The organism is Erwinia sp. GW821-FHT03D09, assembly GCF_059420805.1.
Genome location: NZ_JBWKUK010000012.1, coordinates 121,701 through 164,318 on the forward strand (window position 1 = coordinate 121,701; position 42,618 = coordinate 164,318).

The 42,618-nt window shown below is 45.7% G+C and carries 39 protein-coding genes, 1 tRNA gene and 1 pseudogene; 23 read left to right on the plus strand and 18 right to left on the minus strand.

The features are described 5' to 3' along the window. Positions 1-252: 252 nt before the first annotated feature. Positions 253-762, minus strand: a complete 510-nt coding sequence (locus AC07U6_RS13985) for a GNAT family N-acetyltransferase (protein ID WP_494761412.1) — start codon at positions 760-762, stop codon at positions 253-255. Positions 763-982: 220 nt separating this feature from the next. Here AC07U6_RS13985 and AC07U6_RS13990 point away from each other — a divergent pair, with 220 nt between their 5' ends. Then, positions 983-2,170, plus strand: coding sequence for a YjgN family protein (locus tag AC07U6_RS13990; RefSeq protein ID WP_494761413.1), 1,188 nt, complete (start codon positions 983-985; stop codon positions 2,168-2,170). A gap of 2 nt (positions 2,171-2,172) precedes the next feature. Continuing rightward, the gene (locus AC07U6_RS13995) at positions 2,173-3,198 is read left to right on the plus strand and encodes a M48 family metallopeptidase (RefSeq protein ID WP_494761414.1); all 1,026 of its coding nucleotides are present in this window, start codon (positions 2,173-2,175) and stop codon (positions 3,196-3,198) included. Positions 3,199-4,142: 944 nt separating this feature from the next. Here the strand turns inward: AC07U6_RS13995 and AC07U6_RS14000 are convergent. From AC07U6_RS14000 to pepA, 3 genes are all read right to left on the minus strand, one after another. Further along, positions 4,143-6,998, minus strand: coding sequence for a valine--tRNA ligase (locus AC07U6_RS14000; protein ID WP_494761415.1), 2,856 nt, complete (start codon positions 6,996-6,998; stop codon positions 4,143-4,145). A 6-nt stretch (positions 6,999-7,004) separates the two neighbouring features. Next, entirely contained in the window at positions 7,005-7,463 is a 459-nt protein-coding gene (locus AC07U6_RS14005; protein ID WP_494761416.1) for a DNA polymerase III subunit chi, read from the minus strand. 133 nt (positions 7,464-7,596) lie between these two features. Then, positions 7,597-9,108, minus strand: coding sequence for a leucyl aminopeptidase (gene pepA / locus AC07U6_RS14010; RefSeq protein WP_494761417.1), 1,512 nt, complete (start codon positions 9,106-9,108; stop codon positions 7,597-7,599). Between the two features lie 267 nt (positions 9,109-9,375). On the opposite strand from pepA, the gene lptF reads away from it, so the two are divergent. Continuing rightward, positions 9,376-10,476, plus strand: a complete 1,101-nt coding sequence (lptF, locus tag AC07U6_RS14015; protein ID WP_494761418.1) for an LPS export ABC transporter permease LptF — start codon at positions 9,376-9,378, stop codon at positions 10,474-10,476. Next, on the plus strand, positions 10,476-11,552 hold the full coding sequence (gene lptG / locus AC07U6_RS14020) for an LPS export ABC transporter permease LptG (protein WP_105592982.1): 1,077 nt from the start codon (positions 10,476-10,478) through the stop codon (positions 11,550-11,552). The genes lptF and lptG overlap by 1 nt, the downstream gene beginning before the upstream one ends. A gap of 90 nt (positions 11,553-11,642) precedes the next feature. Here lptG and AC07U6_RS14025 read toward each other — a convergent pair whose 3' ends face one another. Next, the gene (locus tag AC07U6_RS14025) at positions 11,643-11,807 is read right to left on the minus strand and encodes a hypothetical protein (protein WP_494761419.1); all 165 of its coding nucleotides are present in this window, start codon (positions 11,805-11,807) and stop codon (positions 11,643-11,645) included. Positions 11,808-11,866: 59 nt separating this feature from the next. Between AC07U6_RS14025 and AC07U6_RS14030 the strand changes: the two genes are divergently transcribed. Beyond that, positions 11,867-12,280, plus strand: a complete 414-nt coding sequence (locus AC07U6_RS14030; RefSeq protein WP_494761420.1) for a TOBE domain-containing protein — start codon at positions 11,867-11,869, stop codon at positions 12,278-12,280. Positions 12,281-12,373: 93 nt separating this feature from the next. Here AC07U6_RS14030 and AC07U6_RS14035 read toward each other — a convergent pair whose 3' ends face one another. Continuing rightward, positions 12,374-13,651, minus strand: a complete 1,278-nt coding sequence (locus AC07U6_RS14035; protein WP_494761421.1) for a DUF445 domain-containing protein — start codon at positions 13,649-13,651, stop codon at positions 12,374-12,376. Positions 13,652-13,658: 7 nt separating this feature from the next. After that, entirely contained in the window at positions 13,659-15,161 is a 1,503-nt protein-coding gene (locus tag AC07U6_RS14040; protein ID WP_494761422.1) for a helicase HerA-like C-terminal domain-containing protein, read from the minus strand. 233 nt (positions 15,162-15,394) lie between these two features. Here AC07U6_RS14040 and AC07U6_RS14045 point away from each other — a divergent pair. Beyond that, positions 15,395-15,502 (plus strand): annotated as a pseudogene (locus AC07U6_RS14045) (diacetyl reductase); the annotation flags it as partial. On the opposite strand, the gene AC07U6_RS14050 reads toward AC07U6_RS14045, so the two are convergent. Both AC07U6_RS14050 and AC07U6_RS14055 read right to left on the minus strand, forming a co-directional pair. After that, a complete protein-coding gene (locus AC07U6_RS14050; protein ID WP_494764589.1) occupies positions 15,461-15,781 on the minus strand; it encodes a hypothetical protein in 321 nt (106 codons plus the stop codon). The pseudogene AC07U6_RS14045 and the gene AC07U6_RS14050 overlap by 42 nt on opposite strands. After that, positions 15,760-16,431, minus strand: coding sequence for a hypothetical protein (locus AC07U6_RS14055; protein WP_494764590.1), 672 nt, complete (start codon positions 16,429-16,431; stop codon positions 15,760-15,762). The genes AC07U6_RS14050 and AC07U6_RS14055 overlap by 22 nt, the downstream gene beginning before the upstream one ends. Between AC07U6_RS14055 and AC07U6_RS14060 the strand changes: the two genes are divergently transcribed. Continuing rightward, positions 16,346-16,882: a LysE family translocator gene (locus AC07U6_RS14060; RefSeq protein WP_494764426.1), complete on the plus strand. Its 537-nt coding sequence runs from the start codon at positions 16,346-16,348 to the stop codon at positions 16,880-16,882. The two genes, AC07U6_RS14055 and AC07U6_RS14060, sit on opposite strands and share 86 nt — an antisense overlap. Before the next feature lie 33 nt (positions 16,883-16,915). Here AC07U6_RS14060 and AC07U6_RS14065 read toward each other — a convergent pair whose 3' ends face one another. Both AC07U6_RS14065 and AC07U6_RS14070 read right to left on the minus strand, forming a co-directional pair. Beyond that, positions 16,916-17,722 carry an alpha/beta fold hydrolase gene (locus AC07U6_RS14065; protein ID WP_494761423.1) on the minus strand — a complete coding sequence of 269 codons (807 nt, stop codon included), beginning with the start codon at positions 17,720-17,722 and terminating at the stop codon, positions 16,916-16,918. A gap of 172 nt (positions 17,723-17,894) precedes the next feature. Then, positions 17,895-18,410: a YjjA family protein gene (locus AC07U6_RS14070; RefSeq protein ID WP_494761424.1), complete on the minus strand. Its 516-nt coding sequence runs from the start codon at positions 18,408-18,410 to the stop codon at positions 17,895-17,897. 330 nt (positions 18,411-18,740) lie between these two features. Between AC07U6_RS14070 and AC07U6_RS14075 the strand changes: the two genes are divergently transcribed. The 10 genes from AC07U6_RS14075 (at position 18,741) to AC07U6_RS14120 (ending at position 27,285) form a co-directional block, all read left to right on the plus strand. Then, positions 18,741-18,825 (plus strand) — tRNA-Leu (locus AC07U6_RS14075). A gap of 189 nt (positions 18,826-19,014) precedes the next feature. After that, positions 19,015-20,265: a tyrosine-type recombinase/integrase gene (locus AC07U6_RS14080; RefSeq protein WP_233479232.1), complete on the plus strand. Its 1,251-nt coding sequence runs from the start codon at positions 19,015-19,017 to the stop codon at positions 20,263-20,265. 111 nt (positions 20,266-20,376) lie between these two features. Next, positions 20,377-21,186, plus strand: coding sequence for a DUF6387 family protein (locus AC07U6_RS14085; RefSeq protein WP_233479231.1), 810 nt, complete (start codon positions 20,377-20,379; stop codon positions 21,184-21,186). A gap of 166 nt (positions 21,187-21,352) precedes the next feature. Further along, the gene (locus tag AC07U6_RS14090; protein WP_015683496.1) at positions 21,353-21,568 is read left to right on the plus strand and encodes a helix-turn-helix transcriptional regulator; all 216 of its coding nucleotides are present in this window, start codon (positions 21,353-21,355) and stop codon (positions 21,566-21,568) included. Between the two features lie 20 nt (positions 21,569-21,588). Continuing rightward, positions 21,589-21,903: a hypothetical protein gene (locus AC07U6_RS14095; RefSeq protein WP_041692667.1), complete on the plus strand. Its 315-nt coding sequence runs from the start codon at positions 21,589-21,591 to the stop codon at positions 21,901-21,903. A gap of 286 nt (positions 21,904-22,189) precedes the next feature. Continuing rightward, positions 22,190-23,458 carry a tyrosine-type recombinase/integrase gene (locus AC07U6_RS14100; RefSeq protein WP_015683495.1) on the plus strand — a complete coding sequence of 423 codons (1,269 nt, stop codon included), beginning with the start codon at positions 22,190-22,192 and terminating at the stop codon, positions 23,456-23,458. After that, positions 23,409-24,734, plus strand: coding sequence for a tyrosine-type recombinase/integrase (locus AC07U6_RS14105; protein WP_494761425.1), 1,326 nt, complete (start codon positions 23,409-23,411; stop codon positions 24,732-24,734). The genes AC07U6_RS14100 and AC07U6_RS14105 overlap by 50 nt, the downstream gene beginning before the upstream one ends. Before the next feature lie 15 nt (positions 24,735-24,749). Beyond that, on the plus strand, positions 24,750-26,354 hold the full coding sequence (locus AC07U6_RS14110) for a hypothetical protein (protein WP_233479230.1): 1,605 nt from the start codon (positions 24,750-24,752) through the stop codon (positions 26,352-26,354). A 9-nt stretch (positions 26,355-26,363) separates the two neighbouring features. After that, on the plus strand, positions 26,364-26,762 hold the full coding sequence (locus AC07U6_RS14115; protein ID WP_071819611.1) for a hypothetical protein: 399 nt from the start codon (positions 26,364-26,366) through the stop codon (positions 26,760-26,762). A gap of 97 nt (positions 26,763-26,859) precedes the next feature. Continuing rightward, positions 26,860-27,285: a membrane protein gene (locus AC07U6_RS14120; RefSeq protein WP_041692666.1), complete on the plus strand. Its 426-nt coding sequence runs from the start codon at positions 26,860-26,862 to the stop codon at positions 27,283-27,285. A 52-nt stretch (positions 27,286-27,337) separates the two neighbouring features. Here AC07U6_RS14120 and AC07U6_RS14125 read toward each other — a convergent pair whose 3' ends face one another. From AC07U6_RS14125 to AC07U6_RS14140, 4 genes are all read right to left on the minus strand, one after another. Further along, a complete protein-coding gene (locus tag AC07U6_RS14125) occupies positions 27,338-27,652 on the minus strand; it encodes a cell wall-binding protein (protein ID WP_071819610.1) in 315 nt (104 codons plus the stop codon). Positions 27,653-28,169: 517 nt separating this feature from the next. Further along, complete coding sequence (locus AC07U6_RS14130) at positions 28,170-29,351, minus strand: relaxase/mobilization nuclease domain-containing protein (RefSeq protein ID WP_494761426.1); 1,182 nt, start codon at positions 29,349-29,351, stop codon at positions 28,170-28,172. Between the two features lie 9 nt (positions 29,352-29,360). Then, complete coding sequence (locus AC07U6_RS14135) at positions 29,361-29,744, minus strand: hypothetical protein (protein WP_103778234.1); 384 nt, start codon at positions 29,742-29,744, stop codon at positions 29,361-29,363. Positions 29,745-29,947: 203 nt separating this feature from the next. Next, positions 29,948-30,529, minus strand: coding sequence for a hypothetical protein (locus AC07U6_RS14140; RefSeq protein WP_103778233.1), 582 nt, complete (start codon positions 30,527-30,529; stop codon positions 29,948-29,950). 120 nt (positions 30,530-30,649) lie between these two features. Here AC07U6_RS14140 and AC07U6_RS14145 point away from each other — a divergent pair, with 120 nt between their 5' ends. The 4 genes from AC07U6_RS14145 to AC07U6_RS14160 all read left to right on the plus strand — a co-directional run bounded on the left by AC07U6_RS14145 (position 30,650) and on the right by AC07U6_RS14160 (position 37,294). Continuing rightward, a complete protein-coding gene (locus AC07U6_RS14145) occupies positions 30,650-31,261 on the plus strand; it encodes a hypothetical protein (protein ID WP_103778232.1) in 612 nt (203 codons plus the stop codon). Between the two features lie 67 nt (positions 31,262-31,328). Further along, positions 31,329-32,582: a DNA cytosine methyltransferase gene (locus tag AC07U6_RS14150; protein ID WP_103778231.1), complete on the plus strand. Its 1,254-nt coding sequence runs from the start codon at positions 31,329-31,331 to the stop codon at positions 32,580-32,582. Next, a complete protein-coding gene (locus tag AC07U6_RS14155; RefSeq protein WP_494761427.1) occupies positions 32,563-35,547 on the plus strand; it encodes an ATP-binding protein in 2,985 nt (994 codons plus the stop codon). Before AC07U6_RS14150 ends, AC07U6_RS14155 begins: the two co-directional genes overlap by 20 nt. A 1-nt stretch (position 35,548) precedes the next feature. Then, positions 35,549-37,294: a response regulator receiver domain gene (locus AC07U6_RS14160; RefSeq protein WP_103778229.1), complete on the plus strand. Its 1,746-nt coding sequence runs from the start codon at positions 35,549-35,551 to the stop codon at positions 37,292-37,294. Positions 37,295-37,384: 90 nt separating this feature from the next. Here AC07U6_RS14160 and AC07U6_RS14165 read toward each other — a convergent pair whose 3' ends face one another. Next, complete coding sequence (locus AC07U6_RS14165; protein ID WP_024149141.1) at positions 37,385-37,801, minus strand: hypothetical protein; 417 nt, start codon at positions 37,799-37,801, stop codon at positions 37,385-37,387. 470 nt (positions 37,802-38,271) lie between these two features. Between AC07U6_RS14165 and AC07U6_RS14170 the strand changes: the two genes are divergently transcribed. Together AC07U6_RS14170 and AC07U6_RS14175 are read left to right on the plus strand one after the other, a co-directional pair. Continuing rightward, entirely contained in the window at positions 38,272-39,525 is a 1,254-nt protein-coding gene (locus tag AC07U6_RS14170; protein WP_494761428.1) for a tyrosine-type recombinase/integrase, read from the plus strand. Positions 39,526-39,706: 181 nt separating this feature from the next. Continuing rightward, on the plus strand, positions 39,707-41,308 hold the full coding sequence (locus tag AC07U6_RS14175; RefSeq protein WP_494764427.1) for a TIGR04141 family sporadically distributed protein: 1,602 nt from the start codon (positions 39,707-39,709) through the stop codon (positions 41,306-41,308). A 47-nt stretch (positions 41,309-41,355) separates the two neighbouring features. Here AC07U6_RS14175 and AC07U6_RS14180 read toward each other — a convergent pair whose 3' ends face one another. Both AC07U6_RS14180 and AC07U6_RS14185 read right to left on the minus strand, forming a co-directional pair. Next, positions 41,356-42,210: an RES domain-containing protein gene (locus tag AC07U6_RS14180; protein WP_494761429.1), complete on the minus strand. Its 855-nt coding sequence runs from the start codon at positions 42,208-42,210 to the stop codon at positions 41,356-41,358. 246 nt (positions 42,211-42,456) lie between these two features. Beyond that, the coding region (locus tag AC07U6_RS14185) for an integrase core domain-containing protein (RefSeq protein WP_494764811.1) at positions 42,457-42,618 on the minus strand (162 nt) is incomplete at its 5' end.

Consider the following 42,618-nt stretch of genomic DNA (forward strand, 5'->3'; position numbering starts at 1 on the left):
GCTGATTTGTCCGTCTTTATGTTGCCGATTGCCTGGCAGCTGCAGAGGCCGCTCTCCCTTCGTATAAGGTGCCCGCTTTTCCAGGCAACGCAGTAGTTTATCAGCGGACTGGCGGTGGCTTCGGTCGGAGCATCCGCAGCGCTGAGCGAAGAGAAGGGACCGCAGCGCGGCGCGAGGACCCGCCCGACCCGGGGCAGCGCCAGTCAGCGAGAGCACCAACTTTCAGGCAGCACCTGCAAAATGCAAAAAGCCTTATAACGCCTTCAGCATAGTGACTTCGCAATCCACATGCCCGGTATAACCCATCGGGCCATCAATATGCTGGAACCCCAGATGCTCATACAGGCGAATGGCGCGCGTCAGTGACGCGGTGGTTTCCAGATAGCAGCGCTTAAACCCGCGATCACGACCATATTCCAGCGCCTGAAGCGCCAGGTTACGCGCCACGCCAAGACCGCGCGCCTCCGCCAGGAAATACATCTTCTGCAATTCACAAACGTCCGCATCACCGCCCTGTAACGGAGCCAAACCGCCACCGCCAACGACTTTTCCTTCCACTTCTACCACCCAATAGGCGCTGTTCGTTTCGCTGTACAGCTCATACAAACGATCCAGATTCGGGTCGGATACCGTGTAGCCTTTATCCGCCGTTAAACCAAATTCAGCAGAAACCGTGCGGATCACCGCAGCAATGTGAGGATTGTCAGCAAGCGTAATCGGGCGTACTTGCACAGTCAGAGTAGATTGGATCGCGGTTGTCATAAGTCAGGCTCATAGCAGTTCGGCAGCAGGTAAGTGTAATAACATTGCTGACGCCGTGATGCAATGCGCGATGAGCGATGTCACCGCTGTGCCAGGGGTAATCTGAATGATAACTATTCCATTGTTTGACTATCAGTGCCATGCTTAAATAGCAGGCAGTTATACTGCTTTCATATTCTGAATTATTATTTAGCTCTCTTATTTTCAGGAAGAAAATCTAATGGAAAACAATACCTCGCATTCTCAGCGCCATCCGGTGCTGTTTCACGGTCGCGCTGGCGAATATTTCTCAATCTGGTTAGTCAATGCATTACTGACCATGGTGACGTTGGGGATATATTCCGCCTGGGCCACCGTGCGTCGCCGCCGCTACTTCTATGGTAATACTGAAATTGCCGGCGATCGTTTTGATTATCATGCTCGACCAATCAACCTTCTTGTTGGCCGCATTATTGTTTTTATCGGCCTGGTGCTGTTCTTTATTATCTCTTCTATTTCCCCGACCCTGACCCTGTTAGCCATGCTGGCCTTCTTTGCGCTGATACCGTGGATCGTGATCCGCAGCTGGCGCTACAACGCGCTGATGAGCAGCTTCCGCGGCGTGCGCTTTAATTATCACTGCCGCATTGGCCGCGCGTACTGGACTATGTACCTGGCGCCGGTGCTGATGATCCTGGCGCTGTTACTGGTGGTGGGCATGATTGGCGCTGCGGGTGCGACCAGTGGCAATATCAGCACCACAATGACCGTCGGTGTGGTTTGCTTCGTGCTGTATCTGGTGGGACTGGCGGCAATACAGGGGACCGTTGCTGCGCTGAATCACGATTTGTATATCAATAATATGGCGTTTGGTCAGCTGCCGTTTAAAGCCGAGCTGAGCAAAAAGACATTTATTAAAATGGTATTGATCAGCTTCCTGATTATGCTGCCGTTCCTGATTATCGGTGGCCTGCTGATTAGTTCTCTGTTTGCCTCGATAATATATGCCTCGGCTATAGGCATCAGCGATCCGGAAATGCTGGGTAATATGATGGCCGGCAACGTACTGAATATTTTCCTGACCTTCCTGGTCATTCTGTTCGGTGGCTTAGTCTCCTCCGCTTATTTAGTGGTGGCTCAACGTAATTATGTTTTCGGCCAGACCCGGCTGGGCGATAAGCTGCGCCTGAAATCAACGCTATCAACGGGCGCTTTCCTGGCTCTGACGCTGACTAATACGCTGATCGTGATCTTCACCCTCGGCCTGGGTGCTCCGATTGCCGAAATCCGCCTGGCGCGCTATCTGGCTAACAGCACCGAGCTGGAGGGCGATATCTCGCTGGATGACGTTATGGCTCACCACGACTCAGCCCGAACAGCGGTGGCGGAAGAGGTGGTTTCTGCTTTCGATCTTAATGCGGGAATCTGATTTTGCAGCTTAACGGCTATTATCAGTCCCCCGGACGGGCAGCTCGCGAGCCTGCCCGCCTCACATTACACGATCGTCATCTGGTACTGGACTGCAACGGGCAGCAGCAGATTACGTTGCTTAACGCGATAACGGTATCCGATGCGCTGGGCACCATCCCGCTGACGCTGAGCTTTGCTGACGGCGGGCGCTTTGTGCCGGATGACGATGTCGCATTCCGTCAGTGGTGGCAGCAGCGCCACCGCCCAGGCCTGGTACATCGTCTGGAGCGGCACCGCCGCGGCGTCGGACTGACCCTGTTGGCTACGCTGGCCGCTATTGCGCTCTATATTTGGGTGATCCTGCCTGCCGCCAGCACCGCGCTGGCTTCAAATATGCCGGCTTACGTTGAGCGGCAGGTGGGGCAGCAAACCCTGACGTTGTTGCAGAGCAGCGGCTTTAGCGATGGCAAGCTGACGCCGGCGCAGCAGCAGCGTATGGAACGCCTGTTTAGCGGCATTATTCCCGGTGAGATGAAGCAGGACGCGGTGCCGCTGCGGTTGAAGGTCATGCATTTCGACGGGGGCGCTAACGCCTTTATGCTGGCGGACGGCACGCTGGTGGTCAGTGACGATCTGGTGCGTATGGCGAAAAGCGACGATGCGCTGGCGGCAGTGATGCTGCATGAGATCGGGCATCACCACTACCGCCATCCGATGCGGATGCTGGTGCGTTCGTCGCTGATCTCGCTGAGCTATATGTGGCTGACCGGCGACGTCAGCGGCATTGGTGACACGCTGTTGCAGTCGGCTGCTTTCGTGCATCAGATGCAGTTTTCGCGCAGCATGGAGCGGGAAGCGGATGCGTATGCGATTGCGCAGATGAAAGCACAGGGGCGTTCGTTGTCGGCGATGGCGGAAATTTACGGTCAGCTTCAGCAGTCGGGCGAGAAGGAGAGTCGCGGGCTGAGTTTACCGGAATGGATGAGTACCCATCCGGATATGCCGGAGCGGATTAAGGCGATTCGGGCGGCGGAACAGGGCAGGTAGGCTGCCGTTTGGGATACCGGTGTCTGGCTGATAGGCTGTGCTCGCCGTCTGGGATGCCGGTGTCCGGCTGGCGGGCTGTGCTCCCGTTCGGGCCGGTCCTCGCGCCACGTTTCGCGTGGTGCCTTCACTTCGTTCGTCAGCCTGCCGGACCGCCACAGACGCGCGTCCTGCGCGGCTGTGACTTTCGCCTGCGTCCTTGCAGGCGAATCCTGGCTTCCTCTCTCCGTTCAGCGCTGCGGATTGCCCGCTCGGCAGCACAGCCCGCCCGCTTAGCCACTTCAGCGTCGCTGGTCATTTCATAAAGACAGGCAGAGAAGTCTCTTTTCAAATTCTGGGGCAATGTTCCCACTAGGGAAGTAAAAGCATAATGGGATAACTGTTTTACGACGCATAGCCGGGCATTTGCACTGAGTTGTTTGCGTACCCAACCCGCTGAGTCGTTCAGGTGTAGCATTTCCCAATGGTACTTTTCTGCATCATCCCGATTTCCGATGATTCAAATCAAACCCGTCGGTTGTCTCTCATGCCAACTGAAGTAATGCCCTTTTACCATTAAACGGTACTTTAAAAGCCAGCAGGATGGATAAAGTGGGCTCGTCCCGGCGGCTGGTGGGTAATCCGCAGCGCTGAGGTGCAGGCATCAGGGCCGGAGGCGACAGCATGGATGCGGGCGCCAGGCCAGGCGCGGGCAGGACGTCCGCTCCTGGCCGGTCCGAAAGGCCGGATGCCGTAACCGAAGGCATCGTGCGAAGCACGGCGCGAGGACCGCCCGCAGGCCGCCGGGACGGGCGCACGCTCCCCAAACTTATAGCCACTTCTTAAACTTACAGCCATTATCCATAGCTAAAGCCACCCTCAGCCCAAGAACGATCCTCTCAGCAGTAAAACGCCAAAAAAAAACCGCCATCAAAAGACGGCGGTTTCATCAGGCTTGCTGAGAAAACTTACAGCGCGGCGATCACGCCCTGCTGCTCGATCAGCTTGACCTTAGCCTGCTCGAAGTCCGCCAGACGCTCCCGCTCCCTGGCGACAACCACTTCCGGCGCACGGGCAACAAAACCTTCGTTACCCAGCTTGGCGGTAATCTTCTCCATCTCAACGTCAATCTTGCCCACTTCCTTCGCCAGACGCTCCAGCTCGGCGTTTTTATCCACCAGCTCGGCCATCGGGATCAGCAGCTCGGCACCGTCAACCAGCTTGGTCACCGACACCGGGCCTTTATCTCCGGCGGCCAGCAGCTCCAGCTTATCCAGACGAGCCAGCGTCTTCAGGAAGTTGCGGTTTTCGTTTACGCGGCGGGCCGCATCATCGCTGGCGCCGCGCAGCAGCACATCCAGCGGTTTGGACGGAGAAATGTTCATCTCGTTACGAATATTACGCACCGCGACAATCGCCTGCTTCAGCCACTCGGTATCCGCCATCGCCACCTCATCCACGCGCGCCGCGTCAAACTCCGGCATCGGCTGCAGCATAATGGTGTCGTCGCTGATGTTCTTCAGCACCTTCACGCGCTGCCAGATGGTTTCGGTGATAAACGGAATGATCGGATGCGCCAGGCGCAGCAGGGCTTCCAGCACTGTCACCAGCGTATTACGGGTGCCGCGCAGTTGAGCCTCGGTGCCGCCGTTCATTACCGGCTTGGCCAGCTCCAGGTACCAGTCACAGAACTGGTTCCAGGTGAACTCGTACAGGATCCCGGCCGCGATATCGAAGCGATAGCTGTCCAGCGCCTCGCGATAAGCCTTCACCGTCTGGTTAAACTCCGCCAGGATCCAGCGATCGGCGAGCGACAGCTCCAGCTCGCCGCCGTTAAAGCCGCAGTCATGCTCTTCGGTATTCATCAGCACGAAGCGGCTGGCGTTCCACAGCTTGTTACAGAAGTTGCGGTAGCCTTCCAGGCGCTTCATATCCCAGTTGATGTCACGGCCGGTTGAGGCCAGCGCCGCCAGGGTAAAGCGCAGGGCATCGGTGCCGTGCGGCTCAATGCCGTTCGGGAACTGCTTCTCGGTACGCTTGCGAATTTTCTCCGCCAGCTGCGGCTGCATCATGTTACCGGTGCGTTTTTCCAGCAGATCTTCCAGCGAAATACCGTCAACCATATCCAGCGGATCGATCACGTTACCCTTCGACTTGGACATCTTCTGCCCTTCGTCATCGCGGATCAGGCCGGTCATATACACGGTCTTGAACGGCACCTGCGGCTTGCCGTCTTCGTCTTTGATGAAGTGCATGGTCAACATGATCATGCGCGCAATCCAGAAGAAGATAATGTCGAAGCCGCTGACCAGCACGCTGGTCGGGTGGAAGGTGCGCAGCGCTTCGGTATTCTCCGGCCAGCCGAGGGTGGAGAAGGTCCACAGACCGGAAGAGAACCAGGTATCCAGCACGTCTTCGTCCTGGGTCAGCACCACGTCGTCGGCGATGTTGTTTTCCGCACGGACTTCCGCTTCGTTACGCGCCACGTAGACGTTGCCTTCAGCATCGTACCAGGCCGGAATGCGGTGGCCCCACCACAGCTGACGGGAGATGCACCAGTCCTGGATATCACGCATCCACGAGAAGTACATGTTTTCATACTGCTTAGGTACGAACTGGATATCACCGTTTTCTACCGCTTCTACCGCGACTTTCGCCAGCGGCGCGGTACGCACGTACCACTGGTCGGTCAGCATCGGCTCAATCACCACGCCGCCGCGATCGCCGTAAGGGACGGTCAGATCGTGCGGTTTGATTTCGTCCAGCAGGCCCAGTGCGTCAATCGCGGCCACAATGGCTTTACGCGCGGCAAAGCGCTCCAGCTTCTGGAACGCCAGCGGAATGTCGGTACCGTGGTCGTCGCACTCTTCACCGTTGGTATCAAACACCTGAGCGGATTCGCGGATATCACCGTCGAAGGTCAGAATGTTGATCATCGGTAAGCGATGGCGGCGGCCCACTTCGTAGTCGTTAAAGTCGTGCGCCGGGGTGATCTTCACGCAGCCGGTGCCTTTTTCCATATCGGCGTGTTCGTCACCAACGATCGGAATGCGGCGGTTAACCAGCGGCAACACAAGGAACTTGCCGATCAAATCTTTATAGCGCGGATCGGATGGGTTCACGGCCACGCCGGTATCACCGAGCACGGTTTCCGGGCGGGTAGTCGCGACGACCAGATAATCTTTACCGTCGGCGGTTTTCACCCCGTCAGCCAGCGGGTAGCGCAGGTGCCACATCGAACCTTTGGATTCGCGGTTCTCCACTTCCAGATCGGAGATGGCGGTGCGCAGTTTTGGGTCCCAGTTGACCAGGCGTTTGCCGCGGTAGATCAGGTTCTCTTTATGCAGGCGCACAAACACTTCTTTCACCGCGTTGGACAGGCCTTCATCCATGGTGAAGCGCTCGCGCTCCCAGTCAACCGAGTTGCCGAGGCGGCGCATCTGGCGGGTAATGGTGCCGCCGGACTCTTCTTTCCACTGCCAGATTTTTTCGATAAACGCGTCGCGGCCGTAGTCCTGACGGGTTTTGCCTTCTTCGGCAGCGATTTTGCGCTCAACCACCATCTGGGTGGCGATACCGGCATGGTCGGTCCCCGCCTGCCACAGGGTGTTTTTCCCCTGCATACGCTGGTAGCGGATCATGGTGTCCATAATGGTCTGCTGGAAGGCGTGACCCATATGCAAGCTACCGGTGACGTTCGGCGGCGGGATCATGATGCAGAAGCTTTCCTGGCTGGTATCGCCATTTGGTTTGAAGTAGCCCTGCTTTTCCCAGTGCTCGTAAAGCGGCTGCTCGATATCTTGCGGGTTATATGTCTTTTCCATGTTCTGCTATGTCGTTGGTGGCAAGGGCGGCGTTGCCGTATTCAAGTGGAATCCAACGCTGCGATACACTTTGTAGCGATCGCGCGCCAGCTGTTTCAAAGATTCTTCATAGGGTACGAAGTCTATCACTTCATAGAAAGCGGTGGCAAAATCTGCAAACTGCGGTAGCAGGCTGATCAGCAGATCGCGCGGCGCATTGCCCCGGCGCTGCGGCCAGGCCAGCTCGACCGGCGCACCGTATTTCGGGCCTTCACCGGCCAGATTATGCGGCACAAAGGCGCTGACGGGACGCTGCCACAGCGCTTCGTCCAGCCGGTTAGCCTGCGCTTCGTCTTCACAGGCTATCAGCACGCGTTTGCCGTCACGCCAGCGGGCCTCCGCCAGATCGCAGACCAGCGCTTCCTGCGCGCTCAGCCCGCCGACCGGCGTATCGGTTTCCAGCAGATAGAACGTTGCGTTTTTCATGCATCAGGCCTGGTTGGAGAAAAAACAGCAACGGCGGATTGGAGTCCGCCATTGCAGGGTTATGTCATCAGCCGCGGGCGAGAAGTGTGTCTCCGCCCCGGTGGGAAGCCGTATCGCCTCCCGCTTGCAGCTGTTAATCGTCGCCGTTCAGACCGGCGCGGTTAAGCAGGAACTGAGACAGCAGCGCGACAGGGCGGCCGGTTGCACCTTTCGCCTTACCGGAGCGCCATGCGGTTCCGGCAACGTCGAGGTGCGCCCAGTTGTACTTACGGGCAAAGCGCGCCAGGAAGCAGGCGGCGGTAATCGCTCCGCCTGGACGGCCACCAATGTTTGCCATGTCGGCAAAGTTGGAGTCCAGCTGCTCCTGATACTCGTCGGCCATCGGCAGACGCCAGGCGCGGTCACCGGACTGTTCAGACGCACCGATCAGCTCGTGCGCCAGCGGATTGTGGTTCGACAGCAGGCCGCTGATATGGTGGCCCAGCGCAATGACGCAGGCCCCGGTCAGCGTAGCCACGTCAATCACCACTTCCGGCTCGAAGCGCTCAACGTAGGTCAGTGCGTCGCACAGCACCAGGCGGCCTTCGGCATCGGTATTCAGCACTTCTACCGTCTGGCCGGACATGGTGGTCAGTACGTCGCCCGGACGATAGGCGCGGCCGCCGGGCATGTTTTCACAGCCTGCCAGCACGCCCACCACATTCAGCGGCAGATTCAGTTCGGCGACCATGCGCATCACGCCGTACACTGACGCCGCGCCGCACATATCGTACTTCATTTCGTCCATCGCTTCGCCCGGCTTCAGCGAGATGCCGCCGGTATCGAAGGTGACGCCTTTACCGACCAGCACGATCGGGCGCGCTTCCGCATCCGGGTTGCCTTTGTACTCGATCACCGACATTAACGATTCATTCTGTGACCCGGCACCGACGGCAAGGTAGGCATTCATCCCCAGCTCTTTCATCTGCTGTTCGCCGATGACGCGGGTGGTGATGTTTTTACTGTAGGCATCCGCCAGCTGACGCGCCTGTGAGGCCAGGTAGGCCGCGTTACAGATATTCGGTGGCATATTGCCGAGGTCTTTCGCCGCCTTGACGCCGGCAGCAATCGCCAGACCGTGCTGGATCGCGCGCTCACCGCTGGTCAGCTCGCGGCGGGTTGGTACATTGAACACCAGCTTGCGCAGCGGACGACGCGGCTCAACCTTGTTGCTTTTCAGCTGATCGAAGCTGTAGAGCGTCTCTTTCGAGGTTTCAACCGCCTGGCGCACTTTCCAGTAGGTGTTGCGCCCTTTAACGTGCAGCTCGGTGAGGAAGCACACGGCTTCCATCGAACCGGTGTCGTTCAGGGTGTTGATGGTTTTCTGAATGACCTGCTTGTACTGGCGCTCGTCGAGCTCTCGCTCTTTGCCGCAGCCAATCAGCAAAATACGCTCAGAGAGAATGTTTGGCACATGGTGCAGCAGCAATGTCTGCCCCACTTTCCCTTCCAGTTCACCACGGCGCAGCAGGGCGCTGATGTAGCCATCGCTGATTTTATCCAGCTGTTCAGCAATCGGTGACAGCCGGCGCGGTTCAAATACGCCCACTACAATACAGGCACTGCGCTGTTTTTCCGGGCTACCGCTTTTTACACTGAACTCCATGCACTCTCCTGAATCTTAAAGACAACGGCGCTTGCTGCGGCTAATATATGTCGCTTCCGTAACGGAAAGTGTCGTTGCGTAAACGTCGTTTAGTCACGAACGTCAGATTGAGTTTCGGTGATAATTTTTTGTATTTCATCACCAGAACGCGATTTATTGCCATACTATTTTAGCTATGACAGGGCCATTGATGAGAAAAAATGGCGCATAAGCGATGAAACTAGCGATTTTCCTGCAAAAAGACAAGTTTTCACAGGCGTATTCAGCGTGATCATCATTAGATATCTGGTTCGGGAAATGCTCAAAAGCCAGCTGGCTATCCTGTTCATCCTGCTGCTGATCTTCTTTTGCCAGAAGTTAGTCAGGATTTTAGGAGCCGCGGTTGATGGCGAAATCCCAACAAACTTAGTACTGACATTATTGGGCCTTGGCGTGCCGGAAATGGCACAACTTATCCTGCCACTGAGCCTGTTTTTAGCCATTTTGATGACACTTGGCCGGTTATACACCGAGAGTGAAATCACCGTGATGCACGCCTGCGGTTTGGGCAAAAATGTGCTGGTCAAAGCGGCGATGGTGCTGATGCTGTTTACCGCGCTGCTGGCGGCGGTGAACGTCGGCTGGCTTGGCCCCTGGTCATCGCGCCATCAGAGCGAAGTGATGCAGAACGCCAAGGCCAACCCCGGCGCGGCAGCGCTGGCCGCAGGCCAGTTCCAGCAGTCCTCTGACGGCCAGTCGGTGCTGTTTATTGAAAACGTGAAGGGCAACAGCTTTGACAGCGTTTTCCTCGCGCAGCTGCGGCCGAAAGGCAACGCCCGCCCGTCGGTGGTGGTGGCCGATCACGGCCATATGAATCAGCGCGCCGACGGTTCACAGGTGGTGACGCTGGATAACGGTACCCGCTTTGAGGGCACCGCCATGCTGCGTGATTTCCGCATTACCGATTTCAAAAACTATCAGGCCATCGTCGGGCATCAGGCGGTGACGCTGGACCCGAACGATTCAGAACAGGCATCGCTGAAGATGCTTTGGCAGTCGGATAAACCTGATTTCCGCAGCGAACTGCACTGGCGTCTGACGCTGATCGTCTCCGTGCTGGTGATGGCGCTGATGGTGGTGCCGCTCAGCGTGGTGAACCCGCGTCAGGGGCGCGTGCTGTCGATGCTGCCTGCGATGCTGCTGTATCTGGTGTTCTTCCTGCTGCAAAGCTCCCTGCGCTCCAGCGGTAGCAAAGGCCGCATCGATCCGGCCGTCTGGATGTGGGCGGTTAACCTGGGCTATCTGGGCCTGTCGGTGCTGCTGAATATGTGGGATACGGTGCCGATGCGTCGTCTGCGCGCGCGGTTCAATAAGAGAGGCACAGTCTGATGTTTGGCGTTCTTGACCGCTATATCGGTAAAACGATATTCAACACCATCATGGCGACGCTGTTTATGCTGGTGTCGCTCTCCGGCATCATCAAATTTGTCGATCAGCTGCGCAAAACCGGGCAGGGCGAATACACCGCCGCCGGGGCCTGGCTGTACACTGTGCTGAGCGTGCCGAAAGATATCGAAATCTTCTTCCCGATGGCGGCGCTGCTTGGCGCGCTGCTGGGCCTTGGTACGCTGGCCCAGCGCAGCGAGCTGGTGGTGATGCAGGCCTCCGGCTTTACCCGCCTGCAAATTGCCGCCTCGGTCATGAAGACGGCGATCCCGCTGGTGCTGCTGACCATGGCCATCGGTGAGTTTGTCGCCCCGCAGGGCGAGCAGATGGCGCGTAACTACCGCGCTCAGCAGCTGGTGGGCGGTTCGCTGCTCTCCACGCAGGGTGGGCTGTGGGCGAAAGACGGCGATAACTTTATTTTTATCGAGCGCATCCGCGATGATAACCAGCTGGCCGGGATCAGTATTTACAGCTTTAACCACGATCGCCGCCTGCAGTCGGTGCGCTATGCGGCCTCGGCGAAGTACAACGCCGAGAAAAAGGTGTGGGAACTGGCCCAGGTTGACCAGTCAGACCTGACCGATCCGGAACAGGTGAAGGGCAGCCAGACGCTGAGCGGCGAGTGGAAAACCTCGCTGACGCCGGACAAGCTGGGCGTGGTGGCGCTGGACCCGGAAGCGCTGTCGATTCGCGGCCTGTACAACTACACCAAATACCTTGAGCAGAGCGGGCAGACGCCCGGTCGCTATCAGCTGAATATGTGGAGCAAAATCTTCCAGCCGCTGTCGGTGGCGGTGATGATGCTGATGGCGCTGTCGTTTATCTTTGGCCCGCTGCGCAGCGTGTCGATGGGCTTCCGCGTGGTGGTAGGGATCAGCTTCGGCTTCCTGTTCTACGTGCTGGACCAGATTTTTGGTCCTTTAAGCCTGGTTTACCACATTCCGCCGTTGCTGGGCGCGCTGCTGCCAAGTGCCGCGTTCTTTGCGGTCAGCGTGTTCCTGCTGCTGAAGCGACGATAGCTAAGCGACAGTCATGACAAAAAAGGGCCGGTCTATCCGGCCCTTCTTGTTTACTGACTGTTCCAGCACCAGTCCCAGTTCCAGCCCCTGTTATTTCGGCCGCAGCTGCTGATTCCAGCGCCGGTTGCCGCGCTCCGCCTGTGCCCGGCCCTCGGCGGGGGAGAGCGTGGTCGGGTCCGGCAGCCCGGCATCTTCCCGCTGAAGTTCGCGCAGCAGCGCAATCATTTCCGCCGAAGGTACCCCGCTCAGGCTCATAGCATTTTCCCCGCGTCCGGCAGGGTCAGATCCGGCCCGAAATCAACGGCGGTGCGGATATGGTGCGACAGGCAGGCCAGCAGCGCCTCGCGCACCGTGCTCTGGCTGTAACCAAAGCGCTGCGCCAGCTCCAGCACCAGCACCACCGACATCGGCGGCAGGATGCCGAGTACGATCTGCTGCTGCAACAGCTCAAACAGCGCGCTGCTGCGGCGGCCGATGCCATTGAGCCGCTGGGTTCGGATACGCTGGCGCTGTGCCGGGTAGAGGAGCAGGATCTGACCGCGCGCCTGACGCCGGGGCGCGTCAGCCAGCCGGGGGATTTCGTCGAGCTGTCCATCGACCCCGCGCAGATCCACCTGTTTGACGATAACGGGACGCTGGTGCCGTTTACCCACCTGGACGGCGGGCTGCATACCCCGTTCCTCTACAGCGCCGAGTACAGCCAGCAGCAGATCGCCCGGCACAGCTGAGTCACCTATAGTGGTGTGCACCGGTCACGCCAGCCGTTTCGCTGAACGGTGAAAGAGAGCCGTCAGCGAACCCGGCGCTGCGGCATGCGCGGGCTAGATCAGCATCGGGATCAGCGACAGCAGATAGAGCAGCAGCCCGATTGCGCCGCCGACCAGCGTGCCGTTGATGCGGATGCGCTGTAAATCGCGGCCGATATTCAGCTCCACCTGGTGCGACATATCGGCCGCGTCCCAGCTTTTTACCGTGTCGCTGATATGGCGGCTGAGGAAGTCGGAGAACTCCGGCGCTACGCCTGCCGCCGCTTCTTCCAGATGCTGGTTCAGCGAGCTGCGCAGGCTGTGATCCTGCATCAGCGTGTCGCCGAACCACTGCCCGGCGGCGCTGACCTTCGCATGCAGGCGGGAGTCTTCGCGGCTGAGATCCTCCTTCAGCCAGCCGCGCAGATCGCCCCACAGCTGGGCGATATAACCGTTCAGCGCCTCGTCTTCTTTCAGATAGCGCTTCACTTCTTCGGCTTTCTGCGCCATCTCCGGATCGGTTTTCAGCCGCACGATCAGCCGCTGCACCGCGCGGTTAAAGCCCTGGCGCAGCGCGTGGGTGGGATCGTTTTCGATCTCATTGAGAATCGACTGCACCGCGCTGGCCGCCAGATCGGCGCTCTTTTCGCCCAGCCACTCGCTGGGCAGCACTTTTTCCTTCAGCGGGTGCTCGCGCTTCAGCCAGCGCACCACCTGCAGGGCGATAAATTCGTGGGTGCCGGGACGGTTGATCAGCTGTAACACCTGGGCGAGAGCATCATCCAGCAGCTGCTGGTGGCGGTTATTTTTGGTCAGGCTTTCCAGGATCAGCGCCGACGACTGGCTGAGATCCACCTTGTCGATCGCTTTGTGGATTGCCTGGCGCATAAACTGCTGGATGCGCCGATCGTCGGCCAGATCGAGAAAGCCACGCACCAGCTTCAGCAGATAGCCGCTGAGCCACGCGGCGTTTTCCGCTTTACTCAGCCATTCGGCCACGATCCGTGCCGGATCGTGGCGGCGGATCAGTTCCAGCAGCGATCCGGTGTTAAGGAATTTATCCTGCACGAACAGCGCGAGGTTGTCGGCGATGCGATCCTTGTTGCGCGGAATGATCGCCGTGTGGCGGCCGACCAGCGGGATCGGCACCCGGCGAAACAGCGCGCTGACCGCGAACCAGTCCGCCAGCGCGCCCACCATCGACGCCTCGGCGACGGCCTTCAGCCCGCTGACCCACAGGCTCGGCGGGTAGTACAGCGGCCAGATCAGCGTGGCGATAAACAGCAGCGCCGCGCCTCCCAGTAACAGCAGCGGCAGGCGCTTTGCCTGCCTCAGTTCACGTTCTTTATCCATAAGCTCCTTACTTCTTCCTGCCACCCATAATACTGCCCAGCACGCCGCGAATGATCTGGTTGGTGATCTGCCGTGCGGCGCTTTTCGCCACGCTTTGCACCACGCCGTCGCGCTTGCCGCCGCGCGGGCCGGTGCTGCCGAACAGAATATCCTTCAGTCCGCCAAGAATGCCGTCATCCACCGCCACATTGTTGCCTTTGGCCGGCGGCGCGCTGGCCCGATCGCTGGCTTCCTGCACGCCCTGCTGCAGTTTTTCCCACGCGGATTCCCGGTCCAGCACTTCATCATACTTGCCGGAGAGCGGTGAGTGATTGAGCAGACCGTTGCGTTCATCGTCGGTGACCGGGCCCATCCGCGATCCGGGGGCGATCACCATCGCGCGCTGCACCATTGACGGGCTGCCTTTCTCATCAAGGAACGAGATCAGCGCTTCGCCAGTGCCCAGCTCCTGAATGGCGCTGACGGTATCGAAGGCGGGATTGGCGCGCATGGTGTCCGCCGCGGCCTTAACCGCCTTCTGATCCTTTGGCGTAAAGGCGCGCAGGGCGTGCTGCACGCGATTACCAAGCTGGCCGAGTACCATATCGGGGATGTCCGCCGGGTTCTGCGACACAAACCAGACGCCGACGCCTTTCGAGCGGATCAGGCGGATCACCTGCTCGATTTTATCCAGCAGCACCTGTGGTGCGTCGCTGAACAGCAGGTGAGCCTCATCGAAGAAGAACACCAGCTTCGGCTTATCGAGATCGCCCGCTTCCGGCAGCTGCTCGTAAAGCTCGGACAGCAGCCACAGCAGGGTGGTGGCGTACAGCTTCGGCATCTGATACAGCTTTTCGGCGGCTAAAATATTGATGATGCCGCGCCCGGCATCGTCGGTGCGCATCCAGTCGCGGATATCCAGCATCGGCTCGCCGAAGAAGTATTCCGCGCCCTGCTGCTCCAGTGCCAGCAGCCCGCGCTGGATGGCCCCTACCGAGGCGCTGTTAATATTGCCGTACTGGCTCTGGAAGGCTTTAGCGTTCTCGCCGATGTACTGGGTCAACGCCCGCAGATCTTTAAAATCGAGCAGCAGCAGCCCCTGGTCATCGGCCACGCGGAAGATGATTTGCAGTACGCCGCTCTGCACTTCGTTGAGATTCAGCAGGCGCGCCAGCAGCAGCGGGCCAAGATCGCTGACCGTGGCCCGCACCGGATGGCCGCGCTCGCCAAAAATATCCCACAGCACCGCCGGATTGCTCTGCGGCTCCCAGTCGGTAACGCCGATTTTGGCCAGCCGCGCGCTGAGCTTCTCGGAGCTGACGCCGTCTTTCGCTATCCCGGTCAGATCGCCTTTCACATCTGCCAAAAACACCGGTACGCCGATGGCTGAAAAGCTTTCGGCAATTTTTTGCAGCGTCACGGTTTTCCCGGTGCCGGTTGCGCCGGTGATCAGCCCGTGGCGGTTGGCAAAGGCGGGCAGCAGATGCAGTAGTTGTTCAGGGGTTCGGGCAATTAGCAGCGGCTCGGTCATAGTCAGGTATCCATCTGGTTGAAAGGCGGGTGATTATCCTTCAAGCATAGCAGGCAGGGCGCGACAGGGATACGGCAAGTCTGTGCAGAGGTATTCACTGCCGCAACACGCGTGGACTTATGTAAATCAAGATTATCAATCGTAATAAATCCAATAGCACAGATGCCATAGGCATAAAATGATAAGCGGACTAATGGTCGGGGCTGGTTTATTCATCTTATAAGGCTAACGCTATGTCAATTAATGGAAAAGTGGTTCTGGTAACCGGCGCGGGTCAGGGGGTTGGTCGTGGAATTGCATTACGACTGGCACGCGGCGGGGCAGATGCTGAAACTCCGGACGACGTGGCGGCGTTTGTCTCCTGGCTGGCTGGTGATTAACGCTGGCTGCCCGGCGCGCGACTCGATCCGCAGCCATACAGCCTCCAGCACCTCGTTGCCCGCCACCTGGCGTCCATCCGCCAGCTGCAGGCGGGTTTCCGCGCCGGGCTGCATCATCAGCGTGGTGAGCCAAAAGCTGCGGTCGCTCAGCTGGAAAAACTTGCTCATTCGCACCAGCCGCGCCAAAGTTAGCGGCTGCGCCTTCACTACCGCGTCGGTCAGTGCCGGATTTCCCACCACCTGCTGCGGCTGCTCCAGCGACTGCGAATATCGCTCCAGCGACAGCTGTACGGGCGCTGAGTGGCAAAATTGTCCAGCTTCAGCTGCAGGCCCGCGTCAATCTGCCGGGAGAGAAGCTGCGCGGCGGCGGGTACGTCCACCGGTATCACCGACAGCGTGTGCATAATGCGCGCGAAGATGATCTCCTGATAGCCGCTCATCCATATCTCCTGCTTCTGGTGTTTCAGCTGGTCGAGCAGGCGGTCGATGTTGTCGCCGTCGGCGCCGCTATCAATCAGGTATTTGGCCAGCCGGATGCGATAACTGTCGTTTTTAAAGCTCTCCAGATGCTGCCTGGCGAACGCCTGCGCCTGACGGTCGTCGAACTTGCGCACGTTGTCGAAGGCATACATCATAATACCTTCATCGTTGCGCCCGCTGGTATCGTTGAGTAGCCCGCGCGACAGCGGCAGCAGAGCGCGCTCGTGCTGCATAGTGGCGAATATTGCCGTGCGCTTGGCGTTGCTGTACTTCTCGTCACGAGCGATGGCGGCAAGCTGCTTACCGGTGTTGTCGTCATTTCTGGTGGCGCGGACCGCCGTAGCGTCATCGCGCCGGGCGGGGATCGGTGCCGCGTTAGGGATGGGAGCGGGGAGCTTCCTGTTTGCCATTATCGCCCTCGCCGGGCTGCACACGCTGCTGAGCGCCGTGCCAACCCTGTGGCTGGTGCTGAAAACCGCCGGCGGTCTTTACCTGCTGTGGATGGCGTATAAAATGTTTCGCGGTGCGCGCCAGCCCTTAGCGCTGGAGCTGCCGGGCAGCAATGGTAAAACCGCCCGCCGGGCCTTTCTGACCGCGCTGACCACCCAGCTGAGTAACCCCAAAACCGCCGTGGTATTCAGCGGCGTGTTTGCCGCGCTGCTGCCGCAGCAGATCCCCCTCAGCATGTATCTGGCGATCCCACTGGTGGCGATGATGATCGACGGGCTGTGGTATCTGTTCGTGGCCTTTGCGCTGTCTTCTCGCGGCCCGCGTAATACCTATCTGCGCTTTAAAACTCCGCTCGACCGCCTGGGCGGCGGCGTGATGGCGCTGCTCGGTATCCGACTGATTGTTAAGTGATGGATGGCGGGGAGCGATCCTCCCCGCTGTGATTCACCCCAGCGCGCGCACGATAAATGTACTGACGCGGCGCAGCACTTCATCCCGATTGGTCTCATTAAAAATCTCATGCTGCGCACCGCTGTACAGCTCGCGGTCAAAATCACTGCCGCGCAGCTTGTTCAGTGTCTTCTGGCTCTCATTCGGCAGCACCAGCTTATCCCCTTCACCGTGCAGCCACAGCGTTGGCAGACTGCCGAAGCCCGGCCCGTGATGGATGGTGCTCAGCATGTCGCACATCGCACCCAGCGTGGCGCGCTTAAACGGCCCGTGCCACACCAGCGGATCGTCCTGATATTTCGCACCGACCATGGGATCGCGCGACAGGGTGCGGATATCCAGCGGCGTATCGGGAATATCTTCCAGGCCGAACATATCGCTAATCTGCGTGTGCTCGCCAAGCAGTGGACCGGAGAGCACCAGTGCGCGCACCTCATCGGCGAAGCGCTGCACATAACGGGTGGCGATCATCCCGCCCATTGAGTGGCCGATAATCACCAGCGGCAGATCGGCAAACTGCTGACGCACCGAGGCCACCGCCAGGTGCACATCGTCCACCACCGCTTCGTAATCCTCAATCAGCACGCGCTCGCCCTGCGACAGCCCGTGGCCGAGATGATCCGGACCAAATACGTAGCCGCCCAGATGGTTCAGCCGTTCGGCAACGTGGTGATAGCGGGCCAGGTGCTCGCCGTAGCCGTGAACCAGCAGCACCAGAAAACGCGGCTGCGGCACTGGCCAGTGATGCAGCGCGATATCGCCCAGATGACCAGAGAGATGACTTAATCGGTAATCAGACATGATGTTGACCTTATTATTTTTAGGTAGGGGGAATCATCCTGACGGCAGAAGATGCGGCTGTCTTTGATTATTGATGCCGGATGCGATCGTCAGCGATAAAAAAGGGCCGCATCGTGCAGCCCTGAAAAAAGCGGGGAGGGGACAGCCTCACCGCCATAATAAGCGTGGTTCATTAAGAGATAAACTTCCAGCCCTGTTTCAACACTAAATCACAGGCTTTGGTTTTTACCTGCTTGCCGAGCTGCGTTTCACCCAGCGATTTGAGGTTCACCTGCTGGTTGTTGCCGGTGTTCAGCAGCCCCAGCAGACCCTGCTGATAATCGGTGGACTGCTGCTGCTTCTGCGTATCCTGCAGGCCCAGCTTGCCGAGCAGCTGTTCCTTCATGGAGGAGACGTTGTTATCCACCAGATTGTTCTTCATGCAGTACTGCAACACACCGGCGGCGTTGGTCATGGTGCCGGCGCTCAGTGACTGGCTGCCGCCGTTCAGCAGCCCGGCCAGCGCCGTTAACGACGTGCCGCTCTGCGCGGTGGTATCTTTGGCGGCACCGCTGCCGCTCTCTGAACTTTGCCCCAGCGCATTGGCGGCGGAGCTTAACTGATCCTGCCAGCTGGTGGCACTGGCTGCTGCGGAGAAAAGGGCGCCGGAAAGGGAAAGCGCCATTACCAGGTGGGTAACTTTCATCATGATTGTGCCTTGTTAACGTTCTGTCATTTCACTGGACGCATGCAAACAGCCTTGCGGTAATTGACTGTTCCGACTGCCAAAACGCGGCCGAGTTCCGTCAGCGCAACAGCAGCCGCAGTTAATGGTTAAGGATTGGGAGTAATCTGGGGCGGGTGATGGGGATTGGTCTGATATAGCGCTGTATGTCTGCACGCCCTGGGACGATTGGATGGGGAATTCTCGCCGGGCTTCGCTGGATTTTTCAGCACTTGGTAACGATGGGTGAGGAATTGAGTTGCGTAAACAGGGGGTAACGGTATAATCGCCAACGTTTTCCGCATACCCTTCAGTGCCGAAGTGGCGAAATCGGTAGACGCAGTTGATTCAAAATCAACCGCCGCGAGGCGTGCCGGTTCGATTCCGGCCTTCGGCACCATACAAAGCTTTTTTTAAGTCTACTAACGTCTACTTTAGTCCATAAAAACAGTAAGTTAAGCAGGTTTCTGGCTTTTCTTAGTCTGTCCACGTCTACTCAATTCCTTGAACATATACCAACTGATGATGGTATAACTGATGGTATTCCCGGTTCGATTGATTTTGGTACCAACACTGGAGGTATCAACTGATGGCTCTCACCGATATCAAAGTTAGGACTACCAAGCCCTCCGACAAACCCTTCAAACTCACCGATGGGCAGGGTATGCACCTGCTGATCAACCCCAATGGTTCAAAATACTGGCGACTCCAATACCGTTTCGGGGGCAAACAGAAAGTTTTAGCATTGGGGGTTTATCCAATGGTCTCTCTTGGTGAAGCCCGCAGGAAGCGAGATGAAGCCAAAAAGTTGGTATCTGATGGTATCGACCCTTCTGAGAAGAAAAAAGCAGATAAGATCGAGCAAAGCGAAGCTCTGACATTCGAGGCTGTCGCAAGGGACTGGCATACTGCCTGTAAAAGGAAATGGTCTGATTCCCACAGCGAGAGAGTTCTAAAAAGCATGGAAGATGGTCTCTTTACTGCTATTGGTAAAAGAAAAATATCCGAACTTAATACCAGAGATCTTCTTGCCCCTATCAAGGCTGTTGAAGCTTCCGGGCGATTGGAAGTTGCTTCCCGATTACAGCAAAGAACAACGGCAGTAATGAGATATGCTGTCCAGAACGGGCTGATAGATTACAACCCTGCTCAGGAGATGGCAGGAGCTATTGCGGTAGCTAAAAGAGTCCACAGGCCAGCTTTGCCATTCGAACGATTCTCAGAACTTTTAGAACGAATTGATAGTTTCAAGGGTAGAAAACTCACGAAGTTAGCCGTAAAGCTGACATTGCTCATTTTCATTCGTTCCAGTGAACTCAGGTTTGCTCGTTGGTCAGAGATAGATTTCGACAATGCCATGTGGACTATTCCTGCAGAGCGAGAGCCATTACCTGGAGTGAAGCATTCGCACCGTGGTTCGAAAATGCGAACTCCACACCTTGTTCCTTTGAGTTGTCAGGCATTGGCTGTGTTGACGGAAATTAAAGAGATCAGCGGTGATCATGAACTCGTGTTCATTGGCGACCATGATTTCAGAAAGCCTATGAGTGAAAATACGGTAAACAAGGCTTTGAGGTCTATGGGCTATGACACAACTGTGGAGGTCTGTGGACATGGATTCAGGGCTATGGCTTGTAGTGCCTTGATTGAATCCGGTTTGTGGTCGAAAGATGCTGTTGAACGGCAAATGAGCCATCAGGAGCGGAACTCAGTTCGTGCTGCCTATATACATAAAGCAGAGCACCTTGATGAGCGAAAGTTAATGCTTCAATGGTGGGCCGATTACCTTGACCTTCTTAGAATACGACAAGTTTCACCATTTGATTTTAAAAAGACTTAACTATGAATAATTAGTTAATTAATCGTTCTCCCTTATCAATACTGTTAAGGGAGAATCAATTCAAATAAGTAGTGTTAACTCATTCAAGCTTTGAATACAGTGGAGGGATTAATGAAAGTAGTAAGCCCTTATGAAGAATTAAAAAGCTGGTTTAGTCTCGAAAACTATGAGCAGTTAAAATCACTTACAATCAAAGAACTGCATACTGAGCTTGCCTTTAGAGAAGCGATTTTCGACAGTGTAAATTTTGGATGGGAAGATGATAATCAAAATTTAAGGTCTGTCCTTGAAGGTAATCCTATTTTAAGCAGACAAGATAATAATCATGGTCATTTTGGCAAGGGCCAAAGACATGTTGCGCAGGTTAGCTTTGGTGATATAAAAAAATTAGAGAACAAGTTAATAATGTTTAGCATGGATTTTTTTGAAGAAAATGGTGATTTCAAAAAAGAGTTGAAAAAGAAACCAATAACAAAAACTATGAGAGACTTTTTTCTAAACCAAAATAGTAGCAAGATGTATGTTTCCTTTGATTTAGGATTATCCAGCGATGAAGAAATTATAACAGCCTTACAAACGATGTTACCAGATCTTAGAAAAGAATATGAAATTGAGCCAGTCAAAACAGAAAAAATTGGACTTGCAAAAATAAGAAAACTTGTCGATTACAATATTATCCCAATGATGGATCTATTGATTTGGGCAAAATTTAAAAAAGTAAAAATCTCAAATATGGTCTTGTCTCGTGTCTTGTATCCCGACTTTACAAGTGAGATCAGAGGAGAAGATCACATTAAAGATACAGACAGGCCTGTTGCAGAGAAGTCATTGAGTGGAGAAACAACCCGTAGTCTGGAACATTTTATCAGCAAAAACAGCCATCTCCTCAACATACCGATTTCGGAACTAGGCTCTTTCTAGTTGTAAATCATCATGTTAATTGTCAAGGGGAGGGCATAAATATTTTTCTTCCCTGGAATTTCCTTTCATTCTACCCTCATCTAACTTTTCAGTTATCAGCATTCCCTTCATAGATACAAATCTGTGTGGCTAATATCTTCGTAACGGAAACGGAGGAGACAGCCAAATGAATACAACCGATACAACCAATCAAAGCTTAATTCGTTTACCAGAAGTCTTGAAACGAACTGGTTTCGGCAAAGCCTGGATCTATCGTCTGATCAGTGAAGGTCGGTTTCCGGCACCAGTGAAGATCGGTGTTCGTGCGGTTGCTTTTGTCGAAAGTGAAGTTGACGAGTGGATTCAATCAGTTATCGAAACAAGTCGAAATAATGTTGCTTAATTGAACATAGGAGCGATTTTATGAATATCGAAGAATTTGTAAGCGAAGAAAACCATATGTGCAATCTGGGCCAAGATCTTTTCTTTAAAATTTTCGAACCCGGAGCGATTTATGATTTACCCAATAACGAGTTTAATAAAGAAATCATATACTGGCTCAGTCAATATCTTGTCGGAAATTTGAGGCAGCCTTTAGACGCGATCTCTGAGCTTGATATTTTCGAGCAGTTTTATGTTTACGAGACATGGTTCTCGCTAATTAAATGTCCCGTTGAAATGAGAAATCTTTCAAAGCGAATAATTCAATACCAGATTGGGTTGAAAACCATTCTTTGAATGAATCTATATTTAATGCTATTTTGTAAATTGCATTGTTGAAATGATAGTGCTATTTACTTTTTGATTTACAAAACACCTTTAATTCCTTTTAAAATAATGGGTTAACTATTTCAAGTGAAAAGAAAGGATTATAATATCCCTCTAGAGGGATATTATAAATTTTCGGCCGGTATGCGTCATTGTAAAAGGGAATAATGTTAAATTCAGGAAAATATATTTGTAAATTGCTTATGTTATATGCTTTATTTATTTTCACTGACGATTAAATGTAAATAGAGGCGATATGACTTTGAAATATAAAATAAAAAGATTGAAGAATAAGGATGGTATCAGAAGTTGCATTATTATTAATGAGAACAACGGATTACCCTTGGTTTATTCTAACTTATATATGAGTGTTATTTCACGAACAAATAGCTATTCATTTTCAACAATGGAAGCAATAGCAAATGCTTTGCTTTTATTTGAAAGATATAATGCTTACATGAATGTGGGTGTTTTTGATATGGTAAATCCTGATATCGAAAAACTTGTCTCGAACAAAGGATATTTATTCGGGTTAATGAATGCCCTTTCTTACAGAAACGACTTAGAGAATGTTACAAGCATTCTTAAAGAACAACATGTCTCTAAAAGAACCCTTTATTTCAAGATAATGACAATTGAAAATTACGTCAAATGGTTTTTTGATAACATTGCTATCAATAATATTGATTTTTCTCGTTATGAAGCAATCAGTCGAGCATTTGATTTTATAAAGCCAAGAATAGAGAACGGAAAGAATTACAATATTGAAAGCGAAAGCAAATCATTGACAAATGAGCAAGTTACAACTTTGACTGATATGGTAAGTGTTAAATCTAAGATTAATCCATTTTCGGAGCATGTAAGGTTTCGAAATAATCTAATAATTAAAATTTTGTTAGAGACAGGTATTAGGGGAGGGGAACTACTTAATATTAAGTTGGTTGATTTTGACTATGTCCACAAAAGTCTATGCATAGTAAGAAGGCCAGATGATCAAAACGAACCACGATTAAGGCAACCATTGGTTAAAACTTTAGAAAGAAAAATACCATTGAGTATAGAATTGACTGAGTTAATACAGAATTATATTAGTGATTTCAGAGGTAAGCAGTGTCATGCAGGGGAGCATGACTATCTGCTTGTTACTCATAGCAGTAAAGGTCAATTAGGTCATGCATTAACTATTTCAGGTTATCAGAAAATTTTCGAACAAATTAGGAAAAATAGTAATGTATTGAGCGATATTGTGGGGCATTCGCTAAGACATACTTGGAATGTGAAATTCTCAGAAATGATGCTCATGAATTCGAACTCTCAGGAATATATTACTTATGAGAAAGTAAGAAATTATCTTATGGGATGGAAAAAGAATAGTACAACCTCAGATATCTATAACCAAGCATTTATAGCACAAGAAAGCCGAAAAATAATGGCTGTTATTAATCCACTCAAAAACATAGTAGAGGACAAATCCAATGTTTCAAACTCTAAGAAAGCTACAAGAAAGTCAATATTCGGTTTTTGAAACCAAGGATGGTAATTTCAAAGTGAACTTTTCTTATTTCAAGTGGAAGATAAGTGAAAGTATAACATTGAACATTGATTCTTTAAGAGTGGTCATCAGTGCATATATACCTATCAAAACCACTTTGGCATATTTCGCTATAAATTATAGTGCCAGTTATACTAAGAAAATGTTTTATGCAGTAAAGCATTACATTAAGGCCTGTAATACGAATGATAGCTTGTTTTCTAAAGATTGCATAAAGTATTACTATAAAGTTGTGAGCTCATTAGATTACACACATGCAGAGACAGTTAAATATTTTTTTATGAAGATGAGTGGTCTTTACCCATCTTTGTTTTCGGCAGAAGCAATCATATTTTTAGAAAATATTAAAGTTAAAAAAACAAATGCAAAAAAGTCTATAAAGACACATGATTATAAAAAAGGTCCCTTTAGTGACTCGCAATTAAAGGTAATTATAGATTCTGTAGCGATAGCTTATAAGGAAGAAAAGGTAAGTCTGTCAAACTATCTGCTAACCTTCCTTGTTGCATATTCCGGGCGGCGACCTATGCAAATATCTCAACTTGAAGCTGGTGATCTCTTGGCTTTTAATGGAGAGTACTTTCTCAATATCCCAAGAATTAAACAACGAAATGGATATAGAAAAGAGTTTAGAAAATTACAAATTCCAGAAGAGCTTTTTAGCCAATTGACATATCTCGTTGAAGCTGTGAATTCGCTGGTCAGTGACACATTAAAAATCGATTTAAGTGAAAAACAAAAGAGAAAACTACCAATTTTTATAAACACATATCCATTCAAAAAAGGATGTGTTGAGCTAAACATGATTGAAAGTGGTGGATTAAAACTTAACCCCTATGCCATAACACTAAAAATAAGGAACACTATAAATCGTTCAATAAATGAATATCAAGCCTATCTGGGGTGTATAAATTCGCGCAGATTTAGATATTCATTAGGCACTAAGGTTGCACAATTGGGTTATAGTCCTTCACTGATAGCAAATGTTTTGGACCATTCTTCAATCAATTCTGTTATGAGTTATATAGAAAATACAGCGGAAAATGGCAAGAGAATTAATGAAGCTGTAAATGAACTAATGAAGCCACTGGCTAACAAATTTATTGAGGGAAAAGAGCTTCAGAAAGAGTTAGATTCTTTGAAGCATTTGATAGAAGAATACTGCGGTGGATATAAAACTAACTCTTTTGATAATACCGCAATATCCTTAGTAACTAATTCTATCGACGATATGATCAATAGCATTTAAAAGAAGGATAAAGTGATGAAAGAAATCCATGATAAAATGATTAATAACTTCATTATCGCTAATAAGGCTCATGCGAAAAATTTTGGAAATTTTGAGTGGGATAATTCAAGTTGGGGAGGCGGAATTACATTTTTTAGCGGAATCAAGGTTAGAATGGGGAACAAGAATAAGAAATTAATGAATTATAACATTGCAGAATTCGCAAAAGCATATGTATGGCATGAGTGCTTTCATGATTTATCTGTAGCTTTCAGAGTGCTGAGATTATTTAGGATATTAGAAATTGCCATAGTTAAAACAAATAAAGAAGTTAAGGTTTCAAGTATAGATCATAAAGTATTAGATGAAGTTATGACTATTGTTCAAGAAAATTTTGCAATATCCACTTCTTATAAAATATATTTAGATCTTAGGGTGTTATGTTCTTTTATGTCTAAGAACGAAATGTTGCCAGAATCCATTACACGATGGTCATATCCATTTAAGGCATATGATGCTTACACAAATAGCACAATAGATTCGATGGGAAATTTATCCGATCAGAAAAAACTTCCTGATGAAAAGGCTATAGATTTTATTGGTAAAATATTTAGTTCTAATCCAGTTAATGAAAGGGACATATTTACATCTTCTATTTTTGCATTGCTCTTATGTGCTCCATCTCGAATTAGTGAAATTATGCTTTTGGAAGAGGACTGTGAAGTTATAGTTGAAGATAGTAATGGCATATCAAGATATGGTTTGCGATTTCTTTCTCTGAAGGGCTTTGGATACAATACCAAATGGATTCCAGACTGTATGGTTCCTGTAGCTTCAAAGGCTATCATGCGATTGAAAAAACTTACAAGGAATGCAAGGGTTGTTTCACGGTTGATAAAAGCAGGGGAAATTAATTTATACGAGTCATTAAACAGAAGTGCATTTGATTGTTTAACAATTGAAGATCTCCACAAACTTGGCTTTGTTATAAATCAATTAAATATCTCCCAAGAAAATCTAAAATTCTTGTCTAAGATAAAACATGGCACAGTCAGTGTAAAAGCATTTTGGATTTATATAAAGCGAAAGAATGTTAATTCTGAAAATATTAATGCTAATTTATGCTCCATAAATCATAATTTATTGGACTCTATCAAGGGTGCTGATATTTTCACAACAATTAAGGCATCTTCAAAATATTTTAGAGCGGATTTTCGCACCGATAATATGAATAACATATTTCATAGGAATATACATTTTAACTGTGATGGTCCTGTTTTAATTTTCCGCAGCCATCAAATTAGACATTTACTTAATACTATAGCTCAACGAAGCGTATTGTCAGAGATACAAATTGCCCAATGGTCTGGGAGAAGGAGTGTTAAGCAGAATGCAGTATATGATCATATGTCTCACGACGAGTTATCAGAACTATCAAGGAAACTATTGAACAGAAACACCTACGAAGAAACAAAAATTTCAGAATCTTCATTTAATGAACAATCGATTATTATGAATTTGATTAAAGATAAATTTGAAAAACTAGAATTAAAAATCCAAAATTCAGATCCAAGAAAAATAAAATATATTTTGGAAAAAATTAAAGATTTAAGATTGGAAATTGAATATATATTAATGTGAGGGGATTATATGGCAAGAAAGTTTTATGATAAAGAAATAAAAGCTATTGTTAAACTTATTGAAACCTGGAGTAAGCCTGATTTTACCTGGGATTCTTTATGCGTGGCTTGCAAAAAAATTTTAGGTAAAGTACCTACACGGCAAGCATTAAGTCAGCATAGTGAGATTGTCGTTGCGTATAGGACCAGAAAAAGATCTGGTATGGTTAAACGTCAAAATACGAAGTTACCTGGCAGTCTGAGCCTTGCAGCGAAAAGAATAGAACGACTAGAAAATGATAATTCGGCACTAAAATATGAAAATAATAATTTACTGCTGATGATTCAAAGAATGCACGAAAATGCTTACAGGCATAATATATTGGCTTCTATTCTTGAAGAAGAACTGCCACAGAGAGCAAGAAAATAATAATTTGATAGGTTACACCTATTGACAAGTTAAATAAATGCGATAAATATAAATATATGGTCAGGAAGACTATTTTACTAATGCAAGGATGCATTTTATGGACAAGAATATTATTTATCCAGAGTCTACTCTGGAAGAGCAACTTATCATTATCGTCGATAAGTATATATCAAAAAAACACCAACCCGGAGATAAAAGTTTCTCATACCAGATTTATTTAATTTTTGTGGGATACCATCTAAAATATTTTTACCCTAAAAATATTTATTCTAGATCTAATCGTAATATTGATAACATAATGGCTATGTTTAGCTCGGTATACAAAAGTCTGACAAGCAATCTACTACACCGATTAAATAACAAAGAAGGGGTTCTAAGAGAGCTAAACTCGCTTGTTAATTTCATAGATAACAATCAGGAAAAAGCAGAACAAATCTATGCTACGGTCAGAGCACAATATGAAATGAAAGTAATTGAAAAAGAGTTAATCCATGAAGTTCGCGTGAGAACCGTCAGATTATAGACAATAAAAAGCCCCTATGCAGGGGCTAAAAGAGACTTCTCGATATAAACTACTACTGAACTTCTTTCCAGACACCATCAGCTTTCACAAGCTTAACAGGCTTTGTCTGTTTATTGTTGCTAATAGAAGCATCTACTATACAGTTGTAAACATTATTAGCTTCTTTTGAACAGCTAACTTTTTTCACATAATCGATTCTTAAAAGATCATTTTCAGAAACTCTTGAATCAAAAGCTTTCATACTTGCATTTGATCTATCTACAACATTTTTGAATACATTATAGATGTCTTTATCGGAAGGTTCAGAATTACAGGCTGTTAATAAAAAAGTTGAAAGAATGATTGTTATGATAGCATATGTTTTCATTTTAAATCCCTTTATTAATGTTGGTGCGTGAAAATTGCTCTATGTGCAAATTTTTTTCGAATATACAATCTTGTCGAAATCATTAATACCAACAAAATAATGATAGCTACTAAAAAACTTTGACTTATATAAAGTATGATGTAGGCAATTGCTAATAAAATAAATCCTATGAACAACGATAACCAGGGTGAAACTTCGCCATATTTGATGGTTGAATGACAGCCGGTACAAACACGGACACCAAACTGGCTCTCTTTGAAGCAGAACGGGCACTTTATTGTTTCGTTTTTCATATCAACCCCAAGGTTGCAGATTAAATGGTGCGTTTACAGAGATTCTCGATGACCGACTCGCTTTAGTAAAATTGCTTGTACCGATCGATGATTGCTTCATGATAGATGATTCCTATCATAACTGGTTTATCGATCTGTATTAACGATCAAAATGTTCTTGACTAAACACAAATATATTACTAGTGAATAGAATGCGTTTACGAAAGGGATTTGTAATTGATTGTCTATAAACGAATTTTTCTCGCCTTGTTTAAAGGTTGCATTACATGAATTTTTGAGAAGTGTGTGTGGGTTTTGTGAAGAATGGACTTACCATAGCTTCGGAGAAGCTCGATGAACTGCTTTAGAGAAGCAAGCCACCTAAGAAAAAGAAGATGCTTTTGCTGTTGTACTGCATTCTTTTGAAGAATTTTTTCAACGATCTCGTTTCGTCTGTCTTTGCTGAGTCGCAGTTCGATTTCAGCAATTTTGTCGCCTATGCTTTCGCTTCGCACATTCGCTCTGGCAATCTGTTCGACAGGGACAGGGACAGGGACAGGGACAGGGACAGGGACAGACATTGGTATATGAGCAGGAAGAGCTTCCTTGATCTGTATGCCCGTTCGAAGAGCTTCTAAGTGGCCGGGGTTATAGTTAAGACGGTTACTAAGATTTGCCCAAGAGTAACCCTTGCCTAACTGCGAAGCTTTGAAAGCTATATCGTGGTAAGAGAATGAGAACCCGTTCATTTTCCCGGTAGAAGCGACATTCGCCGTCCAGCCGACTTCTGCTTCTTCAAGTCTCTTGATAAAAGTTAAAAGGTCAGGTGTATCTGCAAAACTTTTATCAAGTATCTGCTGCAGAGCTTCTCTTGGTGAAAGCACCCCGGTTCGTTCCGATAGCATTTTCTCATTACGGGATACTCTCTTCCGCTTCGGTTGTGCTTGCGAGGGGGGAGATGCAGTTTTGGTCACTGTCAGGCCATGAGCGACTTCGAGTTTACTGATGATCTGTGTGCTGATGAGGTTTTCGTTCCTACCCAAGTAGAGCTTCCCACCATTGAGATCTATGCGACTTGCGATAATGTGTATGTGCTGGCCATCGTCTTCATGAAGCACATAACAACGAAGGTGAGTATCATTAAACCCCATCCTCTTCATGTAGTCATCTGCGATGCTGGACCACTGTTCAGCCGTTAGTGATTCACCTGCTGGTAAGCGTAGGGAGTTATGCCATACCGGTTTCTGAACATCTGGACGAAGCTTTTTAGTGCCATCAAATTCAGCGATCAGTTCAAGGACTGAATCACCTAACATGTTCCCGCCAATTACGATTGGATCACTTTTATGATGTGAACCTGGCTTTAACACATAGAGAACCACACCAGAGAAGCTTTTTCCCCTTTTGATCTTCTGCATTCCTTTCATGCGAAAAAACTACCTTACGGACGGATCAGAAGCTGTAAGACATGAGCGAAGCTCTTTAATCTGCTTTTTAACAGCGAAGATCTCTGTTTTCGTCAATTCACTATTACTGCTTTTAGTATCAAGGTGGATTATTAGACGATTTAGCTTTTGAGATATATCTGACAATGATTGCCAAACTTCTAAGTTGATTGCAGGAATGGCAGGAGGAAGCTTTTGAAGTGATGCCATGCGAAGCCATTCACCTTTGCGTTTATCACCACGGCTTGCATTAAGAAGCTCTAACTCTTCTTTATTTAATCGTACACTGACACAGTGTATTCGCAATGATTGAGATTTATTATCGCTAATTGGCTTAAATTTATTTGTATACGACAATGTTATTATTTTACTCATATAAACTCCTTTTCATATGTGTATTCGCTTTAAAGTGAGCAATTCCTTTGCAACACATTATATATTTATAGTGGAAATGCAATTCATGTCAATGAGGTAGGTTCGACTTTGACTTTCTTTTTCAACCGAAGGGCGAAAAACAAGGGAACTCAGAGAAGCGGAGCTTCGATGAGTTAGCCCTTGCTTAGGAGGTGTAGTGTTTATTATATGTTTGGTTTATTACTATTTGATATTTTATCCAAAGGGTTGAGTGAGTTTGAAATTTCATCTTTGTCTGAAGCGATTTTGTCAAACTTATCTTTAAGATAGTTAATGCTAGTTTCTAAATATAATATTACACTATTATTGCGATTTATTTCTTTATGAATTTTTAATAAAAAACAGCACGTCGAATATAATATCATGTCGAAAATTGTAATGGTTGATTTTTCTTCTGGCAACTCTTCTAACTCTTCTTCACACTCTTCGCCTAACAGTATAATTCTTAAACGACAGCCTTCTTCTTCGTTAATAAGCTTTAACTTTTTTTCTAATATAGGAAATTTGAATAAAGGATTTTCAGCTTGGTGAGCTTTCTGCAACTCCTTTTTTTTATTTAATGCATATGCTTCTGTAACACAAACAATAGGATCAATTTTATTGGCTCGATCAATAACTACAAAAATAGGAATGAAGTTAGAAGGGCAAATATTATTATGCGATAGTTCAATTTTTAAAAATTCAGGGATATATACTAAAAACTCCGGGGTGCAAATCTTTACAATGTAAAATCTATGATTTGACATATTAAGATCTCTCTTGGCTATGATTTAAGAATGCTGATATGAAAAAATAAATATTAACATCATTCATAGATATTGACAAACAAAAAATATGCATTATCAGTAATTAAAAGAGGGGAATATATGGACTTTCATCATTTCAATTTAAAACTTGAAGAAATTTGCTGCGGAAATAAAAAGTTGTTTGCGTTTCCTAAAATATATATTGATGCAAACAACAACTTATACTACAACTCACTTGATAGCGTTTGTCTTTCCGAGTCGTACATAACTAAAAAAAATTATTTTTATAATAACAACGAGATTTTAATTGATATATTAAAGATAAAAAAAGAATTTAAAGTGCATGACTTATATTTGGAGTTTGATGAAACAAGTTTGTCTTTAATAAAAGTGCCAATTTATTTTAGTGTTGATGAATATCATTTCAATGAATTAATATCAGACGTGTTTACTTTAACAATGATAAAAAAACTATGTAAACAAAAAAATGAAGAGGCACTACTAGTTTCGATAATAAATTATCTTAAACTGTTTGATTTAAATAAATCTATTTTTATCATGCAATATATTTCCTTTTATAATATGGTAACACAACACCAGCTTTCGAGAATTTATATTGAATACATTCGTCATCTGAACAAAAAAAATTTATTTAGTACGAAAAATAATGAAAAGCTAACTCAAAAGGCAATATTTAGGTATTTTTCAATAAAGGAAATAAAGTTAGCATGAGGAACCGAATTTATTCAGTTTAAGTATTTATGCTATACAGGGTGACTTAAAACCAGAAACTGCCTTGATGTTACCTTTGGATTGTGATAACTGCCCGCTTACTGTAAAATTAGTTGTAAGAAAACGATTGCTTATAAGAGTGAAGGATAAATTGAATAAAATCAAGGCCATAGATCTTTTTTCAGGTGCGGGAGGCTTTTCGTTAGCCGCTCTGGATCTGGGTATTGAAATTTTAGCTGCAATAGAACTTGATAAAGATGCTTGTGATACATACAGAAAAAATTTAATTCAAAAAAGAGAAAATAGCATAAAATTACTAAACAAAGATATTATGGCTATTTCACCTGATGAGTTAATGGATAGCTTACAACTAAAAGAAAAAGAGTTGGATCTAATCATTGGTGGGCCACCTTGCCAAGGTTTTTCATCTCATAGAATAAAAAATGCTGGTGTTAATGATCCAAGAAACGAATTACTTATTCGCTACTATGATTTTGTTAAAATTTTTCAGCCTAAGATGTTTCTTGTTGAAAATGTGCCAGGTTTGCTTTGGGAAAAACATAAAGATTATTTAAACAACTTTAAAAGGCTTGCCGCTAATAGTGGATATAATATCTTGGGTCCATTAAAGTTGAATGCAAAAGATTATGGAGTTCCTCAAAACAGAAACCGGGTATTTATCTTAGGCCTCAGAGATGATATTTCTATCAGCGAAGGTGATTGGCCACCTTCCCCAACTCATTTCAAAGATAAAAAACCTTATTGGGTTAATGCTTCTGAAATCTTTGAAAAACCTACATCTTCTATTATTGAAAAAATTACTGCTGTTTTAGGGCAAGATGTCGCACACAAATTAAAATTTAGAAATACGCTTAAAGAAAATAAAAGTGATCCAAATAATATTCATATGAATCATGCTGATTATATGATTGAAAGATTTAGTTTGACACCAATTAATGGCAGTCGGGAAGATGTTGATTTTAGATTGCCTTGTCATTCGAATGGCTATGTTGGTCATAAAGATGTTTATGGTCGGATAAGGCTATCATTACCTGGCCCAACAATAACGACTGGTTGTTTTAATCCTTCAAAGGGCCGTTTCCTACATCCGTGGGATAACCATGGAATTACTGTAAGGCAGGCGGCTAGATTTCAAACATTCCCCGATGATTACATTTTTTCTGGAGGCATCATTAGCCAAGGGAAACAGGTGGGAAATGCTGTTCCTGTAAATCTGGGGAAAATTCTTCTGAAATCTTGTGTTGAAATAATAATCAATAACTCTCATAGGGATGATAAAAATGCAGATGAGATCTCTTAGCTTTAAAGCGAGAGCAAGGACAATTGAACATCTCGGTAAGGGGCAGATTGCAGATTGTCCAACTGCTGTAAGCGAGCTTTGGAAAAATGCATATGATGCTTATGCAAGAGATGTGGCATTATACACAATAGATGGCGATTACCCTTGCGGAGCCCTTATAGATAACGGTTGCGGAATGTCCTTGCAACAAATTATTGATAATTGGCTTGTTGTTGGCACCGAATCTAAAACGAGAAAGAACACATTAGAAGAAAATGAGCGGTTCGGATTAGGTATCCGAAAAACTCAAGGAGAAAAAGGGATTGGGCGATTATCTGCTGCTTTTCTATCTCCCGTAACTTTTCTTGTTACTAAGAAAATGGATAATAATTATGTTGCCTTACTAATTGATTGGAGGCTTTTCGAAAACCCGTATCTCTCATTTGACGATGTCACTGTTCCATTCAGAGAGTTTGAAAAAATAGATTCTCTCTCTGATGTTTTATCTGGTTTGCTCATTGAACTTAAGAAGAATGTATCCTTTCCCAGCAAAGATGATGATGAAGATGAAGTTCGTCATTTTAATCATCTTCTCACAAAAGCAGCTTGGGAAAAATTCTCAGAAGACGAGAAAGCTGTAAATGAAAAAAGTGACTTTATTACTACTCAAGATAAAATAATTAATTTTTGTGACCAATTTAAAATTGATCCTAGTGTCTTCGTTCCTTGGGAAGAAATCCTAATCAAAGTTGAAAAGATAGACGGTGGTAAACATGGTACCGCTCTCTTTTTATTGGAGCTTGGACGAGATTTGTCATTATTAACCAATGCAGGGGATTTAGCTAAGGATAATGCAGAGTTATCTGATGTTGAACAAAGCTTGGTTGACACTTTAAGGGCATTTGTAAATCCTTATATTTTAGAGGATCTATCATTCTCTTATGAGATATATACAGTTAAGGCCAATGGTTACCATCGTCAAATATTAAAGCAATCGGATGTATTTAGTAAAAGCGATTTTGATGCTTTAGAGCACACTGTTGTAGGCTATGTTGATGAGAAAGGTTGGTTTAGAGGTCGCGTAAAAGCTTTTGGTGAGGATAAGGGCGAAGTAGTTATTCCTGCCAGCATAAGTGTTAATTCTGATTCTGGAGTCGGACCATTTGAAATTCAAATTGGGACATTAGAATTTCTGCCGCAAAATACCTCGCACACCGAGCGAGAGCATATACACTTTGACCTCAAGGCAAAAAAATATGCTGGGCTTATGGTGTTTCGGGATAATTTAAGAGTGTTGCCATATGGACGAGTAGATAATGATTTCTTCCAAATCGAGGAAAGACGTTCATGGAATGCTGGGCGGTACTATTGGTCTAACCGAAGAATTTTCGGATTTATCAGTATCACACAATCAAATAATAAAGAACTAAAGGATAAATCTGGAAGGGAAGGCTTCATTCGAAACCAAGCTGCTAGAGAATTGAAAACATTAGTTTCAGATTTATTAACATCATTAGCGGATAGATTTTTTGGTAGAAATTCCGAAGATCGTAAAGAACTTCTTGAGCAAGTTAAACGTGAAAAGGAATTACGAAAATCAGCACAGCAACAAGCTCGTAAATCGACACAAAAGAGTTTCTCTGAGGCACTAAAAACGCAAACTCCCGTTTTAGATGCTTCGCTTGAAGCTGTAAAAAAATTGAAGACTAAATTAGATAGTAATCAAAACAAGCATGATTATAATTATATAAAAGAAATAGATGCTGACCTTGCTAATTTAGAATCATTGAGAACAGAAATAAAAACTCCAACTAAGCCACCTAAAATTGGTGTATATGAGGAGAGATATAGAAATTATCGTGATAAATACAATGAATTCTCTGCGTATATATTAGAGATGAAATTAATAGTTAATAAATTGGATTCTGAATTAAATAAGTTAGAACCTTCGTTAGTAGGTAAAAATCATCTTGATAAAAATCAAGGGATCATAAATGCCAGATTAACCAAGTTTAGTAATAATATAGATGAAAAAACAAATGCTCTCTTAAAGAAATGGGGAGAAGAAATTAAAAGTGATAGAGCTATATATTACTCTAAAGCTATATCAATAGTTGACTCAATTAATAACAATACTGAGATCGAGAATGTTTTAAATTTACTCGACAGCATTTATATTGAAACAATTGACTCCCTAACATTCAAATATCAATCTATAAATAAAGGATTAGAAAGGTTATTTGAAGGAGTAAATTTAGACTCAGCTTTTTCGCTATCAGAAGAAGAAAGAGAGTATTTCGAGGATAAAGCTAAGAGTTTAAATGCTTTGGCTCAGTTAGGAATCAGCGTCGAAATACTCTCACACGAGCTTGAAGAAATGGACTCGATGGTTACACGAGGACTAAATTCTTTGCCTTCAGCCGCGAAGGAACACCCTGGTTTCACATTGGCTCTGAATGCACATAGATCATTAACACAACAAATCAGGTTTTTATCACCTTTGAAAATATCTGGATATCAGTCAAGGCAAAAAATTTCTGGAAAAAATATAATGGATTATATCCTGAAGTTTTTTGGTGATCGTTTTGAAAGACAACGTATTTCCATTGAGTTCGGTGATGATTTTAAGAACATATCTATCAATGATATACCTTCACGAATATATCCGGTTTTTACTAATATTATAAATAACGCAATGTATTGGGTGAGTTTGTCCGATAATCGTCTAATCAAAATAGATTTTGTTAATTCTTTAGTTATAATTGCAAATACAGGCCCTGCTATAGACCCAGATGACATTCCTCGTTTATTTGAATTGTTTTATAGCAAAAGAGCTAATGGTCATGGTGTCGGGCTTTATTTATGCAGGGAGAATTTAGCTGTAGCACACCACAAGATTTGGTATTCTGATCCAAATGTTGAAGATGACTATTTAATTAAAGATGGTGCTAATTTCGTAATTAAGTTCAATGGAGTGGAGTCATAACATGGCTATAACAACTTATAATTCCCTTGTGCAGAAAACTTTTTGTGATAATGCTATTCGTTCAGTAGTAATGATAGATGACGATTTTATTACTTATTCTGACTCTATCAAAGCACTTAATAGCGAGATAAAATTAGACCCAGCAAAAGTTGATTCCTCAAAGCGTGCTGCTACCCTCGAAGAATATTTTCAAGCCAAGAATATGATCTGTGATATTGACAACGGTTCAGTAAACTTTGATGTTGACCGCATCCGTAAGTCAGATTTGGTCATAATGGATTATCATTTAGATAACAATGCACCGGATAAAACTATTACAATATTAAAAGAATTAAAAAATTCTGATCATTTGAATATGATTGTTATTTATACGAGAGAGGAGCTCAAAACTGTTTGGATGCAAATTGCTTCTTCTCTAAGAGGGATCGAAAATTGTAATGAGAAAATACTTGAAACAGAAAATGATGAATTAATTGAATACTGGCAGAGTGTTATTTCACCTGATTTGATCCACAAAGGAGAAAGGGCATTAACGAGGGATGAAACTGTACTATATATCCAAAATGACTGCCTATGTAAGCGTATTAAGAAAGCAATCCGAGATGATGGAAGCCTTACAGAGCAAAATGATATTAATTTCATTGCTAAGATGATTTCTGAATATGCAGTCGCTGAAAATGCCGTCATTCCAGATTATGTGACAAAAAGTATGGTTGTAGGGGACACTGCCGGTATTAAATGGATTCAAAGTGGTAATATATTTATCAGTGTGTTCCATAAGGATAAAGATGATCATGAAAGTGATGGTGAGAGAATTTGGCAAACACTAAATGAATCATTAATTGAATGGAATCCATCTTACTATCAAATTATCAAGTCAGAGATTCAAAATACTATTGAAGCCGAAGCACTTTCTTTCAATAACCATTTAGCTAATGATGGTTATGGTCAAGCTGGGTGGTTGAATCAAATATTAAATTCCGCTTCTGATGAAATTAAAAGGAAAAACATTGAATTTGTTTTTAGTAATTTATCTGAAGAACTCTATGAAAGATTGAAGGGAAATAAATCTTTAGTAGGCTTCATTAATGATGTTTTTGAAACATATACAACTGATTTTAAAAGTAGTGGAGAAGCGAAATCATTAGATTATTGTTCAAAACAAATGAATTTACCTGCAAATGCAAGCTCATTTAATGAGATGTATCATGCTTTGAACATGAATCTGTCTTCTAAAAATTTTGAAGAAGGACATATTTCAACAGGCACAATTTTCTTCGATACTGAATCTGAGAAATGGTATTTATGTGTTTCTGCTGCTTGCGATCTTGTGCCTACTCAGGGTAATGATCCACATCATAAAAGATTAAGTCCTCATCGTTTAATTAAGGTGTTAGAACTTTTCAATGCTAACCAGAATAAAGCATTACCTAATGCAGAACAATCCAAGTATATTTATGTAATTCATAAGAATACCAGAAAGTATTTATCTATATTTGAAGGCGATAAAACTTTACCAGTGGTTGATTATATGGTTGTTTTAAATCACGGCCATACCGTTCCGGGGGAAGAGAAAAATATACTTTCAGCGGTATTCTTGAGTAGCATGGATGACAATGTACAAAATGTACCAGTTAAACTGAAATTAAAGTCCCAGCTTCGAAGTGGTTATGCTGAACGATACCAAGCTATTGCGTCGCAATACAGTTCTAGAATTGGTGTAGATTATGTATCTATGATGCCTTAAAACATGAAAAGCCGATATGATATAGGAGTATAATCATATCGGCTTTTTATAGTACCAAGTTATATTTAATACTCTTCCGAAACTTAATTATTATCTTTGCTTTAATCTCCTAAGTTTCATTGACTCAAGCGAAAATAACAATAAAGTTGTGCTATAAATGAATCCTGAATTAGTTAGCAACTTGAGATTTAAGGCATCTGGTTGTTCACTTAAAAAATGAAATGCATAAACCAAATAAACTGCTAATGTTGCCGTTCCAATCGTTGGGCCGATATCGCCCTGATCATGAGGTTCCAATGTGACATTGAACTTAAATATGAGCCATTCATATCCCCCTGTTAAAAAGACTACCATTATCATTGCAGATAAAAGATATAGTATGTTTTCTATGTTAGGACTTTTTAATGCTGACTCTTTTTGTAAAAATTCACATACTGATAAACCAAAGAAAATAAAATAAAGCGGTCTTGAACTAAATTTTTCAAAAATCTTAAATAATGTATCCAAGTTCATTTCTCCATGCAATATATTTGTTGTTTTATATTACCATAAATCAAGAATCCTTATAACCTGTATACAAATTATCCTATTTTTCAATCGGATGAAAAAATAAATATACGAGTTATTTTGATGTTCTTTAAAAAATTCTTGCTAAAAATACATAAATTAACTTACATTCATAATGTTCGTCATGATTTTTTATAGTGTTCGATTATCACCAATCGGGACTGATGGTATCAATGATGGTATCTAACCTACTATGTTAAGTTTAATCTCTTAAGATCATAAGGATAGTTGCGATGTTCGAGTCCGGCCTTCGCACCATAAGTACTTCCAAGACCATCCGAGAATGTCCAATTATCCCTTTAAAATCAATGCTCGCAGCGATTTTAACGTCCTGAGTTGTCCGAGATAGTCCGTTGAAATCCGGATGTTATTGGGGGCATCTTAACTTCGATTAGAAATGTGCCCCCAAAATGAAGCTCAACGCCAGGCAGGTAGAGACCGCAAAGCCAAAAGACAAAAGCTACAAAATGGCCGATGGCGGCGGTTTGTATCTTGAGGTTTCGGCCAAAGGTTCTAAATACTGGCGCATGAAATACCGACGCCCCTCTGACAAAAAAGAGGATCGCCTCGCTTTTGGTGTTTGGCCAACTGTGACGCTTGCTCAGGCAAGAGCAAAGCGCGACGAAGCTAAAAAGCTATTAGTACAGGGCATCGATCCAAAAGCCGAACAGAAAGAAGCTCAGGCCGAGAATTCGGGGGCATACACTTTCGAAATTATCGCTCGTGAATGGCATGCTAGTAATAAGCGCTGGAGTGAAGACCATCGATCGCGCGTTCTTCGCTATCTTGAGCTTTATATCTTCCCTCATATCGGTTCGTCCGACATTCGCCAGCTCAAAACCAGTCACCTGTTAGCCCCGATTAAAAAAGTTGATGCCAGTGGTAAACACGACGTCGCTCAGCGCCTGCAACAGCGTGTCACGGCTATTATGCGTTATGCAGTACAGAACGATTACATTGACTCAAATCCAGCCAGTGATATGGCTGGTGCGTTATCGACAACCAAAGCGCGACATTACCCCGCTTTACTCTCCAGCCGGTTCCCTGAGTTTCTTGCCCGTCTTGCTGCATATCGTGGCCGTGTAATGACACGGATCGCGGTCGAGCTTTCCTTACTAACTTTTGTTCGTTCCAGTGAGTTACGTTTCGCGCGATGGGATGAGTTCGACTTCGATAAATCTCTCTGGCGCGTACCGGCAAAACGAGAAGAAATTAAAGGCGTGCGTTACTCGTACCGTGGCATGAAGATGAAAGAGGAGCACATCGTTCCGCTTAGTCGGCAAGCGATGAATTTGTTAGGACAACTTAAACAAATCAGTGGTGATAAAGAGCTGCTTTTTCCGGGGGACCACGACGCAACTAAGGTCATGAGTGAGAACACTGTAAACAGTGCGCTGCGTGCCATGGGTTATGACACGAAAACCGAGGTCTGCGGGCATGGGTTTAGGACGATGGCTCGTGGTGCAATGGGTGAGTCAGGTTTATGGAGTGATGACGCTATAGAACGACAGTTGAGCCACTCAGAGCGTAATAATGTGCGTGCGGCTTACATACATACTTCTGAGCATTTGGATGAACGCCGATTGATGGTTCAATGGTGGGCGGATTATCTTGATGCGAATCAGGGGAATCACATAGGCCCATATGATTTTGCAAAGTTATAGGGTCAATGTCATTTGAGTTTCTAAATGATTTTATAACTTTCATTAAATCATTTAAGTACGACTTAAGTTATAATTGTTTTTTTAGATGGATCACATATTTTCATTGGCAATTTAACTCTTTGTTGACATTTTCTTTTCGATGCTATACTCGATAGTTTCCATCGTCAAGGAAGGTGTGGCAATGAAACAGAGGTTATCTATATTTCTAGTTAAGAAAGGGATTATTGACCATAATCATATCCTTGATCTTGATAGGATGAAGCGGGCGATACCGTTGGATATACCTGATACTGAATCTTATATATACATTCACCAGCCTAAACCTGCAAAATACCCGGATTGGGTTAACTATATTGTTAGTTCTCAAAGTAATGTTAGCTATGAAGATTTTTCAAAGTGTCAGAGTGAAACTGCCGTAATAGTTTTGTCTATGGATGGATATATCTTTCTCATGACCTTTGGTGGCGGCCATCACAAGGTAAAAAAAGATAGTATAGAAAGAGATTTTGGATTGAGAGTAACACTGAATTCAGTTGATCCTGATAAGTTAAAAAGTCTTGATAAAAGCAACTATCAAGATACGCCATTAAACACGCGAAACCAATCAGCTAAAGAAGTTGATATATCATCGCTTAATATAGATTCCGAATTAGAAATTTTATCGACTCTAACAGGTAAATCTAATGTTGAAATATTTGGCGAAATTGTCACTGGCAAGGATTCTCTGACGATTGTTCCACCGCTAGGTATTAACTCCATCCGAAGCATTCTAGATGAAGCATTGAAGAAATTTAAAAGCAAACTTCCTAAAGAATTTGAATGGATTGATAATATTAGCAAGGTTAAAGATAAAACATTATGTGAGGTGCTTGAGCTTGAGCTTGATGATTATTTGATTGATGAACATAAAAATGAAGATTTTTGGATAGGCGAACCTGAATTAGTAGATTGGTCTGTACAAATTGGATATGTCATCGGCCGTGTTTCCTCGCGAGCACCGATACACCAAACATTATCTTTTGATGTTCTCAAAGACTACATTGGATCTACAGGGAAAACTTTAAGCTGCGATTCTTTAAAAAGGACAAACATACATATTATTAAAGAGAATGAAACCACCTTTGATTCATGGTCTGCATATAATTGCTTATATGCAGAAGTTACAAGTAATGATGAACTCTATATTCTTAGGAATGGCACTTGGTATACAGTTAATGTCGATTTTGTAGCATCTGTTGATAGATCATTAAAAAGTATCACTCCATATGACATTGAGCTGCCCCTCTATAATCATGAGCGCGAAGATCAATATAATAAATTTGTTTGTGAAAGTTTAGATGATTGTCTAATTTTGGATAAAAAACTAATTCATCATGGTGGAAGGGGAAGCAAGTTTGAATTTGCAGATGTGTTACGAAAAGGAAGTGAGTTCATTCATGTTAAATATTACAGGAGCTCAAGCACATTAAGTCACTTGTTTGCTCAAGCCTATGTTTCCTTGGAGCTATTTGTTAGCGATTCGGGCTTTCGTGCTAAATTGAATAAATTACTTCCAGATGAAATTAAATTAACGGATGTCAATAAGAGGCCTGACACTCAAAAATTCGTTGTTATTTATGCAATTGCTATCAATAGAGCTATACCTAATAAACTTCCATTATTTTCCAAGATAACTTTGAAAAACACTGTAAGATCACTGGAGAATCTGGGCTTTACAATTAAAATTGCACAGATAAAAGTTGATCCTACTCTCGAAAAGTTGAAGAAATTCAAATCTAAATAAATCTATATCGAACGCTTTAATTAATTCTTGGTAGTTATTGAAAATACTTATCCCCATAATATGTCTCCATTTTTCTTTATTTCGATTGGCGTTTTATAGGGTTCAATGTCATATAATCCGTACGGATATCGTTTTTTTATTTTCATAAGCATTGTGCTTTTTAATGCAACGGCTGCGTCTGCCTTTATATTAGGTAGACCTAAATTAAAGTTTGCTGCGCTCGCAACACTATGATAAATCAACCCATCAAGAAACGGATATTTTTCAAAAATTAACTTAGATAATGTCCTAGAATGTATGTATTCATTTTTAACTGCATCTGGTGAGCGAAGAATCTCATCAAAAAAAAGATCCGTGTATAGGAATGAAAGCGCTAACCCTCTATCTTTGATGCTTAACTCTCGAACAAAATTAGATATTTTGAATGAGTGAGCCTTATCTAAAAGACTTGCAGAACCTCTTGATGACCTATAAAACTCACCAATTACTCCGAGTGTTAATGATTTTCTTTTTGTTACATATGCTGAGACTTGAACTATATCCCCATCTGTTGCATTTATCTCTGAAAGTGCGGTGTCAAGCGACATGCTTAAATAAAGAAATGAATCGCCTTTCTCATTTAGTCTACCGGCGTTTGTCAAATTATTGGGTGGATAGTAAGTATCACTGGTGGATAAGTACGGTTTTCCATTAATAGTTTTTCTTGCGCGGAAGTATGGAGTTTCATAGTTAAATGAGAAATTGAGTAAATCGTAAAAATCTAGTAAATAGCTAAGTTTGTTTTTTATAAATTCCTTGGACTGGCTATGTTTTATCTCATTTGCAATTTCATTCAAATATTCAATCTGCAATAGTTTCTTATTAAGTGCCACAGTATAACCTTTTGCATCATCAGTGCTCATTAATCGATCTTGCAATTTATGATATTCAAAGTCAATTGCGTAGCCAATTCTACACATGGAGAAAAAAAGCATTTGGTCGTTAGCGCGCAATGCTCTCCCCGCCACGCCTGCCCGCTTAAGGGGCCGCTTTTAATGCAGGTGCAAAGGTGGGCTCAGGTCGCGCCGTGACTGGCGCTGGTCGGGAGTGCAGGGGCGGGGAAATGCATGCAAAACCATGCACCCTTTGGATGTGTAAGCAGACCCATTTTAGTTCCACGCACTTTTTGAGATTTCCGGTTTTTCAGCCATCAGGCGGTACTCTTCCGGCGTCAGGTTATTCAGGGATTCATGAGGCCGCTCGCTGTTATATTCCGTCAGCCAGCGTTCTGTGATTTCCCATACTTCATTCAGCGTTCTGAACAGATAAAA

What these genes read in the sequence shown, in the direction of transcription:
- AC07U6_RS14055 (WP_494764590.1), bottom strand. Translation starts at nt 16,431, where the DNA reads ATGGCAAACAGGAAGCTCCCCGCTCCCATCCCTAACGCGGCACCGATC.
- AC07U6_RS14180 (WP_494761429.1), bottom strand. Translation starts at nt 42,210, where the DNA reads ATGAGCACTGATGATGCAAAAGGTTATACTGTGGCACTTAATAAGAAA.
- AC07U6_RS14145 (WP_103778232.1), top strand. Translation starts at nt 30,650, where the DNA reads ATGGACTTTCATCATTTCAATTTAAAACTTGAAGAAATTTGCTGCGGA.
- AC07U6_RS14135 (WP_103778234.1), bottom strand. Translation starts at nt 29,744, where the DNA reads ATGAGTAAAATAATAACATTGTCGTATACAAATAAATTTAAGCCAATT.
- AC07U6_RS14110 (WP_233479230.1), top strand. Translation starts at nt 24,750, where the DNA reads ATGAAAGAAATCCATGATAAAATGATTAATAACTTCATTATCGCTAAT.
- AC07U6_RS14140 (WP_103778233.1), bottom strand. Translation starts at nt 30,529, where the DNA reads ATGTCAAATCATAGATTTTACATTGTAAAGATTTGCACCCCGGAGTTT.
- AC07U6_RS14090 (WP_015683496.1), top strand. Translation starts at nt 21,353, where the DNA reads ATGAATACAACCGATACAACCAATCAAAGCTTAATTCGTTTACCAGAA.
- AC07U6_RS14100 (WP_015683495.1), top strand. Translation starts at nt 22,190, where the DNA reads ATGACTTTGAAATATAAAATAAAAAGATTGAAGAATAAGGATGGTATC.
- AC07U6_RS14035 (WP_494761421.1), bottom strand. Translation starts at nt 13,651, where the DNA reads ATGGATAAAGAACGTGAACTGAGGCAGGCAAAGCGCCTGCCGCTGCTG.
- AC07U6_RS14160 (WP_103778229.1), top strand. Translation starts at nt 35,549, where the DNA reads ATGGCTATAACAACTTATAATTCCCTTGTGCAGAAAACTTTTTGTGAT.
- AC07U6_RS14155 (WP_494761427.1), top strand. Translation starts at nt 32,563, where the DNA reads ATGCAGATGAGATCTCTTAGCTTTAAAGCGAGAGCAAGGACAATTGAA.
- AC07U6_RS14170 (WP_494761428.1), top strand. Translation starts at nt 38,272, where the DNA reads ATGAAGCTCAACGCCAGGCAGGTAGAGACCGCAAAGCCAAAAGACAAA.
- AC07U6_RS14040 (WP_494761422.1), bottom strand. Translation starts at nt 15,161, where the DNA reads ATGACCGAGCCGCTGCTAATTGCCCGAACCCCTGAACAACTACTGCAT.
- AC07U6_RS14175 (WP_494764427.1), top strand. Translation starts at nt 39,707, where the DNA reads ATGAAACAGAGGTTATCTATATTTCTAGTTAAGAAAGGGATTATTGAC.
- AC07U6_RS14080 (WP_233479232.1), top strand. Translation starts at nt 19,015, where the DNA reads ATGGCTCTCACCGATATCAAAGTTAGGACTACCAAGCCCTCCGACAAA.
- lptG (WP_105592982.1), top strand. Translation starts at nt 10,476, where the DNA reads ATGTTTGGCGTTCTTGACCGCTATATCGGTAAAACGATATTCAACACC.
- AC07U6_RS14065 (WP_494761423.1), bottom strand. Translation starts at nt 17,722, where the DNA reads ATGTCTGATTACCGATTAAGTCATCTCTCTGGTCATCTGGGCGATATC.
- AC07U6_RS13990 (WP_494761413.1), top strand. Translation starts at nt 983, where the DNA reads ATGGAAAACAATACCTCGCATTCTCAGCGCCATCCGGTGCTGTTTCAC.
- AC07U6_RS14095 (WP_041692667.1), top strand. Translation starts at nt 21,589, where the DNA reads ATGAATATCGAAGAATTTGTAAGCGAAGAAAACCATATGTGCAATCTG.
- AC07U6_RS14085 (WP_233479231.1), top strand. Translation starts at nt 20,377, where the DNA reads ATGAAAGTAGTAAGCCCTTATGAAGAATTAAAAAGCTGGTTTAGTCTC.
- AC07U6_RS14030 (WP_494761420.1), top strand. Translation starts at nt 11,867, where the DNA reads ATGGTGCGACAGGCAGGCCAGCAGCGCCTCGCGCACCGTGCTCTGGCT.
- AC07U6_RS14115 (WP_071819611.1), top strand. Translation starts at nt 26,364, where the DNA reads ATGGCAAGAAAGTTTTATGATAAAGAAATAAAAGCTATTGTTAAACTT.
- AC07U6_RS13985 (WP_494761412.1), bottom strand. Translation starts at nt 762, where the DNA reads ATGACAACCGCGATCCAATCTACTCTGACTGTGCAAGTACGCCCGATT.
- AC07U6_RS14120 (WP_041692666.1), top strand. Translation starts at nt 26,860, where the DNA reads ATGGACAAGAATATTATTTATCCAGAGTCTACTCTGGAAGAGCAACTT.
- pepA (WP_494761417.1), bottom strand. Translation starts at nt 9,108, where the DNA reads ATGGAGTTCAGTGTAAAAAGCGGTAGCCCGGAAAAACAGCGCAGTGCC.
- AC07U6_RS14005 (WP_494761416.1), bottom strand. Translation starts at nt 7,463, where the DNA reads ATGAAAAACGCAACGTTCTATCTGCTGGAAACCGATACGCCGGTCGGC.
- AC07U6_RS14070 (WP_494761424.1), bottom strand. Translation starts at nt 18,410, where the DNA reads ATGATGAAAGTTACCCACCTGGTAATGGCGCTTTCCCTTTCCGGCGCC.
- AC07U6_RS14105 (WP_494761425.1), top strand. Translation starts at nt 23,409, where the DNA reads ATGTTTCAAACTCTAAGAAAGCTACAAGAAAGTCAATATTCGGTTTTT.
- AC07U6_RS14150 (WP_103778231.1), top strand. Translation starts at nt 31,329, where the DNA reads ATGTTACCTTTGGATTGTGATAACTGCCCGCTTACTGTAAAATTAGTT.
- AC07U6_RS14025 (WP_494761419.1), bottom strand. Translation starts at nt 11,807, where the DNA reads ATGAGCCTGAGCGGGGTACCTTCGGCGGAAATGATTGCGCTGCTGCGC.
- AC07U6_RS14130 (WP_494761426.1), bottom strand. Translation starts at nt 29,351, where the DNA reads ATGAAAGGAATGCAGAAGATCAAAAGGGGAAAAAGCTTCTCTGGTGTG.
- AC07U6_RS14125 (WP_071819610.1), bottom strand. Translation starts at nt 27,652, where the DNA reads ATGAAAACATATGCTATCATAACAATCATTCTTTCAACTTTTTTATTA.
- AC07U6_RS14000 (WP_494761415.1), bottom strand. Translation starts at nt 6,998, where the DNA reads ATGGAAAAGACATATAACCCGCAAGATATCGAGCAGCCGCTTTACGAG.